Annotated in this window: 50 protein-coding genes (2 of these 50 running past the window's edge); 28 read left to right on the forward strand and 22 right to left on the reverse strand. The window is 61.2% G+C overall.

Features of this window, described 5'->3' with window-relative positions; translation table 11 throughout:
* Positions 1-321, reverse strand: the beginning of a protein-coding gene (locus LJD17_RS02225; RefSeq protein WP_227382372.1) for a putative DNA modification/repair radical SAM protein. It extends 894 nt beyond the left edge of the window; the window shows 321 of its 1,215 coding nt (coding positions 1-321); its start codon is at positions 319-321; its stop codon lies off the left edge, out of view.
* A 160-nt stretch (positions 322-481) separates the two neighbouring features.
* Between LJD17_RS02225 and LJD17_RS02230 the strand changes: the two genes are divergently transcribed.
* Complete coding sequence (locus LJD17_RS02230) at positions 482-1,219, forward strand: phosphatase PAP2 family protein (protein ID WP_227382373.1); 738 nt, start codon at positions 482-484, stop codon at positions 1,217-1,219.
* Positions 1,216-1,779: a regulatory protein RecX gene (locus tag LJD17_RS02235; RefSeq protein WP_227382374.1), complete on the forward strand. Its 564-nt coding sequence runs from the start codon at positions 1,216-1,218 to the stop codon at positions 1,777-1,779. The genes LJD17_RS02230 and LJD17_RS02235 overlap by 4 nt, the downstream gene beginning before the upstream one ends.
* On the opposite strand, the gene LJD17_RS02240 is transcribed toward LJD17_RS02235, so the two are convergent.
* Positions 1,776-2,417: a DUF1345 domain-containing protein gene (locus tag LJD17_RS02240; RefSeq protein ID WP_227382375.1), complete on the reverse strand. Its 642-nt coding sequence runs from the start codon at positions 2,415-2,417 to the stop codon at positions 1,776-1,778. The two genes, LJD17_RS02235 and LJD17_RS02240, sit on opposite strands and share 4 nt — an antisense overlap.
* A 142-nt stretch (positions 2,418-2,559) precedes the next feature.
* Between LJD17_RS02240 and LJD17_RS02245 the strand changes: the two genes are divergently transcribed.
* Complete coding sequence (locus LJD17_RS02245) at positions 2,560-2,982, forward strand: OsmC family protein (RefSeq protein ID WP_227382901.1); 423 nt, start codon at positions 2,560-2,562, stop codon at positions 2,980-2,982.
* Positions 2,983-3,003: 21 nt separating this feature from the next.
* On the opposite strand, the gene LJD17_RS02250 is transcribed toward LJD17_RS02245, so the two are convergent.
* Entirely contained in the window at positions 3,004-4,197 is a 1,194-nt protein-coding gene (locus LJD17_RS02250) for a winged helix-turn-helix domain-containing protein (RefSeq protein ID WP_227382376.1), read from the reverse strand.
* Between the two features lie 234 nt (positions 4,198-4,431).
* On the opposite strand from LJD17_RS02250, the gene LJD17_RS02255 reads away from it, so the two are divergent.
* On the forward strand, positions 4,432-5,934 hold the full coding sequence (locus LJD17_RS02255; protein WP_227382377.1) for an MDR family MFS transporter: 1,503 nt from the start codon (positions 4,432-4,434) through the stop codon (positions 5,932-5,934).
* A gap of 22 nt (positions 5,935-5,956) precedes the next feature.
* On the opposite strand, the gene LJD17_RS02260 is transcribed toward LJD17_RS02255, so the two are convergent.
* The 5 genes from LJD17_RS02260 to LJD17_RS02280 form a co-directional block, all read right to left on the reverse strand.
* The gene (locus tag LJD17_RS02260; protein WP_227382378.1) at positions 5,957-7,126 is read right to left on the reverse strand and encodes an ABC transporter permease; all 1,170 of its coding nucleotides are present in this window, start codon (positions 7,124-7,126) and stop codon (positions 5,957-5,959) included.
* On the reverse strand, positions 7,123-8,079 hold the full coding sequence (locus LJD17_RS02265; RefSeq protein WP_227382379.1) for an ABC transporter ATP-binding protein: 957 nt from the start codon (positions 8,077-8,079) through the stop codon (positions 7,123-7,125). Before LJD17_RS02265 ends, LJD17_RS02260 begins: the two co-directional genes overlap by 4 nt.
* Positions 8,076-9,068 (reverse strand): HlyD family secretion protein, encoded by a 993-nt coding sequence (locus LJD17_RS02270; protein ID WP_227382380.1) that lies wholly within the window; start codon positions 9,066-9,068, stop codon positions 8,076-8,078. The genes LJD17_RS02265 and LJD17_RS02270 overlap by 4 nt, the downstream gene beginning before the upstream one ends.
* Entirely contained in the window at positions 9,065-9,712 is a 648-nt protein-coding gene (locus LJD17_RS02275) for a TetR/AcrR family transcriptional regulator (RefSeq protein WP_227382381.1), read from the reverse strand. Before LJD17_RS02275 ends, LJD17_RS02270 begins: the two co-directional genes overlap by 4 nt.
* 87 nt (positions 9,713-9,799) lie before the next feature.
* Complete coding sequence (locus LJD17_RS02280; RefSeq protein WP_227382382.1) at positions 9,800-10,042, reverse strand: hypothetical protein; 243 nt, start codon at positions 10,040-10,042, stop codon at positions 9,800-9,802.
* 209 nt (positions 10,043-10,251) lie between these two features.
* On the opposite strand from LJD17_RS02280, the gene LJD17_RS02285 reads away from it, so the two are divergent.
* The 4 genes from LJD17_RS02285 (at position 10,252) to LJD17_RS02300 (ending at position 14,947) form a co-directional block, all read left to right on the forward strand.
* A complete protein-coding gene (locus LJD17_RS02285; RefSeq protein WP_227382383.1) occupies positions 10,252-11,817 on the forward strand; it encodes a helicase HerA domain-containing protein in 1,566 nt (521 codons plus the stop codon).
* 188 nt (positions 11,818-12,005) lie between these two features.
* The gene (locus tag LJD17_RS02290; RefSeq protein ID WP_227382384.1) at positions 12,006-12,350 is read left to right on the forward strand and encodes a hypothetical protein; all 345 of its coding nucleotides are present in this window, start codon (positions 12,006-12,008) and stop codon (positions 12,348-12,350) included.
* An 82-nt stretch (positions 12,351-12,432) separates the two neighbouring features.
* Positions 12,433-13,869, forward strand: a complete 1,437-nt coding sequence (locus LJD17_RS02295) for a M20 family metallopeptidase (RefSeq protein ID WP_227382385.1) — start codon at positions 12,433-12,435, stop codon at positions 13,867-13,869.
* 136 nt (positions 13,870-14,005) lie between these two features.
* Complete coding sequence (locus LJD17_RS02300; protein ID WP_227382386.1) at positions 14,006-14,947, forward strand: ring-cleaving dioxygenase; 942 nt, start codon at positions 14,006-14,008, stop codon at positions 14,945-14,947.
* 84 nt (positions 14,948-15,031) lie between these two features.
* Here LJD17_RS02300 and LJD17_RS02305 read toward each other — a convergent pair whose 3' ends face one another.
* The gene (locus tag LJD17_RS02305; RefSeq protein ID WP_227382387.1) at positions 15,032-15,934 is read right to left on the reverse strand and encodes a Gfo/Idh/MocA family protein; all 903 of its coding nucleotides are present in this window, start codon (positions 15,932-15,934) and stop codon (positions 15,032-15,034) included.
* Positions 15,935-16,251: 317 nt separating this feature from the next.
* On the opposite strand from LJD17_RS02305, the gene LJD17_RS02310 reads away from it, so the two are divergent.
* Positions 16,252-17,070, forward strand: coding sequence for a MipA/OmpV family protein (locus LJD17_RS02310; protein ID WP_227382388.1), 819 nt, complete (start codon positions 16,252-16,254; stop codon positions 17,068-17,070).
* Between the two features lie 59 nt (positions 17,071-17,129).
* Here the strand turns inward: LJD17_RS02310 and LJD17_RS02315 are convergent, their stop codons facing one another.
* Positions 17,130-17,636, reverse strand: coding sequence for a 6-pyruvoyl trahydropterin synthase family protein (locus LJD17_RS02315; RefSeq protein ID WP_227382389.1), 507 nt, complete (start codon positions 17,634-17,636; stop codon positions 17,130-17,132).
* 37 nt (positions 17,637-17,673) lie between these two features.
* The gene (gene folE, locus LJD17_RS02320) at positions 17,674-18,261 is read right to left on the reverse strand and encodes a GTP cyclohydrolase I (RefSeq protein WP_227382390.1); all 588 of its coding nucleotides are present in this window, start codon (positions 18,259-18,261) and stop codon (positions 17,674-17,676) included.
* Between the two features lie 288 nt (positions 18,262-18,549).
* On the opposite strand from folE, the gene LJD17_RS02325 reads away from it, so the two are divergent.
* Together LJD17_RS02325 and LJD17_RS02330 are read left to right on the forward strand one after the other, a co-directional pair.
* Entirely contained in the window at positions 18,550-19,074 is a 525-nt protein-coding gene (locus LJD17_RS02325) for a molybdopterin-dependent oxidoreductase (protein ID WP_227382391.1), read from the forward strand.
* A 21-nt stretch (positions 19,075-19,095) separates the two neighbouring features.
* The gene (locus LJD17_RS02330) at positions 19,096-21,537 is read left to right on the forward strand and encodes a putative bifunctional diguanylate cyclase/phosphodiesterase (RefSeq protein ID WP_227382392.1); all 2,442 of its coding nucleotides are present in this window, start codon (positions 19,096-19,098) and stop codon (positions 21,535-21,537) included.
* 66 nt (positions 21,538-21,603) lie between these two features.
* On the opposite strand, the gene LJD17_RS02335 is transcribed toward LJD17_RS02330, so the two are convergent.
* Complete coding sequence (locus tag LJD17_RS02335; protein ID WP_264478225.1) at positions 21,604-23,331, reverse strand: catalase; 1,728 nt, start codon at positions 23,329-23,331, stop codon at positions 21,604-21,606.
* 389 nt (positions 23,332-23,720) lie between these two features.
* Between LJD17_RS02335 and LJD17_RS02340 the strand changes: the two genes are divergently transcribed.
* From LJD17_RS02340 to LJD17_RS02350, 3 genes are all read left to right on the forward strand, one after another.
* Positions 23,721-24,191 (forward strand): hypothetical protein, encoded by a 471-nt coding sequence (locus LJD17_RS02340; protein WP_227382394.1) that lies wholly within the window; start codon positions 23,721-23,723, stop codon positions 24,189-24,191.
* Between the two features lie 88 nt (positions 24,192-24,279).
* Positions 24,280-26,538 carry a hypothetical protein gene (locus tag LJD17_RS02345; RefSeq protein ID WP_227382396.1) on the forward strand — a complete coding sequence of 753 codons (2,259 nt, stop codon included), beginning with the start codon at positions 24,280-24,282 and terminating at the stop codon, positions 26,536-26,538.
* Positions 26,539-26,599: 61 nt separating this feature from the next.
* A complete protein-coding gene (locus LJD17_RS02350; RefSeq protein ID WP_227382398.1) occupies positions 26,600-27,004 on the forward strand; it encodes an integron in 405 nt (134 codons plus the stop codon).
* A gap of 115 nt (positions 27,005-27,119) precedes the next feature.
* Here the strand turns inward: LJD17_RS02350 and LJD17_RS24195 are convergent, their stop codons facing one another.
* The 6 genes from LJD17_RS24195 to LJD17_RS02385 all read right to left on the reverse strand — a co-directional run bounded on the left by LJD17_RS24195 (position 27,120) and on the right by LJD17_RS02385 (position 35,600).
* On the reverse strand, positions 27,120-30,272 hold the full coding sequence (locus tag LJD17_RS24195) for an autotransporter outer membrane beta-barrel domain-containing protein (protein ID WP_319799663.1): 3,153 nt from the start codon (positions 30,270-30,272) through the stop codon (positions 27,120-27,122).
* Positions 30,273-30,505: 233 nt separating this feature from the next.
* Positions 30,506-30,826: a hypothetical protein gene (locus LJD17_RS02365; RefSeq protein WP_227382400.1), complete on the reverse strand. Its 321-nt coding sequence runs from the start codon at positions 30,824-30,826 to the stop codon at positions 30,506-30,508.
* Between the two features lie 88 nt (positions 30,827-30,914).
* Complete coding sequence (locus LJD17_RS02370; RefSeq protein WP_227382402.1) at positions 30,915-32,333, reverse strand: NAD-dependent succinate-semialdehyde dehydrogenase; 1,419 nt, start codon at positions 32,331-32,333, stop codon at positions 30,915-30,917.
* A 123-nt stretch (positions 32,334-32,456) separates the two neighbouring features.
* Entirely contained in the window at positions 32,457-33,299 is an 843-nt protein-coding gene (locus tag LJD17_RS02375; protein WP_227382404.1) for a universal stress protein, read from the reverse strand.
* 139 nt (positions 33,300-33,438) lie between these two features.
* Entirely contained in the window at positions 33,439-34,656 is a 1,218-nt protein-coding gene (locus tag LJD17_RS02380) for an adenylate/guanylate cyclase domain-containing protein (protein WP_227382406.1), read from the reverse strand.
* A 239-nt stretch (positions 34,657-34,895) separates the two neighbouring features.
* Complete coding sequence (locus tag LJD17_RS02385; RefSeq protein WP_227382408.1) at positions 34,896-35,600, reverse strand: winged helix-turn-helix transcriptional regulator; 705 nt, start codon at positions 35,598-35,600, stop codon at positions 34,896-34,898.
* A gap of 57 nt (positions 35,601-35,657) precedes the next feature.
* On the opposite strand from LJD17_RS02385, the gene LJD17_RS02390 reads away from it, so the two are divergent.
* Positions 35,658-36,089 (forward strand): VOC family protein, encoded by a 432-nt coding sequence (locus LJD17_RS02390; protein WP_227382410.1) that lies wholly within the window; start codon positions 35,658-35,660, stop codon positions 36,087-36,089.
* Positions 36,090-36,116: 27 nt separating this feature from the next.
* The gene (locus LJD17_RS02395; protein ID WP_227382412.1) at positions 36,117-36,593 is read left to right on the forward strand and encodes an SRPBCC family protein; all 477 of its coding nucleotides are present in this window, start codon (positions 36,117-36,119) and stop codon (positions 36,591-36,593) included.
* Between the two features lie 91 nt (positions 36,594-36,684).
* Here LJD17_RS02395 and LJD17_RS02400 read toward each other — a convergent pair whose 3' ends face one another.
* Entirely contained in the window at positions 36,685-37,950 is a 1,266-nt protein-coding gene (locus LJD17_RS02400) for a methyl-accepting chemotaxis protein (RefSeq protein WP_227382414.1), read from the reverse strand.
* Positions 37,951-38,307: 357 nt separating this feature from the next.
* Here LJD17_RS02400 and LJD17_RS02405 point away from each other — a divergent pair, with 357 nt between their 5' ends.
* A complete protein-coding gene (locus LJD17_RS02405) occupies positions 38,308-42,786 on the forward strand; it encodes a DUF4082 domain-containing protein (protein ID WP_319799664.1) in 4,479 nt (1,492 codons plus the stop codon).
* Positions 42,787-42,792: 6 nt separating this feature from the next.
* On the forward strand, positions 42,793-44,091 hold the full coding sequence (locus LJD17_RS02410; RefSeq protein ID WP_227382416.1) for a GTP-binding protein: 1,299 nt from the start codon (positions 42,793-42,795) through the stop codon (positions 44,089-44,091).
* Positions 44,092-44,150: 59 nt separating this feature from the next.
* Here LJD17_RS02410 and LJD17_RS24200 read toward each other — a convergent pair whose 3' ends face one another.
* On the reverse strand, positions 44,151-44,984 hold the full coding sequence (locus LJD17_RS24200) for a carboxylesterase family protein (RefSeq protein WP_227382418.1): 834 nt from the start codon (positions 44,982-44,984) through the stop codon (positions 44,151-44,153).
* Positions 44,985-45,172: 188 nt separating this feature from the next.
* On the opposite strand from LJD17_RS24200, the gene LJD17_RS02420 reads away from it, so the two are divergent.
* Positions 45,173-46,057 (forward strand): LysR family transcriptional regulator, encoded by an 885-nt coding sequence (locus LJD17_RS02420; RefSeq protein WP_227382420.1) that lies wholly within the window; start codon positions 45,173-45,175, stop codon positions 46,055-46,057.
* 384 nt (positions 46,058-46,441) lie between these two features.
* On the opposite strand, the gene leuD is transcribed toward LJD17_RS02420, so the two are convergent.
* A complete protein-coding gene (leuD, locus tag LJD17_RS02425) occupies positions 46,442-47,059 on the reverse strand; it encodes a 3-isopropylmalate dehydratase small subunit (RefSeq protein WP_227382422.1) in 618 nt (205 codons plus the stop codon).
* Positions 47,059-48,477: a 3-isopropylmalate dehydratase large subunit gene (gene leuC, locus LJD17_RS02430; protein ID WP_227382424.1), complete on the reverse strand. Its 1,419-nt coding sequence runs from the start codon at positions 48,475-48,477 to the stop codon at positions 47,059-47,061. Before leuC ends, leuD begins: the two co-directional genes overlap by 1 nt.
* Positions 48,478-48,627: 150 nt before the next feature.
* Between leuC and LJD17_RS02435 the strand changes: the two genes are divergently transcribed.
* The 9 genes from LJD17_RS02435 to LJD17_RS02475 all read left to right on the forward strand — a co-directional run.
* The gene (locus LJD17_RS02435; RefSeq protein ID WP_264478226.1) at positions 48,628-49,500 is read left to right on the forward strand and encodes a GntR family transcriptional regulator; all 873 of its coding nucleotides are present in this window, start codon (positions 48,628-48,630) and stop codon (positions 49,498-49,500) included.
* Positions 49,497-50,714, forward strand: coding sequence for an ABC transporter substrate-binding protein (locus tag LJD17_RS02440; RefSeq protein WP_227382429.1), 1,218 nt, complete (start codon positions 49,497-49,499; stop codon positions 50,712-50,714). Before LJD17_RS02435 ends, LJD17_RS02440 begins: the two co-directional genes overlap by 4 nt.
* Before the next feature lie 64 nt (positions 50,715-50,778).
* Positions 50,779-51,651 carry a branched-chain amino acid ABC transporter permease gene (locus LJD17_RS02445; protein WP_227382431.1) on the forward strand — a complete coding sequence of 291 codons (873 nt, stop codon included), beginning with the start codon at positions 50,779-50,781 and terminating at the stop codon, positions 51,649-51,651.
* Entirely contained in the window at positions 51,648-52,625 is a 978-nt protein-coding gene (locus LJD17_RS02450; protein ID WP_227382433.1) for a branched-chain amino acid ABC transporter permease, read from the forward strand. The genes LJD17_RS02445 and LJD17_RS02450 overlap by 4 nt, the downstream gene beginning before the upstream one ends.
* Positions 52,618-53,361, forward strand: a complete 744-nt coding sequence (locus LJD17_RS02455) for an ABC transporter ATP-binding protein (RefSeq protein ID WP_227382435.1) — start codon at positions 52,618-52,620, stop codon at positions 53,359-53,361. Before LJD17_RS02450 ends, LJD17_RS02455 begins: the two co-directional genes overlap by 8 nt.
* Complete coding sequence (locus tag LJD17_RS02460; RefSeq protein ID WP_227382437.1) at positions 53,354-54,055, forward strand: ABC transporter ATP-binding protein; 702 nt, start codon at positions 53,354-53,356, stop codon at positions 54,053-54,055. Before LJD17_RS02455 ends, LJD17_RS02460 begins: the two co-directional genes overlap by 8 nt.
* 12 nt (positions 54,056-54,067) lie before the next feature.
* Positions 54,068-55,495, forward strand: a complete 1,428-nt coding sequence (locus LJD17_RS02465; RefSeq protein ID WP_227382439.1) for an MmgE/PrpD family protein — start codon at positions 54,068-54,070, stop codon at positions 55,493-55,495.
* Positions 55,495-56,373 carry an isocitrate lyase/PEP mutase family protein gene (locus LJD17_RS02470; RefSeq protein ID WP_227382904.1) on the forward strand — a complete coding sequence of 293 codons (879 nt, stop codon included), beginning with the start codon at positions 55,495-55,497 and terminating at the stop codon, positions 56,371-56,373. The genes LJD17_RS02465 and LJD17_RS02470 overlap by 1 nt, the downstream gene beginning before the upstream one ends.
* Positions 56,370-57,288, forward strand: partial view of a hydantoinase B/oxoprolinase family protein gene (locus LJD17_RS02475; RefSeq protein ID WP_227382441.1) — the 5' portion only. Its footprint extends 815 nt past the window's final position; 919 of the gene's 1,734 nt are visible here — the first part of the coding sequence; its start codon is at positions 56,370-56,372; the stop codon falls past the right edge of the window. The genes LJD17_RS02470 and LJD17_RS02475 overlap by 4 nt, the downstream gene beginning before the upstream one ends.

A 57,288-nucleotide genomic window follows, 5' to 3' on the forward strand; every position in this document is an offset into this window, starting at 1 on the left:
CCCTTCGATATAGTTGCGCTTGTAGAACTCAAGCGTGAGCGTCACCACCTCGTCGACCGAGAACTTCGCCCGCCGCACATTCGACGAGCGCCGGTTCACGCAATAGGCGCAGTCGAACAGGCAGTAATTGGTCAGCAGGATCTTGAGCAGGGACACGCAGCGCCCGTCCGGGGTGTAAGCATGGCAGATCCCCGCACCCGTGGTGGATCCCAGCTCTCCCGGTCCCGCTTTGCGTTTGGGAGCGCCAGACGAGGCGCAGGAGGCATCGTATTTTGCCGCATCGGCCAGGATGCGCAGCTTCTTGGCCAGCTTCTCGTCCATCGCCTTGCTTTCTGTTCTTGATTTGTTCTAGCAAAAGTTCGATTGTCTGACGAGAGCGTCGGGAGGGGCGCGACGTCGCATCATGCTCGGATCTCGGGAAACGCATGCTCCATGGTTCGCAGGCCTCGCCAGGCGGCGACAAGGTTCTTATCTTGGCGGCATGAACATGTTTCTGACTCCCGCCACGCGCCTCTGGCTGCGCCTGCGTCTCAACGAGATCGGCCCTTTGATCTCGCTGGCCGGCTGCGGGCTCTTTGCCTGGATCTTCATTGCCCTGACGGACGAGGTTTTCGAGGGCGAGACCCATGCCATCGACAGCACCATTCTTCTGTCCCTGCGCAGCCCGCAGAATCTTGCCGATCCCATCGGCCCCAGCTGGCTCGAAGAATCCGCGCGGGACATCACGGGGCTCGGCGGCTATGCCATCCTGACCCTCGTGACGATCTCGGTCGCGGTCTACCTTCTCATGGCCGGAAAGCGCGGCGCAGCAACGCTTCTCGCCGTCGCGGTGGTCGGAGGCGCGCTCCTCTCGACGGGCCTCAAGATGGGGTTCGAGCGGCCGCGTCCCGATCTCGTGCCGCACGCCACCCAGGTTTACACCGCGAGCTTTCCCAGCGGCCATGCCATGCTGTCCGCCGTGACCTACCTGACCCTCGGAGCCTTGCTGGCACGGGTGCAGGAGCGACGGCGGATCAAGGCGTTCGTCCTGGGCCTTGCGGTGGTCACGACCCTTCTTGTGGGCATGAGCCGGATTTACCTCGGTGTTCACTGGCCGAGCGATGTTCTGGCCGGCTGGGCCGTGGGAGCCGCCTGGGCCTCGTTATGCTGGTTCGTCGCCCTGCAATTGCAGCGCAAAGGGCAGGTCGAGAAACCCGGCGAGACATCGGCGCCCTCATGACCGACGACGGTTTGAAAACGGCGCGAAAGCCCCCGCGCAAGGTCACCCCCGCCTATCTGCAGCGTGCGGCCATGGCGTATCTTGAGCGCTATGCGTCCTCGGCTGAAAATCTGCGCCGGGTGCTCCGCCGGAAAGTCGAGAAACGCTGTCGTCTGCGGGGCGAGGACCCTTCGGAATTCCATGAGGCGGTGGACGAGGTGGTGGCCAAGAGCCTGCGCACCGGCCTTGTCGACGACACCCGTTATGCGGAGGCCCGCGTCGCGACCCTGCGCCGACGCGGCGGCTCGGCGAGAGCCATCCGCGCCAAGCTTGCCCTCAAGGGGATCGACCGGGAGACCATCGCGGCGGCGCTGGACCAGGACCATGACCATGACCAGGTCAGCGAAGACCCGGAGGAACAGGCGGCGCTCGCGCTCGCGCGCCGTCGGCGGCTCGGACCCTTCCGGCCGGGAGAGCGCGAGCCGTACCGCGACAAGGATCTGGCCGTCCTGGCGCGCGCGGGCTTCTCCTTCGACATCGCCCGCCGCGTCGTCGACGGAGAGCGCGAGGACGAGGCTTAGATCAGGCCGGCGCCGACGTTGATCGCGAGCGCCAGAATGGTTGTATTGAAAAGGAAGGACAGGATGGTGTGCGCGAGGGCCAGACGGCGCATGCGCTTGGATTCGATGATCACATCCGACGTCTGAGCGGCGGCGCCGAGGTTGAAGGAATAATACATGAAGTCCCAGTAGTCGGGCCGGGGCGTTTCCGGGAACTTGAGGCCGCCCCGCTCGCCCCGGTCGCCATAATACTCGTGCGCGTAATGGGTCGCGAAGATCATGTGCACGAAAAACCAGGAACACACGATGGTGACACCGGCAGCGGCCAGCCGGAAGGCCACGTCCCCCTCGTTGGCGTGAATCCCCTGCAGCTCGACCGCGATGGCGCCGAGGCTGGCAATGGCCGCCGAAAGGGTCATGATCAGCATCACGATCGCCCCCTCGTCCTCGTTGCGGGCGCGCTGTTGCATCTGGTTGATCGAGGACCGGTAGGCCAGGATGCCTATCATCACCAGATAGGCGATGACGCCCACATCCCATCCGATCAGAATTCTCGAGTTCAGCTTGACGCTGCCCGGGAGGACAAAACCGATCGCGATGCCGATGGCCGCGGCGATGAAGAGGCGTGGATGGCGACGGGCTTGTTGAACACCGATCATAACGCGAACATTCCTCGGCGAATCCCATGACGGAAGCGACCGCTTCCGCATCACGCCGTTCGGCTCTTAAGGACGCAAGCCGGACTGGAGGCCTCAACAAAGCGTCCTAGATGAAAGCACACAACGCACAAGGGAGATTATGATGAATCGCAAGGCAAGAGCCGTTTGGCAGGGCACGGGCCGCGACGGCAGCGGGCATCTCACGACGGATTCCGGCATCCTGTCGGACACGCCCTATTCCTTCAAGACCCGTTTCGAGAACGAGAAGGGCACCAATCCGGAGGAGCTGATCGCCGCGGCTCATGCGGGCTGCTTCACCATGGCGTTGGCGTTTCAGCTGCAAGGGGCGGGCTTCACGCCGACCGAACTCGCCACGGAGGCGGTCGTTTCCCTCGACAAGGAGGGAGAGGGCTTCAAGATCTCGAAATCGGCGCTGACGCTTCAGGCGAACGTCCCCGGGATCGACCGCGGCAAATTCGAGGAACTGGCCCGGGCCGCCGAAAAGAACTGCCCGGTTTCGAAGGTTCTCAACGCGGAGATCACGATGACCTTCACCCTCGGGTGAGGGCCCGGGCGGGAACGTTCCTCACAAGCCCAGACGCCGCGTCCAGTTCTTGGGCGCGGCGATATCGCCCAAGCCGAGCCAATCCGCCATCAGTCGCAGCTCCGCCGCCAAGGGCTCCGCCAAATCTTCCGGGTGGTGAGCGGCTTCGGGGTGGATGGCATGGACGATCAACCGTCCTGCGGCGCGGTCAGCCTTCAGATCCAGGCGGGCGACGATGCTCTCTCCGAGGAGGAAGGGCAGGCAGTAATAGCCGAATTCCCGCTTCTCGGCCGGCGTGTAGATCTCGATGCGATAGCGGAAATCGAACAGGCGCTCCGTGCGGGTCCGCTCCCAGACGATGGGGTCGAAGGGCGAGACGAGCGCCCGGGCCTGCACCCGGCGGGGCAGGCGCGCCTCCGGATCGAGATAGACCGGGCCGCTCCAACCATCCACGGTGACGGGGACGAGATCGCCGGCCTCGACAAGTTCGGGGATGCGCCGCTTCGTGTCCGTGACATCCAGGCGGAAGTAATCTCTCAGGCACCGTTCGCTGGCGATGCCCAGGGCCTTGATCGACAGGCGCAGCAGCTCCCGCTGGGCCTCGTCCTCGGAAGGCGTGGGGGCATTCAGAACGGAACTCGGAAAGACCCGCTCCGGCAGGTCGTAGAGGCGCTCGAAGCCCCGTCGGGTCGCGGTTGTGACCTCCCCGGCCCAGAACAGCCATTCCAGGGCCCGTTTGCCGTCGCTCCATCCCCACCACGCGCCCCGGCTCTTGCCGCCGATCGACAATTCGCCCGCGCCGATGGGACCCCGGGCGGCGATCTCCCGCCTCACGTCCTCGATGAAGGCGCGCTTCTCCCGCCCGAACCGTGCAAGCCCGCCGTAGACGCCCTCGCCCCGCGCCGCACGCGCCATGCGCCAGCGGAACAGGGGGTGAAGGTCGAGACGGATCAGGGAGGCCTCGTGGCCCCAATATTCGAAGGTGTTGCGCTTCCGGGGATGATAGGCGGCCCGCTCCAGGAGTTGCCGGTCATAGGCGCCGAGCCGGGAGAACAGGGGCATGTAATGGGCCCGCACCAGCACGTTGACCGAATCGATCTGGAGCAGGTTCGAGCGCTGAAGTACCCGGGTCAGGTGGCGGGCCGAGGGCGCATCGGGCCGGCCGTCCGAGAAGCCTTGGGCGGCGAGCGCGATGCGGCGGGCCTGAGGGAGGGAGATGCGGGTCCGAGAAGCCATGGTGAACAATTAGCGAACTTTTGCTCAGCTAGCCCTATCTTGGCGCTTCCCGCAAGGGTGCCGGGCACGTCATCCCCGGCCTCTTGTGAATGCCGGGACCGAAAGCTGGAACCCATCCGTGGGTCCGTGCTTAAATCCTCTTTGCCGCCCAGGCGCATGACAGACTTGCGCTCCGGACTCCGGGACAAACCGGCTTTCCTCCCCTAGAAAGACTGCCGCAACACGATGGATACAATGGATCAGCCGACGTCCCACACCCTGCGCGAGCCGCAAGTCCCGTCCCTCACCCAGCGCGAGATCCGCACGATCATCGTCGGGATCATGCTGGCCTTGCTTCTTGCGGCCCTCGACCAGACCATCATCGCCACGGCCCTGCCGACGATCGGCCGGGAGCTCGGCGATCTTGAACACCTGCCATGGGTCGTGACCGTCTATCTTCTGGCCGCCACGGCTGTCACGCCGCTCTACGGCAAGTTCAGCGACAGTCACGGGCGGCGCGTCACCCTGCTGATCGGGATCGTCGTCTTCATTCTCGGCTCGATCGCCTGCGCGGTGGCGCCCAACATGCTGGTGCTGATCCTGGCCCGGGGCATCCAGGGCCTGGGCGGCGGCGGCCTCATCGCCCTGTCCCAGACCATCGTGGCGGATCTCGTCCCGCCCAAGGAGCGCGGGCGCTATCAGGTTTATTTCGCCAGCGTGTTCATGACCTCCAGCCTGCTGGGGCCCGTGCTGGGCGGGTTTTTCGCCGAGCATCTGCACTGGTCCGTGATCTTCTGGATCAACCTTCCGCTCGGACTGATCGCGCTGCTCATCACCTTTCATACCTTGAAAAAGCTGCCGCGGCACGATCGTCCCCATCAGCTCGACCTTCTCGGCGCGGTGTTGCTCGTCGCCGCCACGGTGTCCATGCTTCTGGCTCTGAGCTGGGGCGGCCTGCGCTATCCGTGGGGCTCCGGGCAGATTCTCGGTCTCTTCGCCATGTCGGTCCTGCTGTGGATCGCTTTCGCGTTTCGGATGCGGCTGGCGCCGGAGCCGTTGATTCCCGCCGGGGTCCTGCACAATCCCGTGGTGCGCACCGGCACCCTCTCGGCCTGCTTCGGCATGGGCACCTATATCGGCCTGACGATCTACCTGCCGGTCTATTTCGAAGCGGTACGTGGCCTCTCCGCCAGCATTTCCGGTCTCGCTTTGATCCCGCTGATGGCCGGCACCGTGGTCGGCGCGACCCTGTCCGGACGCTCGATGGCCAAGGTCACCCACTACAAGCGCCTGCCGATGGTGGGGCTTTCCGTGGCCATCGTGGCGACCGGCGCTTTGACCTTCCTCGGAGAAAGGCTGTCCTTCGTCGCCATCGAGGTCGTGCTGGCGGTGATCAGCATCGGTCTTGGCACCGTGCTTCCGGTCTCGACGGTCGCGATTCAGAACGCCGTTCCGGGTCACCAGCTCGGCACTGCAACGGCAACCGCCAACTTCTTCCGTTCTCTGGGAGGCGCTTTCATCGTCGCGATCTTCGGGGCCATCGTTCTCAGCGGAACGGGCCTGAGCAGCGTGACCAGCCTCGAATCCCTTACCGAGACGGCAGCCCGCAGCGGCGTCAACCTCGCCGATGTTTTCGCCAATGTCTTCATGGCGGCTATCGTCGGTTTCGGCCTTGCGCTCGCATTCCTCATGGCCATGGAGGAGCGGCCGCTCCGAAGCGGGGCCGTGAAGGCTGCCGAGGCGGCCGTGGCGGATTGACCAAAAGCGCTCGGCAGATGCTCTAGTCGAGCGTCTGCCGAAACCGCGCGACCGCGAGGGTCATGGCCGCGAGGGTGAACAGGCCGAGGGCCAGCACGTCGACCTGCAGATCCACGAAGGTCGCGCCCTTGAGCATGATGCCGCGGACGATGCGCAGATAATGGGTCAGAGGCAGGATCTCGCCGATCACTTGCGCCCAATCGGGCATGCCGCGAAACGGAAACATGAATCCCGACAGCAGGATGTTCGGCAGAAAGAAGAAGAACGACATCTGCATCGCCTGAAGCTGGCTCTTGGCGATCGTCGAGAAGGTGTATCCCACCGACAGGTTGGCCAGGATGAAGAGCAAGGTCAGCCCGACGAGAAGCCCCAGACTTCCGACGACCGGGACGCCGAAAAGAAGCTTCGCCGCAACCAGGATAAGCCCGGCCTGCAGACCCCCGACCACAAGATAGGGGGCTATCTTGCCCAGCATGATCTCCACGGGCCGGATCGGCATGGCCAGCAGGCTCTCCATGGTGCCTCGCTCGACCTCGCGCGTCACGGACAGAGCCGTAAAGATCAGCATGGTCAGGGTCAGGATCGTGCCCATGAGACCCGGAACGATGTTAAGGCGCGTCTCGCCGGCAGGATTGTAGCGGCGGTGGATGCGGACCTCGAACGGCAGCTCCTGCGGCGCGCGCGCGGCCACCGGACCGGTCAGGTCGCGGGAAAACACGGTCGACAGAAGGCCCTGCAAGGCCGAGACGGCGCCGCCGGCAGCCACGGGATCGCTCGCATCGGCAACCACCAGGATCGCGGGGCGCTCGCCGCGAATGAGGTCACGGCCGAAATGCGCCGGGATCTGGATGCCGAACTGCACGCGTCCCGACAGGATGAGATGGTCGAGCTCCGCTTCGCTCGCGGCGGCGGTGCCCACGTCGAAATAACTGCTGACGCGCAGCGCCGAGACGAAAGACCGTGAAAAGGCGCTGTCGTCCTGAATGAGCAGCGCGGTCGGCAAATGCTTCGGATCTGTATTGATCGCGTAACCGAAAAGCAGAAGCTGCGTCAGCGGAATGAAGATCATCGTCGCAAAGGTGATCCGATCCCGGCGCAGCTGCAGGAGCTCCTTGACGAACGCCGCATAGACCCTCGAGAGCGCGGCGCGAAAGCCACGGGTCCGCCGTTCGCCGTCCACCCCGGCGCTCATGCGAAATTGTCCTTGGTGCGGCTCATCAAATCGATGAACACGTCTTCGAGCGTCGCCTCTCCGGCGGACCAGACCTGTGGTCCGTGCTCGCGCAGATCCTTCGTGGCCGCATCGAGCCTGGTCTTGTCCCGTCCGCTCACATGAAGCGCCGTCCCGAACGGCGCCACCATGTCGACGCCCTCAAGGGTCTTGAGATGCTCCGCCAGATCCGCGAGATCCGGGCCGGTGACGATATAGGTGGCCAGATGGGCGTCGGCGATCACCTCCTCCACCGATCCATGGGCCAACAATTCGCCATAGGCGATATAGGCGATCTCGTGGCAGCGCTCCGCTTCATCCATGTAATGGGTCGAGACGAGGACGGTCATGCCCTGATGGGCAAGAGCATGGATTTCGTCCCAGAAGTCCCGTCGGGCCTTCGGATCGACGCCGGCGGTCGGCTCGTCCAGCAGCAGAAGCTGCGGCCCGGGAAGGATGCAGGCGCCGAGCGCCAGGCGCTGTTTCCATCCGCCCGACAATTCGCCCGCCAGCTGACCGGCCCGGTTCTCGAGGCCCAGGCGGCGGATCGCCCCATCGGCCGCGGCCCGAGGATCGTCGAGATTGTACACGCGCGCCACGAATTCGAGATTCTCGCGGATCGACAGGTCCGCATAAAGCGAGAAGCGCTGGGTCATGTAGCCCACGTGGCGCTTGATTTCGGCGGATTGGGTCAGGATGTCGTAGCCCAGGCAGGTGCCGTGCCCGCTGTCGGGGGTCAGCAGACCGCAGAGCATGCGCAGGGTCGTGGTCTTGCCGCTGCCGTTCGGGCCGAGAAAGCCGTATATCAGGCCCCGATGCACCTGCATCGACAGATTGCGCACCACGGTACGGCCGCCGAAGGATTTGGTCAGGCCCTCCACGTCGATGACGATGGCGGGTTCCGGCGCGCCATGGGCGGGGACTGACGTGGTCATGACGGCGCGCCCGGTTCAGGCAGGCTGACGCCGACCGGCAGGCCGAGCGGAAGGCTCGCGTCTCCAAGGGGCTGCGCCTCCAGGCGGAACACGAGCTTGGCGCGCTCCTGCTCGCTGAAAATCACGGGCGGCGTATACTCGGCGGATCCGGACATGAACACGATCTTCGCCGTGAGGCCCTCCGGGCACCCGTCGCAGGTCACGCCCACGGTTTGGCCGAGCGCGAAAGCCCCGAGCCGCGGCTCGGGCACATAGAACCGGATGCGCCGGTTCCCGGGCGGCAGAAGCGCCAGAACCGGCTGGCCGGGATTCACCGTTTCTCCGGCGCGAAAGTAAACATCCTGGACCTGGCCATCGGCCGGAGCGCTGACCTGGCGCTTGGCCAGACGGGTCTCCGCCTGATGGAGAGCGGCTTCCGCGGCCCCCACAGCGGCCTCTGCCGCGCGGATCTCGGCGGCGCGGCCGATGATCTGGCCCGCCAGGATCTGTCGCTGGACCTCCTGGAGAGCCGCCTTGTCCCGTTCGAAGGCCGTCTTGGCCTGGTCGAACTGCGCCTTGGCGGCAATGCCGCGCGTGTAAAGGGCCTGCTGCCTCTCAAGCTCGGCCTGGGAGAGGTCAAGCTGTGCCTTGGCCCGCTCTTCCTGGGCCCGGAGCACGGCGATTTCCTCCGGCCGCTGAAGCGCCGCCTGGAGGTTGGCGAGCTGCGCCTTGGCCTGATGCCAGCGCGCCTCCGCCTCGCTGCGTTGCGCAGCCTGCATCGTGGCATCGAGGCCGAACAGAAGCTGACCGGCTTTGACCTGGTTTCCGGCTTCGACCGTCAGACGATCGATGCGTCCGCCCTCCTCGGGCCCCAGGAACAGGAGATACCCTTCCACATATCCTTGAAAGCGGTTCGGATCCTGGCTCTTCCAGCCATAGAGCCAGAACGCCGTCCCCGTTCCCGCAAGGAGAAGGATCGCCCCTAGGGCCAGGAGGCGGGACCGGGTCATGGGGAGGGACCTTTCAGGGCCTTCATCATCAAGGCGAGGTGTGTTTCCAGCATCGCCTCCATGTCGATGGGATCGATCGTCTGGAAAAAGGAGCTCCACAGGAGCGCCAGGAGCCCGGGCGCGATGGCGAGCTGCGGGAAGCGGACAAGCGCATCCGTGCCGAATTCGCCCGATGCGACGCCCTGCTCGGCGACGCTTCGGAGAAGCCGCAAGCCCTTGCTGATGACTTCCCGGTGATAAATCTCGGCAAGCTGCGGAAACCGCCCCGCTTCGCTCAGGATGAGGCGAATGATATCGACCCGCCGCGTGCCGAGAATTTCCTTTCGCAGGAAAGCAAAGAGGCCGCGAAGCTTGTCTTCGGCGGAGGCATCCAGCGACAGAATGCGGGCCTCGATCTGGCTGATCGGCCCGCCGATGGCGGACTGGATCAACGCTTCCAGCAGCGCTTGCTTGGACGGCACGTAGAGGTAGATCGTTCCCTTGGCGACGCCCGCGCGCGCCGCCACCTCGTCCAGTCGCGCGTCGGTAAAGCCCTTCTCGAGAAAGACGTCGAGGGCGGCATCGAGAATCGCCTGAAGCTTGGCCTGGCGGTCTTCTTCCTTCCGGGCGGGAGCTCGCCGCCGGTCGCGGGGAGATTGGGTCACGACGGATCCGTTCAATGACTGACTGGTCAGTCAATTTACAGGAAATGCGGATTTCGTCAAATTTTTCTTGGAAAACAAAGGGTCGCCTCAAAGGCGTCCGCGGATCAAGACCCAGATCGCCATCCCGACGATGAGGACGAAAAGGCCTGTTCCGACCCACTCGAACGCTCGTTCCGCCCGTGCCGCCGCAGCCGGAGGAAGACCGGATTCGCTCGGAGAATCGTCCAGGATGGACCGGCCTCCGGCAACACGGGTCTCAAGGCGGTCGTCGCCCCGAGGGGGGCTCATCGCGTCATAGGGAATTCGAAAAAGCGGAGATGCTGCTGACATCGCTCCTCCGGCGCGAACTCCAGGGGCGGTCAATGACGAGACAAGACCGGTAAGGCGGCACGGTTCCGCGAGTCCTGCACGGAGGGTCCTGCGGCCTTGTGACTGGGGATAGGCCTTTCAAGCCTGTGGAGCATTCCTGCTTTTTTGGCACTTCCCCAGGCTTTGCCGTGTTAGGAGGGCATCGGACAAACCGGGAATGAGGGAGGCGCATGAAGGTCGGCATCGATATGGGGCAGGTGTCTTCGGGGCAGGTTTCCGGCGTCGCGCCCGGAGCGTCCGCTCTGCTCGACCTTGAGGAGCTCCTGGCGACCCGGTTGCTGGTTCAGGGCAATTCCGGCTCCGGCAAGTCCCATCTCCTGCGCCGCCTTCTGGAACAAAGCGCCTCCATGGTGCAGCAGGCCGTGATCGATCCGGAAGGCGATTTCGTGACCCTCGCCGACAAGTTCGGCCATGTGGTGGTGGATGCGGCGCGCAGTGAAGGCGACATTCAGCGCATCGCCGCGCGGGTTCGCCAGCACCGGGTTTCGGTGGTCCTGAGCCTGGAAGGGCTCGATGCCGAGGCGCAGATGCGCTGCGCGGCCGCTTTTCTGGGCGGCTTGTTCGATGCGGACCGGGATTTCTGGTATCCGATGCTGGTGGTTGTGGACGAAGCCCAGCTCTTTGCGCCGGCGGCCGCGGGCGAGGTGTCGGACGAGGCGCGAAAAGTCTCCCTCGGCGCCATGACGAACCTGATGTGTCGCGGACGGAAGCGGGGTCTTGCGGGCATCATCGCCACCCAGCGTCTCGCCAAGCTCGCCAAGAACGTCGCGGCCGAGGCCTCGAACTTCCTGATGGGACGGACCTTCCTCGACATCGACATGGCCCGCGCGGCCGATCTTCTCGGTATGGAACGCCGGCAGGCCGAGATGTTCCGTGATCTCGAGCGCGGCCATTTCGTGGCGCTCGGTCCGGCCCTGTCCCGCCGACCGGTGCCGATCCGGATCGGCCATGTGGAAACCGCTGCCCGCAGCGGCAACTTCACGCTCATGCCCTTGCCGGAGCAACCCAAGGAAGATGCGCGCGATCTCATCTTCAAGGCCGGTGAGGACGAGGTCGCGGCCCGGCCCGTCATGCCCCGCCGCGCCCCGCCGCCGCCGCCCGCACCCTCCACCAACGATCTTTTGGCCCAGCTCGCCCGCACCCGCGCGGCGGCGACGCCCGAACCGCAAGCGACCGAGGTGACGGAGGAAACGAAAGCCGAGCGCGAGGCCGCGCTGGATCAGATCCTGCGGGAGATCCTCGACGATCCCGAAGCCGCTTTCCGCTCGGTGGCCGTGCTCTATCAGGATTTTCTCGTGCGCTGCCGCATCCGGCGCGTGTCCGGCGAGCCGCTGAACCTCAATGCGTTCCGGCGCCGTCTCGCGGTGGCCCGCGCGGGTGTCGATACCGCCATGGCGGAAGGCTCCGAGTGGGACCGCGCGGTGGCGTTCGCGAACGCGCTCGAAGAGGACATTCAGGGTGTCTACCTGCTCCTCGCCCGCGCGGCGATGGAAGGCTCGCCCTGCCCACCTGATGGCGAGATCGCCCGTGCCTGCGGCAGCCGCTCCCCCGGCCGCGCCCGCCGCCTGGTCGCCTATATGGAAGGCCGCAATATCGTGGTAACGCGCAACGATCCGCGCGGGCTTCGCGTCATTGCCCTGCCGGATCTGGGATGGGAAACGGGGCCTGGCGATCCGAATGCGTTCGAGGAGCCGCCTGCGGCGTCGGGCGGGCAGGATCAGCTTTCACTCGTCTAGAGCCAAGGCTCCTGCGCCATGCAAAAGCGGACGACGATGTCCGCAGGACTTCACCGGCTTTTCGGGAATAACAACCGAATATCATACCGGCTGATTTCAGCAAGCGGCCCTCGCGCATGCGGGCTCCGCTTCCGCGACGCTTCTCTTCTCTTCTCCACGCAACAGATATCAGCCGGAAGGGGAGAAGCATGAAGGACAGTGATCGCCGTAAGCTTGTTCGTATTCTTGGTATGCTGGGCTCGGATCACCCTGGTGAACGCGCGGCCGCAGCCCTTGCGGCTCACCGGCAGATCCGGGCTTTGCGAACCACCTGGGCCGACCTGCTTCGTGCGCCGAAACCACGTGAGGGCGGCGTCATCGTCCGGACGGTCTATGAGTACGGCATCGACCACGCGCGCGCCGCAGAAGCGAGGATGCGCCAGCTGCGCGGTGAGATCGCCAGCCTGAAGCAGGAAAATGTTCGCCTGAGAAACCGCTTGGCCGTGAGAGCTGCTCAGGAGCGGCGGTTTCGCGTCGTGTCCGAAGACCGCTAGGTCGAACCTGGGTTTCGCCCCTCGCGGGGGACCGCTAGGTTAGGGCACCACAAGCTCCTCCACTCGAGAGATGATAGACACCATGAACAACGACCGCCTGAGCCTCGATGAGATTTCCCGTCGGGTCGACGCAAAGAGCAAAGCCTTCTGCGATTCGAGCGACCGCATCTGGGCCATGCCGGAGCTGGCGTTCGAGGAGCATCGCTCGGTGGCGGAGCAGATCGCCCTGCTGGAGGCGGAGGGTTTTCGCGTTCAGCGCGCGGTCGGCGGCATGGCGACGGCCTTTATCGCGGAAGCGGGTTCGGGCGGCCCGGTCGTCGGGATCCTCGGCGAGTTCGATGCTCTGCCGGATCTGGCGCAGGAATCGGGCGCCACCGCTCACAGGCCGACGCAGGCCGGCAAACCGGGCCATGGCTGCGGCCATAATCTTTTGGGCTCGGGATCCGCGCTGGCGGCCGTCGCCCTCAAGGATGCGCTGGAAGCGGAGGGGATTGCCGGGACGGTGCGCTATTACGGCTGCCCGGCGGAAGAAAGCGGCTCCGGAAAAACCTTCATGGCGCGTGCAGGGTTGTTCGACGATCTCGATGCCGCCTTCTGCTGGCATCCCAGCGTCGTCAACGAGGTGCAGACCACCTCGTCACTCGCCTGCATCCAGGCGTATTTTCGCTTCAAGGGCCGGGCCGCCCACGCGGCAGCGGCGCCGCATGTGGGGCGCAGCGCCCTCGATGCGGTGGAACTGATGAATGTGGGCGTCAACTACATGCGCGAGCACATGCCGTCCGACGCACGGGTGCATTACGCCATCACGAATACGGGCGGCGACGCGCCGAACGTGGTGCAGGCCTATGGGGAATCGCTCTATCTCGTCCGTTCGCCTCATCTGCCCGATGCGGAGCGCCTGTTCGAGCGGGTGAAAAAGATTGCGGAGGGCGCGGCGCTGATGACCGAGACGACGGTCAGCGTCCAGATTACCGATGCGACGTCGAACGTCGTGCCCAACAAAGCCCTGCAGGAGGCCATGTACGAGAACATGCGTCGCTTGGGTCCGCCGGATTTCGACGGGGCGGACTATGCTTTCGCCGAAAAGCTCCGCAAGGCGGCACTCACCGACGAAGACATTCTTGCAAGCGTGAAACCCCACGATCTTTCGCTCAGGACCAAGATTCTCCATGACGGCGTCTTGTCGATGCCGACCCGGGAGGAGGTCATGATGGGCACGACGGACGTGGGCGACGTAAGCTGGATCGTCCCGACCGTCCAGTGTCACACGGCCTGCTTTGCCATCGGCACGCCCTTCCACACGTGGCAACTTGTTGCGCAGGGCAACTTGCCGGCGGCTCACAAGGGGATGGTGCTCGCCGCCAAGGCCATGGCGGCAACCGCCGCCGATTGCCTGCGCAATCCCGATCTCATCGCCCGCGCCAAGGCGGAGCTTCGCGAGCGAACGGGAGGCCGCGCCTATGTCTGCCCTATCCCGGACAGTGTGACGCCAGACGATCTGCGCGCCAAGGCCGCATAGGGCGCAACCGTCTTCTTGCATGGAGGCTTTGTGTTTCCGATCTCCATGCAAGAATGCAAAGTTTGCTTGGCGGTTTCCGGCATCGCGCTTGCGAGGGTGCAAGCCTATCTTCAGTGCAGACACATTGGAGAGCGCCATGAAACTCACCGGAATCCATCATCTGACGGCCGTCACGGCCGACGCGAAGGGCAATCACGATTTCTACACGCAGGCTTTGGGCATGCGTCTCGTCAAGAAGACCGTCAACCAGGACGATGTGAGCGCCTATCACTTGTTCTACGGAGACGGAGAGGCCTCGCCCGGATCCGACATCACCTTCTTCGATTGGCCTGTCGGGCGGGAACGCCGGGGGAACCACAGCATCGTGCACACGGCGCTGCGCGTGACCGGGGAGAAGACCCTGCAATGGTGGAAGGACCGGTTCGACAGCCACCACATCGCCCATAGCGGCATCATCGAGCGGGACGGGCGCCTGTGGGTGGATTTCGAGGATCCCGAGGGCCAGCGTCTCGGCCTCGTCGATGACGGCGGCGCGGGAGACGTTTCGCATCCATGGACACGGAGCCCGGTACCCCCGGAGCATCAGATTCGCGGCCTTGGTCCCATCACGATCAGTGTCCCGGTCATCGAGCGCACCGGTCTCGTGCTGACCGCCGGAATGGACATGCGCGCGGCGCGGGAATACCGGCGTGGCGACAATCCCGTGCATGTGTTCGAGATGGGCGAGGGCGGTCCTGCGGCAGAACTCCATGTGGCCGTCGAACCCCATCTCCCGCCGGCGCAGCCGGGGGCGGGCGGCGTGCATCACGTCGCGTTTCGGACACCGGACGATGAAACCTATCAGGATGCTGCACAGCGTCTGCAGGCAATACGCGCGCCGTCCAGCGGTCCTGTCGACCGGTATTATTTCCGCAGTCTCTATTTCAGGGAGCCGAACGGCATCCTGTTCGAGATCGCGACCGATGGACCGGGCTTCGCGACCGATGAGCCCCTGGAAAGTCTCGGGGAGCGTCTTGCCCTCCCGCCCTTCCTGGAGCCGCGCCGGGCACAGATCGAAGCGGGCCTGAAGCCGCTTTGATCATAGCGGTCGGCTCTCCTCGGGTGTGGGTTATCGCCATCGCTGGCCGATACCCACCTCAGGAGAGCCGGCTTTGCGGTTGCGTCAGGCCGCCAAAATGCCCTCGATGATATCGACGACCGCAGCGGCTTCCTCGAACGTCGCAAGGCGGCTCGGTCGTCCTGCAAGGAGCTTCCCGAACTCCGCGATCTGATGGGCATCCGCCCGCACGGGCATGATTTCCTCATTGCCATATTGCAGCCGGTACCATTCGCTCAGGACGGCTTTCCCTTGCGAGCCCTGGACTTCGAAGCGATTGAAATCGTCGATCTCGCCTTCGACGGCCCCGTCGATCGTCATCCGGCAGGCGTCGAACTGGAGGACCGCGCGAATGCGGGTTTCAGTACCGGCAGACCCTCGCTCCACCTGACGTTCGATCAAACGGCCTCGTCCGAACAACCTCAACGCCAGGAAGACCACATGCGAGACGACCTCGCGCGTAAACCCGCCCTGCTCCGGACCCGCCAGCCAGCCGACCGCCCCATGCTGCCAGCCTCGCGGCCACGTCTTGAAGCGAACCGTCAGCTGAGCCGACAGGGTGTCCCCGAGAGCGCCGCTTGCGACGATTTCCTGAAGGCGGACTGTCGCCGGAGCTGTCGCAAAAGGAAAATTCACCGCCGCCGGGACTTTGGCGCGGCCGATCAGATCGACGCACTCCTGCGCCGATGGCGGGGAAGCCGCCAGGGGCTTTTCGCAGAATACCGCCTTGCCGGCCCGGGCGACGGCGCGGACGATGGCCTCATGCGTGGCGGGCGGCGAGGCGATATAGACGGCGGCGATCGCAGGATTTTCGACAAGCTCCTGCAGGCTGCCGGCTCGTGGAATGTCGCAATCGGTGACGGCCGGGTCATATCCGGCAATGAGGGTGAAATCCGGATTTGCCGCGAAACTCTCGATGAACCTGCGGCCCATGATGCCGAGGCCCACTACGCCGATGCCATATGTCATGCCATGTCCTGCCTGTGCAGCGTGGCTATAGCGACATCCCGTCATCAACGCGAGAGGCCCCGGAACCTTCCGAGCCCTGCGTCGCCCATTCCCGACGTAGCGCTTGGGATGCATCGGGAACGCCCATAATGCCATGAAAGCAATATTGTTTCCGTGTTTCCCCATGGCCACACGGGGGCGGAAACATCCGCCGATTTCCTTTCAGAAGGGTTGTTCGGTCGCCTGTCCGTTTGCCCTATGGTAACGCTACTCGTCGACATGGCTTGACCTTCGGCCGCTTCGAGGTCAGGACGGCACCCTTATCGTCAGGAAGCTTCATGCATTTCGCCAAGACCTTTGCCCTCGTTTCCGTTCTCACGGCCGGTTCTGCGACGATGCACGTTCAGGCGGCGGACCTGTTCTCGCCCACGCCGTTCGTGCCGGAGGGCTGGATCGTCACGCTCAAGGGCAATCTCAAGGTCGGGCCGACCTATCCGGGCGCGGACGACTACAGCGTCGTCGGCTTCCCGTCGGTGAGCTTCCGGCGGGTCGGGACGCCCGAGCGTTTCAGTGCTCCGGACGATGGGTTGAGCTTCTCGCTTCTCGAGGAATCCGCGATTCGCGTTGGCGTGGTGGGTCGTTTCCAGGGCGGGCGCTATCTCAACGACGATCGCCGCCTGTTCGGCCTCGACAAGATCAACTGGGCGGTCGAGCCTGGCGTTTTCGTGGAATACTGGCCCGTCGAGTTTCTCCGGGCTCGCGCCGAATTGCGGCACGGGATCAACGGGCACCATGGCTTTGTGGCCGATATCGGTCTCGATTTCGTGCAGAGCTTCGGCGCCTTTGGGTTCTCCGTCGGCCCGCGCCTCTCTTTGGGGGATAACGACTTCACCCGGACCTATTTCGGCGTGACGCCCGTTGAGGCGGCGCTCAACGGACAGGTTACGCCTTATCGGCCCTCAGGCGGGCTGACCTCGGTCGGCGCGACCGCTGGTGTGACGTACAAGTGGTCCGAGCAGTGGTCGAGCACCGCCAATGTGTCCTACAAGCGTCTGGTCGGCGATGCGGCGGACAGCCCGATCGTCAAGCGCTTCGGGTCGGAAAACCAGTTCGGCTTCGGGCTGACGGCCTCTTATTCCTTTGTGACGGGCCGCTGAGCCGACAACAGGTTTCTCGGTCAGACAAATTCAGGCGGGTCGCCCGCCTGATCGCACGGTCATGAGCGGGAGTAGATGGCCGAGTTGCCGCTATGCTCCTTGACCTCGACGCTTTCCAGCCACACGCGTCCGCCGGTCTCCTTGTGCGCGTAGTCAGCGACGTAATCGAAGACATGCTTGGCGGTTGCCTCGCAACCGACGGCCGGAAGAACACGCAGATCGATAAGGCCGTCCCGGTGCAAGGTCTCGAACCGGTGCAGCTCCGGATCGTCTTCGGCCACAAGCATGGTATGGTCGAACATGTGCTTGAGCCATTCCTTGACGGGCTTCAGGCCGCCGAAATCGAAGCACCAGTTGCGATCGTCCAGCTCATGGGTCGCGAAAACGAGGCGAAAAGCGAGAGCGTAGCCGTGGATCAGCCGGCAATGGGAATGGACGGCGCGCCACTGCCGAAAGCAGCAGGACAAGCCTTCATTGTGATCGTAGGTCTTCGTCGACCGATAGATTTCCCGCGCGACAGATTTCGTGCTGGATTCGAGGGTCGTCATCGCAATGGGAACGTTCATAGACTCTTGTCTCGCGATATCGTCGCTGGGTGAAAGGCTAGTCCGCATATCCGCGGTCGAGGGCGGTGCATTCGTCGATGAACTCTCTCTTGAGGTCCGAATGCGTGGACAGATCGCCCCAATAATAGGTGTTCACCATCCGGCTGCGCCTTGTGGCACGCACGCCCCGTTGTGTCTTGCACATATGGACGGCGCTGATGCGTACGGCCAAGCCGCGCGGCTTGGTCATGTCGAGGATATACTGACCGATCTGCTTCACCATTTCCTCTTGGATCTGCAGCCGTGACGCGAAGTGCTCGACGATCCGGTCGTATTTCGACAGGCCGATGATCTTTCCGTCGGCAGCCGGGAGGATTCCGATGTAAGCGTGACCGTAAATGGGCATGAGATGATGCGCGCACATGGAGCGCACCTCGATCGGGCCCGTTACGATCAGCTGGTCATAGGACTGAACGTTATCGAATTCCGTGATCCGAGGCGGAGCCGTATAACGACCTTCAAGTATTTCCTCGACAAACATCTTGGCGACCCGCATGGGCGTTTCGCGTGTGTTGTGGTCATTCCGATGGTCAATGCGAAGCACGTCGAACAGCTCTTCAAGCTTCTGTGCGGCCGCAGAAATCATGGCGGTCCGCTCTGCATCATCAAGAGGCTGGGAGAGGGTCTCGTTGCAAAGACGTGCCGGGTTTACCTCTCGTAGGTGAAAGTTCATGATTTACCTATAAAACCAAATCTTTAAGCAGTGTCCTAATCTCGTAACGTAGCACGAAATAATACGTAAGTGATATATGGGGCTAGGAGCTAGCTATAACCTCTTTTTGTTGCTATCAAATTTAGTATCGAAGCTTTATTGCAGAATTATGCCGATTAATAGAGCTGCGTATCTGGTAGGGGACCAGGGGTGGAGAAGAAGATGTCGGCCGCAAAATCGAAACAAAGTATCATTTTAGCGTTCTTGAGCCTCCTGACTCTCGCGTTCTCCGGCATCGCGATGGCTGACCCGCTCGCGGCTCCTACCGAGAAACCGATCCTGACGATCGGAGGGAATATCAGCGTCACGAACAAGGCCGGAGAAGCCCAGTTCGACAGGCCGATGCTCGAGGCTCTCGGCCTCGTGACGATCGAAACGACTACCCCTTGGTATACGGGACCCGTGAAGTTCGAAGGCGTTCCCCTGGACAAGCTCATGAAGCTTGTGGGCGCCTCGGGCGAGAGAGCCGCTGTCGTTGCTCTCAACGACTACAGCAGCGAAATTCCGATTGCGGATTTCGCAAAGTACAATGTTATTCTCGCGCTCAAGCGCAACGGTGAATACATGCCGGTCAAAGACAAGGGCCCGCTCTTCGTCATTTATCCGTTCGACAGCCTTCCCGAATTGAAGAGCCAGACTTATTATGGCCGCGCTGTCTGGCAAGTCGCAAAGATTATCATCAAGTAATCGCGGAGGCTGGCATACTCCATGAGCTTCGACGGACCGTCGTTGTCGTTGCGAATACTCAAGGCCGCCCTTGCCATCGTCATCGGCTGCTTTCTGCTCTCTGCAGCCTATATTTCCAGCTTGGTGGTAGAGCGTCAGGAAGCGCTGAAACAGGTTTCCCGCTACAACACGTCCTGGCTCGCCAGCCAGGCCGTATCCGAGTTCACCCGTCTCGAACAGCGTCTCAGCGAGTTCAATACGCCCGACAGCAATGTGGACAGCAGCGAAGTGGAGCTGCGCTTCGACATTCTGGTCAGCCGCGCCAAACTCCTCACCGATGGCGAATTCGAGGATTTCGTCGCGCGGGATCCCGAGCGGCAAGAAACGGTTCGTCTTCTCCGAGAGACGTTGGCGGGCGCGCAGCCGCTCATCCAGCGCCTGAACGATCCGGGAAACGCCCGTAAAGCGCTCGATCTTCTGCGACCCCTCGAAACAAAGGTCACGGCGCTGGCATCCGCAGCCAATCATTACGGGGCCCAGAGAGTCACGGAAGACCAGCATGAACTGATCCGCCTGCACTGGCTGTTCTCCAGCTTGGCGGCAGGTCTCATCGTCTGCGGGTTCATTCTTCTGGGGTTGCTGGGATGGCACAATCGGCTTCTGACTCGGGCGCATCATGACCTGCGCTTTCTCGCGGACAACCTGCAGCGGACATCCGAGGAGCTGAAGAAAGCCAACAAGGCTTTGGGCAACGCCTACGCGGAGCTTCAGCATCAGAACGGGGTCCTGCAGATCCAGGAGATCGAGCTCCGGACGCAGAACGAGCGCTTCAATGCGGCGCTCAACAACATGTCACACGGCCTGTGCATGGTGGACGGCACGGGCCATATCATCGTGTTCAATGCCCGGTTCGCAGATCTGTTCGAGCTGGAGAGCTCGGTTCAACCCGGCGCGACCCTCAACGAGCTGATCGCCTATGCGGACGCTCGCGGACGCGAGGGAGCGGCGGCTCTGCGGCAGATCTGCGCCGAGCAGCACGAGCTCATTCAGAACCGACGCAGCGCGACCTTTATCCAAGGGCAGCCCGGCGGACGAACGATCGCCGTCTCCCATCAGCCGATGAATGACGGCGGCTGGGTGGCCACGTACGAAGACATCACGGAGCGTCGGCAGGCGGAAACGCAGATCGCCTATATGGCCCATCACGATGCCCTGACGGACCTCGCCAACCGGGTCCTCTTCCGCGAACAGATGGAGCGGGCGCTTGCCCACTCGCACCGTCACGACACTCACGTGGCCGTCCTCTGTCTCGATCTCGACCGCTTCAAGGACGTGAACGATACGCTCGGGCACGAGACCGGAGATGCCCTGCTCAAGCTCGTGGCGCGGCGCCTTCAGGCCTGCGTTCGCGAGGAGGATGTGGTGGCCCGTCTCGGGGGCGATGAATTCGCCATCCTGCAACTCTCCATTCATGAGCCGCACGAAAGCGCCGTCCTGGCGGCGCGGATCGTCGAGTCCCTTGGAGAGCCTTACGATATCGCCGGCCAGGAAATCGTGATCGGCACCAGCGTCGGAATCGCGCTGTCCGAAGGCGATCCCACACCGGATCAGCTTCTCAAACATGCCGACCTTGCGCTCTACCGGGCGAAGTCGGGCGGCCGCGGAACGTTTCGCTTCTTCGAGCCTGAGATGGATGCGCAGCTCCAGGCTCGGCGCGCGCTGGAGGTCGATCTCCGAAAGGCCTTGGCCAACAGCGAATTCGAGCTCTTTTATCAGCCACAGGTCGATATCCGCAAAAAGGAGATCACCGGCTACGAGGCCCTGCTGCGCTGGCGCCACCCGGAGCGCGGGATTGTTTCGCCCGCGGAGTTCATTCCCGTTGCCGAGGATATCGGACTGATTTCGCCGCTTGGGGAGTGGGTGATCCACGAGGCAAGCCGCGAGGCCGTCAATTGGCCCGCCAGCGTCAAGGTGGCCGTCAACCTGTCGCCCGTCCAGTTCCGCAACAAGAACCTCGTTCAATGCGTGAAAAACGCCCTGGCTGAATCGACCCTTTGTCCGAGCCGTCTCGAGCTGGAGATCACCGAGTCTGTCCTGCTTCAGGATAACGACACGACCCTTGCGACCCTGCATCAGTTGCGCAAGCTCGGCGTCCGAATCGCCATGGACGATTTCGGTACCGGCTATTCATCCCTCAGCTATCTCCGCAGTTTTCCGTTCGACAAGATCAAGATCGACCAATCCTTCGTCCAAGGGCTATCGTCGCGTGCCGATTGTCTGGCCATTGTCCAATCGATCGCGGGCCTCGGGGCCAATCTCGGCATGAGCACCGTGGCAGAGGGCGTAGAGACGGAGGATCAGCTCGTGCAACTGCGCGCTGCGGGTTGCACGGAGGTCCAGGGCTACTACTTCGGACGCCCCAAGCCGGCCCATGAACTCGTTCATACGCTTGAGGTGTTTCAGCCGACCCGGGCATTCGGCTGAGCCTGCGCCGGCAATAGCGCGGAGCACCGATTCCCCATCGCTCCGCGCTATCGATGAATTGCGCTTCTATTCGGCGGCTTGTCCGATCGCGCCGTTGGCCGGAACATTCTTCATGCCGTTGAGAACCTCTTCGGCCGTCGCTTTGTGATTCTTCACGGAGCTCGTCCACTGGCCCCACACGGACGGGTCAATCTTGTCCCCATTGCGTCCAAGGTGTTGAAGGCGACGTTCGTCTTCTGCCGTCAGAACCTGCTTGGGCAACGGCTTCAGGTGGCGAACATCTGCCGCCGTCAGGCCGATCATGGTCCCCACGCGACTGCCGTAATCGTCATGAATCAGGAACAGGTGCCAGAGCATGCGCTCTTGAACGTCGCGCTCACACTGTCCCAGCAGCGTTCCCATATTGTGAACGAGATCGTCGCGCTCCCAGTCCATCATCGTGCAGTAGCGGCCGCGGGCCTGGACATAGTCATTCCGCCGATCGATGACGCTGCGCGTCAGGCGCCCGTGGACTTCCGGCGGGTTGTTCGGCTCCTCGCGTGGGGATTCATGAAGTCCTTGATGAACCGAAGGCTCGTAATTCACATGCGGGTTCTGTCCAGCCGCCAGGTCACGCCGGAACGACATCTGGCCACCGTTCAGGTTCGTCGCCACTTGGGCGTTTTTGGCTTGATTGACCGGGAGCTGAAGGTAGTTCGTACCGACCCGGTAACGCTGAGTATCGGAATAGGAGAAAGTCCGGCCGACCAGCATCTTGTCGTCGGAGAAATCAAGGCCGTCGACGAGGACGCCGGTTCCCATGGCGATCTGCTCGTTTTCGTTGAAGTGATCGTCGACATTCCGGTTCAGGGTCATGACACCCACGTGCCGAAGCGGAAAGTCCTTCTCGGGCCAGATCTTCGTGTCGTCGAGGGGATCCCACTCGAGTTCGGGATGATCGTGATCTTCCATGATCTGGACATAGACGTCCCACTGCGGGTACTCGCCGCGCTCGATCGCTTCGTAAAGATCCTTGGAGGCGGATCCCAGGTCTTGGCCTTGCACCTTCGCTGCTTCCTCCGCCGTCAGGCTGGCAATGCCGCAGCGAGGATGGAAATGATACTTCACGAGTACCGTTTCACCTTGGGCGTTGACCATCTTGTAGGTGTTGACCCCAAACCCTTCCATATGCCGGTAGCTTGCCGGAATGCCCCGCGGGCTGAACAGGTGCGTCAGCATATGCATGGATTCGGGCGTCTGACTCATGAAGTCGAAGATCCGGTTCGGCTCCTGGCGGAATGTGACCGGGTCCGGCTTGAGGGAGTGGATCACGTCCGGAAACTTGATGGCATCCCGGATGAAGAAGATCGCCAGATTGTTGCCGACGAGATCCCAGTTTCCATCCTCAGTGTAGAACTTTACCGCAAAGCCCCTTGGATCGCGGGCGACTTCGGACGAATCCCGACCGCCGATCACGGTTGAAAAGCGAATGGCCAGGGGAGTCTTCTTGCCCGCCTCCTGGAACAGCTTGGCGCGTGTATATTTCGAGGCCGGTTCCTCGCCGATCTTGCCGGTCGCTTCCAGTTCGCCATAGCAGACGAAGCCCCGGGCATGGACGACCCGTTCCGGGATGCGTTCCCGATCGAAGTGCGTGATCTTTTCCAGAAACTGGTAGTTCTCGAGTGTCGCCGGACCACGGTTGCCCACCGTTCTCTGGGATTGGTTGTTCGTGATCGGATGGCCTTGCCGATTTGTCAGAACCTGATCCGACGTTACCCCCTTGCGTGGTTCGGAACCGGTCGATTTCTTGTCCATGGCGCTCTCCCGTGATGCTGCAGCCGATTGGTGCTTTCGTGCCAACACTCGGGAAACATCATGGTTCGCTTGGCGGCTAAAATGTGATGGAGGAAGGCGCAGCGGGAGATCGGCGTCGTTTGTTATTGAGTTGCTCCCTCGCCGACCCTGCGCAAGGCGTCCAGGTTCTTCAACAAGGGTGCTTTCAGTAGGTAGATTTTCTCAGAAATCGCGCGTTTCGGTGTGCAATTTGCAGATTACTGAAGCAAACACTTGAATATTCACCGCCAAGTTTACTTTGCTGATACTCATGTCTTGAGCCAGACGATGCCCTGTGGGATTGTGGCGGAACTTAGGCATTCGCCTTCTGCAAAGCCTCCGTCCCTCCATCCAGATCGTGTTCTTGTTTCATGTCGCCTTCGCGTTTCTATGTTCCTGTCTCCCTTCTTGTCGGTCTGTTCGCCATAGCCGATCCGGCAACGGCTCAGAAACTCGATGGCGTCAAGGTCATGATGCATGCCGCCGGCTCTTGCAGTCAGTTCAGCATCGGGGCCGCCAAATTCACCTGTAAGGGGTTCGTGTATTCGAGCCATGCAAACGGCAGGATCGCCTTTACGGTGCCGACCGGACAGGGAGCCATCACGCTCTCCGGGAGCAAGGACAGCCAACTCGAACCCACAACCTATACTCTGATGATCGATACCGTCCGGGCCGGTTTTCAAGGCGGGATCAACAACTACGACGCCAAAGGCTCCTGCACGATGCGCGTCTCTGTGGACGGGAAATTCGTTCACTCGCTCAAGTGCAGGGCAACAAACGGCATCGATTCCATATCACTCGACTTCAAAGGCAACGGAACGCCTGTCGAGAAGATGATCTGACGGAATCTGATCCGAGATTTCCCGCTCGCTCTTTCGGCCGCCTCTCGGAGACCGACATCAAGCAGCTTTGACAACAGCCTGAAGAAAAATGAAAAAAACCATACTGACCAGCATCACGCTCTGCACGCTACTGTCGCTCTCGGCTGCAGCAATGGCGCACGGATTCGAAGAGCAGGATGTCCTTCCCGACAAGACGCATATTCTTCGCTACTATTATAACTGCAAGGGACGTGTCGCCCCGCTGAACGTCAAAGCAGACCGCGGGTTTGTCCGGACGGAAAAATCGACCCGTTTCATCTGCGGCAATCCGGATCAGCCCGTAATCCAGATCACCTATCTCAGTCCGGAAGGTTTTCGCGGGGCGGACACGGTTCGATATTATCTGCAGGGTCGGCTGGACCAGATCGATCGGGTCAATGTCGGGTCGAAAAGAACGGCTCGCCTGGTCGGATCGGAGGAAACGCTTCAGGTGACTTCGGACCAGGAGAGGATCGTCTATCGGATCTTCAATTGTAACGGGAAGATCGCAGATCCATCGGTCACTGTGCAGCGCGGCTTCGTCACGGTCAGGGACGGCACGACCGAGGCCTGCGGTCGATACAATCAGCCATCCAGGAACGTCGTCTACCGGAGCGCGAGCAACTTCGTCGGCGCTGATCGTATCGTTATCAAGACGGACTTTGCGCCACCCGTCACATTGCCGGTCGAGGTGAGTGGCGGCAGCCCGGCGACATCGGAAGGCAAGGATACGGTCGCGCGCCGAGCGCCGGAGCCCAGCGCGCCTGTCTCCCAACCCGAGAATGTCCCGGAAGAGCGTTCTCTGCCGGCGACGAGCGGCGACCAGCGCTGGATCGTCTTCGCAAGCCGTCAGAGCTTCGAGGATGCGAAGAAATTCGCGAAGGGCTTGTCGGCGGACATCAAAGACGTCCGCGTCGTTCGGGCCCAGAACGGATGGTTTGCGATTGTTGCCGGGCCTTTGGAGCAACAGATCGCGCTCAAGACCCTCAAAAGCCTCAAGGACAACTATACCATCCCTCAGGATTCGAAGCTCACGAAGGGTGAAACCTATACGGGCCTCGTCTGGAACGGTCCGAACTTCCTGGAAGCATCGCTTGCCTACAGCGGAAATCCAACGAAGCTTGTCTGGCGCGATCTGGAAATCAAGGTGGATTCCGTCCAGGGCAGCGATGCGGATTCCAAGACGCCCGTTGCTTACGGGTCGATCAACGGGCAGCGCGTCTTCACCATCAAGCTCGACCAGGTCGAGGTCGCTGAACCGAAAGCCCAGCTCCGGCTTCTTTGGCTCGATCGGACCAGTCCCTATCCGCAGGTCATGTTCACATCCTATTGGGGCGGCGCTCATTGCTGCACAGTGACGGCTTTCGCCAATGCGCGTGATAAGAAAGACTGGCAGGTCACACATGTCGATCCACTCGACGGCGATGGTTTTGCCGTTGAGGATGCTCTTGATCAGGGGACGCCGGTCATCATCGGTTGGGACAACCGGTTTCTCTATCGTTTCGGATCCTATGCGGGATCCATATCTCCCATGCAGATCCAGGAGTTTCGAGGTGGCAAGCTTCAGGATGTGACGCGGGATCCCCGATACGCGTTCCTCCTGCGGCGCCAACTTGGCGACATTGAGAAGGATCTCGACTGGTCGGACCCTGACTTTGAGCGCAACAGCTATCTGGCCGGATGGGTCGCCGTGAAGGCGCTCCTTGGAGAGGAGGACGTCGCATGGGCGGAAATGCTCAAACGTTACGACCGAAGCTCTACCAACGGCCTTGAGGGTTGCAGGATCGAACTGCGAAACGGTGCCTCGTGTCCGCCCGATAAGGTCTTGAAGCAAACCTATCCTGACGCTTTGAGAGACTTCCTCTCGAAGGCCGGTTATCTCACGAAGGTCGATGCTTCTCCTGCGCGCGTTCCGTCGGATGAGCGCACCTGGGAATACCTCAAGGAAGGTCAGACTGTCGTCTTCGGCGTTCCGGAAAGCGACAGCGTCACGGCCCGGTTGACTTGCGTCGACAAGGGGCAGGCTCAGATCGAAATGGAATATTCGACAGAGGCGAAGGAAAAATATCGGGACGGCCAGCCCCTGAAGTTGAAAGTCGACAAGGCCGGGTCGATCCTCGAGATTGAAGGGCAGCTGAAGAAACACACCTTTGGCGACGAATTCATGGGCTGGAACTTCGATGCGAAAATTCCAGCCAGTCATTCGCTCTTCGAATTCATGAAGGTCGGCGGAACCTTGAAGATCGGAGCAGAGCCACCCTATGAGCTGCCGCTCGCCGGAGCGGGGAGGGCGGTGGAGGAATGGCAGTTCGCATGCCAGCGCAAGTAAGGTTGAACCTCACTCGCTTCGTGAGCATCACATCCAGGTCGATTTCATGAAATCCAGCCCAATGAAATTCGCAGGTGCGGCCAGTGTCCTCTTCCTGTGCGCCTCGGTCGCGCAGGCGCAGAATCTCGGACGGATCGACGTACCCATCGTCATAGGAGGCAATGACGAGTTCGACGCATGCTATGGCACCGGCGTCATTGTCGGGCTCGATCCCAAAGGAGACGGATTCCTGTCCGTGAGAAGTGGCCCAGGAGGTAAGCCCTATCGGGAGATTGATCGGCGCTACAATGGCCAGCAGGTCCAATTGTGCACCGATCATGGGCCCTGGATCGCAATCGTCTATGATCCGTCTGGACGCCTGGAAGCCTGCGGCGTTCGCTCCCCTTGGCCGGTGAAGCAGTCTTACACGGGACCTTGCCGGTACGGCTGGGTTCACTCCCGCTATGTCAAGCTCACTTCCGGCTAGGCGCATCTTGCGCGGAGCATGAGCCTCACCGACAATTTTCCCTGCCGGTGAGGCCGTATCATGAATCGCCTAGAACGGCCCGATCAGGTTCAAAAGAGAGACTGGCGCCACCAGATCAGCGTGTCTCGAACTTCCACACGAAGTTGCCTTTGATCGCATGCTCCTGGGCTTTGCTCCCAATCTGGCCGCTGTAGGAAACACCCAGCATGATCGCATCGGACGGCTGCCATTCCAGGCCAGCTTCCGCAACCAAGGCATTCCGGTCCAGGGGAGTGCCCGAGACGGTAAACGCGGATGCTCCGTCTCGGAATGCGAGGAGCGCTTCCGGCTCGATATCGCCGAAGGCGTGGCGCCATCCAAGCAATCCCCGGACGGTCAGGGGAATGTCCCGGCTCAATCGCGCCTCTGCGCGCAAGCCCAGCGTCGTGCTGCCGAGATCGTGGCTCCGTGCATAGCCCGCTAATGCGGCCGCACCGCCACTTTCCACAAAACCGTCGGTACGGAGCCGGAGGATGGAAGCGCCCAGGAAAGGCTCGATTTCAGCTCCGGCAAAAGCGAACCGATAGCCGACCTCCCCAAAAGCCTGGAGGGTTGATCCGTTGTAGGATGCACCGGTTGCATCGGCAAAGCCCGGGAAAGTGATGGTGCGGTTGGTGTCGATGTCATGTCCCGCATAGGCGGCGCCGAGACGCAGCGTGATGGCCCCCCAGTTAGCGGAGCCGTAAAGCGCTCCGAAGACGCTTTCATTGGACCCTGAGGACAGGAGAGAATCGACATCGAACGATGTATGGGTGTAGCCACCGGCAAGGCCGAGGCGAATGCCATCCGAAACACGCGCATCGGCGCCGAGAATGAAGCCTCCGGTCGAAGAGTCGAGGCCGGCCGTATAGGCGCTCGACCGAATTTTCCCCCAGGATCCGAATCCTTCACCCCACAACGCGAAACGGCGCGGATCGAGAGACGGATAAGGAACATTGGCGATGGCCATGGCACGGCCTGGCCGGTCTGCCGCATAGGCCGCAGGGACCTGGGTCGTCCCGGAGAGGAGCGGCGCCCGCATGCGGCCGAGCAGAGCATCCTGGACGATACGCGCATCCCCATAGGCCGCGGAGACGGCAGAGGCGTGTGCTTCGCCGGACAGAAGATCGAAGGCCCGGTCCGCGGACGCGGCATCAAGCTGGAGAATAGCCTCGTCCAGCCGGCTGTTCGTTCCGAGAGCTTCGATGGCGTTCGCCACGTCTTTCTCTCCGGGCGTTGATTCCGCATCGGCAAAGGATGTCTGGTTCCGCTCAAAGCTCACGGTCACGCTGTTGCCCGAATAGCGGAGCCGCGGATCCAGGAAGGCCGACACGCTGTTTGAGCGCACCGTTCCGAAGAGCCCGGTCGTTCCTCCTGCCGAACTCACGATCTCCATTTGAGTGCCGACGGGGGCTATTCCATTGACAAGAACCAGATCGACGGCACCTCCAGACATTGTGGTTACACCGCCGACGACGAGACGGTCATGCTGGCCCTGAGCGTTGGCGTCGACCCGGTAGGTCGATGTCGGCAGAAGCGTTGCGTTGCCCGCAACGGTCATCGTTCCGAATGTCCCGCCTGCCGCTCCACCGGGTTCCAACGTTCCTGCGAGCGTAAGCGGGGCCTGGATCACCCCGGTCCCCCGCAAGGTCGCCGATGGTCCGATGGCCATTGCCGAGGCAACGGAGCCATTGAGTGTCAGAACGCCGCCAAGAATGTTCGTCCCGCCCGCATAGGTGTTCTGGCCCGTGAGAACCAAGTTGCCGTCACCGCGCTTCACGAGACCGCCCGTGCCGACGATGTCGTTGGACCATACGGAATCGTAGCCTTTCGTGTTCACGTCGAACGTCTGGGCAAAACCCTCAGCGCCGAACTCTCGAGGTCCCTTTACGGCTCGCCCAAGATTGAGCAGGCCACGGCCGTAAATTTCCTTTGGGCCGATGTTGTCCGTTGTGGTCAGCATCACCTCGATGATCTGGCGAGCGCTCATGTAGGGGAACGCTTCGCGCAGCACCGCCGCCGCACCTGCGACGACGGGGGCGGCCATCGAGGTTCCGACCATCGTTTGATAGGTGCTGAACGGATAGGTGGAGAGGATTTCGTAATAATCCTTGCTTTGACCGGAGCGAGCGTGATCGCCGCCGGGAGCTGCAAGGCACCAGAGGAAAGTCACGCCGCAGCGATTGCTGTAGCTTGCGATCTGATTATTGCGATCCGTCGAAACAACGGCGATCAAGGCTCCCTGCAGATCGGAAAAGTCGAGATTCGCGTATGCCGGATCGTTGGGGTCGGCATAGATGTATGTGGCAGGGTTGGTCGGGTCCGTACCCCCGGTGACGAAGGTGTAGGCGCCGGCCCTCGTGTTTTCCGGGCGGATATAAGGAAAGAAGCCGATGCCATCCGGGCTGCCTGAGGCAATGGGCTGTTCCTGAAAGGCATTTCCCGCCGCAAAGACAAGAACAATGTCCGCATCCGCTGCCGTCTTCACGGCATCGTATTCAGCCCGAAGCGTCGGCCCCACGATCAGCTTGTCGGCCGTCACCACATAATGGGGATTTTGATAATAGTTGCCGGATGCGTCCTTGAGCCAGCGGGGTGGCAGGGGATTAGGGCCATAGCTGCCGTTGACCACCTTCGCGCCAGCCGTAGCCGCATAGTGAAGCGCGCTGATGGTCGGGTCCTCGCTGTCATCGTTTGTTGCAACTTCGATGGCCCGCAAGGGCAGGATCGTTGCGTTGTATGCGACACCCTGAGTTCCAACGCCGTTTCGTCCGGCGCCGATGATACCGGCCACATGCGTCCCGTGGCCCGCAATCGCTCCGTCCTCTTCCAGATCCGACATGAAACCCGGAGGTTCGCCCGCCGCGAACGAGCGCAGAAGCGGAGAAATCCTTCCGGCAAATTCCGGATGCGCGACATCAAGGCCGGTATCGATCACGCCAACGACGACGCCTTTGCCCGTGAAGCCCATGGCGTAAGCGTCCGCCGCATTGATCTTCCCGAGATACCAGGACCGGTTGTATTCATCCGTCTGGAAGGACGCTGCTACCGTGGCGTTGATTCCTGGCGCAAAGGCTTCCGTGGGAGAGCCATTCCGTATTGCGGGAGCCGGCTTGTATCCATGGCCCGAGGCCGCGGAGAGAACACCGAACTGCTCTTCGACAAAGCTTGGCAGACGTAAGCCTGCGACATCAGCTGCCGACGCAAGGGAGAGACTCGTCAACAGGCCCAGCGATGCGGTGCTGGCCATCAGGCTCGCAGTAAGCAACCGCGGCCGCGTGAATCGGATAGGATTAACGGCGAAGAAACGCCGAAAGGAAAAAACTGTCATGATGCCCCAAGTCTGACGCGTCTTGTTCGACGTCGTATTGAGGGGCAGACTAAGAATTCAACTTTCGGCGTCTAGCGCTTTGCTTGAGCAAACTCGTCGTTTTTACGGCCTGTTACCTTAAGGCAACTGCGAATAATATGACAGGCGATACTCTATCCAAGGGGCCGAAAGCTACGGCTATCCTTTCGGGCCACGGGAACTTGCCTCTTGTGCACGACTGCCCGGGAGGCGGATGAACGTTTGACGGCCACCTTCCTGTAGGCTCGCGTATTCCGCACACGCGGACGCTCGGCTGACGCTCCGACGACACCGCCGATCACTCCACCCACGGCAGCCCCGATCGGCCCGCCGACGACGGCTCCGGCAAGGGCCCCGGTTCCTGCACCGGCTGCGGTAGCCGCTTGCGCCATGGCTGGAGCGGGATGCAAGGCAAAAGCCGACAGGATAATGAACGGCAAGGCTAGGAGACGCATCAACATTCCTCCGAGAACATCCCGGCGGGAACGCCCCTGAAACGGATGGGTTCCGGAAACCGTCCCAGAAACCATGACGGCGAAGGCGTTACGGGAAAACCGCAACGCTCTTGATGTTCACGAACTCATGGATCCCGAAATCCGAGCATTCACGCCCGTAGCCGCTGTCCTTGACACCCCCAAAGGGCATGCGGGGGTCGGAGCGGACATTGCCGTTCACGAAGCTCATCCCGGCTTCCAGGAACTCGGCGGCTATGCGCTCGCCACGGGCAAGATCGCTCGTCAGAACGCCGGATCCAAGGCCGAAGCGCGCGCCATTCGCAATACGGATGGCCTCGCTCTCGTCCCTGGCCTCTATGACGGCCGCGACAGGGCCGAAGACTTCGTCGTCATAGGCCGGCATTCCAGGGCGCACGTCGGTCAGGACTGTCGGCGGGTACCAGGCTCCAGGACGCTCAGGAACTTCGCCGCCCGTCAGCAAGCGAGCGCCACGTTCGATGCTGCGGCGGACCTGATCATGAATCTGATCCCGAGCCTTGACGCTTTCCATCGGCCCGAGCTTGCTGTCGGCGCTGCGAGGATCGCCCATCGTGTAGCGCTCCATCTCGGTCACGAGCGCGCGCTCGAAGGCTTCCCGCACGAGCTGCACGACAATAAACCGCTTGCCGGCAATGCAACTCTGGCCGCCATTCACCATTCGGGCTGTGGCGCAGACCTGCGCGGCCTTTGCGATATCGGCATCTTCCAACACCAGGTAGGCGTCGGATCCTCCGAGTTCGAGAACGCTTTTCTTGAGTGCGGCGCCTGCCGCGGCGGCGACGCGCCGTCCGGCCTCGACGCTCCCCGTCAACGTGACGGCCGCGATGGCCTGATCATCGATAAGGGGCTGAACGCTCCCACTCGGTATCAGAAGGGCGCGGAACACATTCTCCGGAAATCCAGCCTCGCGAAAGACACTCTCGATGGCCAGGGCGCATCCCGGAACATTGCTGGCATGTTTCAAGACGGCCGTGTTGCCGGCCATCAGAGTTGGCGCCGCAAACCGAAAAACTTGCCAGAACGGGAAGTTCCACGGCATGACGGCGAGAACGGTGCCGATCGGGTTGAACGTCACGAAGGCCTTATGCCCGTCAAGGTCGACAGGGCGACGAGCCAGGAAAGTCTCGGCATGGTCGGCAAAATAATCGCAGTTGAACGCACATTTCTCGATTTCGCTGCGCCCATCCGCGGTGAGCTTGCCCATTTCCGCTGTCATCAACTCCGCGAACTCGTCCTTTCGGCGCCGCAGAACCCGAGCCGCCTCCTTCATCAACCGGGCGCGCTCCGTGAAGGAGACGCTGCGCCAATTGTCGAACGCCGCACGAGCCTGCCGGGCAATCTCGAGAGCTTCATCGACATTGTGGCCCTCGTAGCGGCGGCCTGACTGTCCCGTGGCGGGATCCACGGTTTCAAAGCGCGGCTTGTCCACGGATTTGACCGGGCGATCGGACACGGAGCTCTGAGCCATGGGAGGATCCTTTCAAAAGGGGCTCCCCACACCAGGGGAGCCACAGCGCGCGTGACTTCATAAGTCTCGGCATGAAAGCCGGTTCCTCCCCTGCCGCCGGTGGAACGTCTCTGTCTGCGCTCTTTAATGGGCCATCAGAACCGGCAGGTCCGACCTCTCCAGCATATCCCGGCTGGTGCCACCGAGGATCCATTCGCGGACCCGCGAATGGCCATAGCCGCCCATGACGATCAGGTCGGCGGACATGCGGTGAGCGTGGTCGAGGATAATGTCGGAAACAGCGCGTCCGTTGCTTGTGACGAAGTCGACCTCGACCTGGCTGCCGTAGCGGTTGAGATGCCGGGCGATGTCAATGTCCAGGGATGACTTGCCGTCTGGCGTTTTCGGAGGGTCGACCAGAAGAACGCTTGTCCGGGTTGCTTTCTCGATGAAGGGCGCCGCCTCGGCGACCGCGCGGGTCGTCTCCCGGGTGTCACGCCAGGCGACCAGGATCCGTCTGATGGTATCGGGAGGTTGTCGGCCCGGCGGAACGACATAGATGCCGCGCCCGCCTCCGAAAAGCACGGCTTCGAACAGGTCGTCCCACTGGGCGGAACCGCTGTTCTCGTAAGGCCGCTTCGTCACAAAAAGATCCGCGCGTCTGGCTTCCGAAACGACCTGGCCGATCAGTTGTCCGGGTGTCCCGTCCAGGCGGCGAAGCTCGCTGGGGACGGAGAGGCGGGAGAATCGCTCGGACAGGCGCTGCTGCGTGCGGTCACCGGCTCGTCTTGCCTCGTCGTCGAGCTCCGCAACGACACCGGCAGCGGCTGCGCCATCCATCGGGGTCAAAGAGGCCAGATCCGGAAGAACGTTGGTGAAGAGCCCTGTTACGTGAGCCTGGCTCGCGGCGGCGATTGCCTCGCCGTGGGCCAGACGAATCTCATCGTCCGAACTGCCGTCCAGATGAACCAGAACGTCCTTGATCATCTTGTTCTCCATGCGGTTAAGGCGAGGGTCGATCTCATGCCGATCACGCCTGCGTCGGGAGCATTCAATACCAGCTTGGCCGTTCTGTCCTTGATCCTACGCAAGACCTGATCTGATCGTGGCGCATGCCGGATGGCGGCTACCGATCAAGGGCGCTCTCAAGGGTGAAAAGTTCCTGCGAGCGCTTGACCCCGCGCAAGGCGTACCGCCCGACCGAGACGAGCTGATCACGGTCGCTGTCTTCAGCCGCCGCCGCAAATGCCGATGAGACCAGAACATTTCTCTCGACGGAATGGCACAGGGCGGCGATCCGGCTCACCTCGTTGACGGCCGGACCCACAACCGTAAAGTCGAGCCGGTCCCGGCTGCCGATATTGCCATAGAAAACCTCGCCGACGTGCAAACCGAGATAGGCGCTTGTGATGGGCAGCCCCTGCGCCGACCGATGGCGGTTGAGCTCCTCGATCTTCAGCCGCATTGCGCTTTCGGCCATGAGGGCGCGCTGACAGGCAAGGCCCGGGTCCTTGGTCTTGAAGATCGCCAAGGTTCCATCCCCTATGAGCTTCAGCACATCCCCTCCCGCATCGTGAATGGAGGAAATGATCGCCTCGGAATAATCGTTCAGGAACGGGATGATCTGCTCCGGCGCGGAGCTTTCGGCGATCCGCGTGAAGCCATGCAGGTCGCTGAACCAGAGAACGGCTGAAATTCGATCCGTTACGCCCCTGGCGATACGCCCGCTGAGCACCCGCCGCCCGGCATCGCGGCCGAGATAGGTCTCGACGAGAGTCTCGGCGATCCGCGCAAGGGAGCTGCACTTCATGGCAAGCGCCAAGGATGGGACAAGCCGGCGCAGCGCTCCCAGCTCCTGTTCGGAGAAGCCGCCTGGCGCATCGGTGGTCCAGGAGGAAAAGATGCAGTCCATCTCACCGATCACGCCCTGCGCGGCAAAGCGCTGCATGAGCGCGACGTAATCCGTCTGTCCCTGACCATGAAGATCTTGAAGGATGGGAAAATCGCCAGAATGGTCGGGGCCGACTCTGCGGCGAAGCATCTCCTCCCCATTCTGATAGAGGTGGAAATAGGGACTGCGCCGCCACAGCGCCTCAGCTTCGGTGCCTTCGCTGAGACGCCCGTATTCCGACACGGGTTCGAATTCCGCCTGATGAACCCAGCGGAAGACACGTCCTTCAAAAACCGGATGAAGGGTGTCGATGCCCATGTTCGCGCGCCTGATCGGCAAACCGGCTTCCACAAGGCGGCTGCAGAACCCAGGCAGCAGATCCGTTTCGGACATGCCTGAAAGGCCTGCTGCCGTTACCCATTCGACAATGCGGGTCGCCTCTGCAGCATCCATGAAAAGCCTCCCAGGATCATGACGGGATCAGTCGGAGCTGAACGCATCTTGGCCGAGCACTGACGCATATCACAAGAGCGGCGGCCTTATGTGAGCGCGAGATGAAAAAACCAGCTGCTCCCGTGGCACCCCCTTGAAACCTGAAGGATCGACAAGGCTCTCCAAGGGACCGACACGGGATTTTCTGAAACGTTCGATCTCGATTCTATCAAAGACGACCGTGATCGGTCTGCCAAGCCTCAGCCGCCAGGGATCTCCGCCTTGGGAGGCAGCGGAAACAGGGACACGAACCTCTTTGCGAGGGTGCGGTCTCCGTCGATTTGCAGAACACCTTCCGATTCGAGCGCCGAAAGTTCCTGACCCGCATAGATGGCGCGTGCAATGGCCGGGGCGGTGCCCGAAAAGACGAGATCGACATTGTCCAGAGCGGCCCGTTCAATCGCGATTTGTCCCTCGCTGACACGGCCCGCATAGGTTTCTTCCCCAATTCGAAAGCCGACGCGGATATCGCGTCCTCGAGCGCGAGCGGGGTCGATCATTGTCCTCAGGGACAGCATGAGAGACACAGCGCTGAATGGAAGGCTCGGATCGTGGGTGGGCGAGCGAGCAGCCCAGCGCCCCAGCGACTGAAAGATCGGCTCGCTCTGATAGCCCCATTCGGTCAATTCGTAGACCTGAGCTGCCGCCGGCGGGGGAAGCTTGCGCCGAATGACGATGCCGGCCGCCTCCAGGCCTTCGAGACGCTGTGTCAGGACGTTCGCGCTGATGCCGGGGAGATTGGTCCGAAGGTCGCTGAAACGTCTCGGGCCCAACATGAGCTCGCGAATGACCAAGAGGGCCCAGCGCTCGCCGACCAGGTCAAGCGCGTGCGCGGTCGCGCAAGCGTCATCGTAGTGACGTCTGGCATTGTTCTTCGCTTCTTTAGTTATTTTTTCTAACTTCATAGTTGCTATTTATAACTAAATCGGACATAGGTGTCAAACCAACCAGGAGGAACCCCAATGACCAAGATGATTTTCCTGAACCTTCCCGTCAGCGACCTCGCCCGCGCGACGGCCTTCTATCAGGCGGTCGGAGCAACGAAAAATGAACAGTTCTCCGACGACACCGCATCCGGCATGGCTTTCTCCGAAACCATCCACGTGATGCTCCTGACACACGAGAAGTTTCGTCAGTTCACCCCAAAGGACATCGCCGATGCGAAGCGCACCAGCGAAGTGCTGATCTGCCTGTCCGCCGAGAGCCGCGAAGCTGTCGACGATTTGGTGGCCAAAGCAGCGGGAGCAGGGGGCTTGGCCGATCCCGGCCCGAAGCAGGACTACGGCTTCATGTATGGCCGCAGCTTCGAGGATCTCGACGGACATATCTGGGAAGTGATGTGGATGGATCTCGAGGCCTGCAAGCAGGCTCAAGCCGACATGGCGACCGCCTAGCCCTCACGCGAACGGGAGAAACGTCCTATGAGCCATCCTTCAACGACGCACGAGCTTTCGATTACTCGTTTCATTAATGCACCGCCCGAAACGGTCTATCACGTCTGGACGGAGCGCCTTGGTGAATGGTGGGCCCCTCGCCCCTATACGACGCCCGTCGTCGAGCTCGACCTGCGGCCCGGTGGTCGCGGTCTCATGGAAATGGAAGCTCCCGACGGCACGCGTATTCCGAACGAAGGCGTCTTTTTGGAAGTCGATCCCAATCGTAAGATCGTTTTCACCAATGCGTTCACAACGGGCTGGCTTCCGCAGGATCCGTTCATGGTTGCGATCGTCACCTTCGATCCCGAGGGAGACGGCACCCGTTATACCGCGAGGGTCCGTCACTGGAGCGAAGAAGCGCTCAAGCGCCATGAAAGCATGGGCTTCCATGAAGGATGGGGCATTGTCGCGGGCCAGCTCGCGGAGCTTGCGGAAGCTGCGCGCATGACGGCAATCGCATAGGATTTCCGTATGGGAAACCGGCAGGGGAGCGGTCGTCCCAATGATTGAGGAACGGTCCAGCCCCTGTCGGTATCTCCTTATGAAGCAGCCTCTACGCTGCCTTGACCTCGTTGAGGAAGGAATCGACTTCATTCCCGAGTCTGGCGGAATGTCGAGCGAGATCCTGGGCAGCGTTCAGGACTTGAGCCGCCGCCTTGCCGGTATCGCCAGCGCCGCGATGAACTTCGCCGATATTGCCCGTAACGGCTTCAGTGCCTCGGGCTGCCTGCTGAACGTTGCGGGCGATCTCGGACGTGGCCGCACCCTGCTGTTCCATCGCGGCTGCGATCGAGACCGAGATCTGCGACATGTCGCCGATAGTCAGGGCAATTTGTTGAATGTCGGCAACCGCCTGTTCTGTCGCCTGCTGTACAGAACTGATCTGTGTCGAGATCTCCTCGGTTGCCCGGGAGGTCTGGTTCGCGAGCTCCTTGATTTCTGCCGCCACGACCGCAAAGCCTTTGCCTGCTTCACCGGCGCGGGCCGCCTCGATGGTGGCGTTGAGAGCCAGCAGGTTCGTCTGCGCCGCAATGCTGTCGATGAGCGCGATGACGTTTCCAAACTTTTCCGCCGAGACCGCCAGAGTCTGCACGGTGTCGTTGGTTCGGCGGGCATCGGCCACGGCCTGATCGGAAATCTGGGACGAACGCGTCACCTGCGCGGCGATCTCTCGAATCGGGATCGACAATTCCTCCGGTGCCGCAGCGACCGTCTGTACATTGGCAAGCGTTTGCTGGGCGGCGGATGAAACGGACACGGATTGTCCTGCGGTCTGATCCGCAACCTGGGTCATCGTCTGGGCGGTTGCCTCCATCTCCGTTGCCGAAGACGTCAGACCTTGGGTCAGAACGGAGACATTGCGCTCTCCATTGGAAATCATGAGCGCGGCGTCGTCCTGGAATTTCAGCGCAAAGCCAATGCCCTTGTCGCTCAGTGCAAAGTAGCTCTGGACGAGGTCCTTCATCGCGGCAATCGCCGCTTTATCATTGTCGGTACCGGCAAGTTGCGCAAGCGCGTCGAGATCTGCGTTCGCCTGCTTCTTGAAGGCTTCATGCTTGCCCTGTGCCGCCTTGAGCATGTCAGGATCCTGATTCACCAGGATGAATTTTTCCTGGCTCGAGACCTCATTGACCTCCGCGTTGATCGCAAGCGCCGTGCTCAGCCGTGTGGCATCCACATCTACGAGGTGCTGCGTGTTCAGCGCCATGGTCTCGACCCCGGTCTTGGCCATGACGACGAGGCCAATCGTGATCAGCGTGAAGATCGTGACGGGGATCGCCAGCTTCGTGAGGAGGCGCAGGTTATCGAGAAAATACAAGGCACGTCCCAGGAGGAGCGGATTCCCCTAGGGAAATAGACCCATCACGTCTCTAATACATTAAGAAGAATACGGTTTCTCGCGGTTCTGGTTTTGAGCAAATGGAGGAGGGTCCGGCTTCCTAGGGGCCCAAACATAATCCTATCGAGATATGGGCTGCTATGGAAACAATCCTAAATTGCCGCGGGGCTCGAAGAGATGCACGAAAGAGCGATTCCGCGTGGAGCTGCCTCGGTTCCTACCCGTAAGGAGTGATCTACCATTGCTCGCCTGATCAGGACGCCAAGTCCGAATACCTTGAGCGTGAGGAAAAGTGCCTAAGCCGGGCTTCCTCTCGAACGCGCCCAGGGGACTACGATGCTCATCTCGGACGACCAGCTGATCCACAACATGCTGAAGCGCCTGCGGTTTCTTCGGTCCGGCATCGATGACGACATGGGCCCAGCCTCGGAGGAAAAGAAAGATCCCGATGGAGCGGCCGCCGTCGCGATGAAGGGATCGGCAAGTGTTGGATTGCTTTCCGGAGCCGCCAGCGCTTCTTCCTCGCACGGCGATGATGGTCCCTCCCATGACACGACAGGATATGCCGGTCATGGCCTTACCCCTGAACGGCCTCTCGGTCATCTCGATCCTCTGACGGCTCCGGCTCCGGCGGCGGTGGATGGGTTCAGGATCGAACCGGCTTCTGTCGCGCCGGCCACAACGGCTGCCGTTTCCGCGATGGCGTTCGGCGTGCCCTCGGCAAAGATACCCGTCGCGTTCGACACGCTCTCCACTTCCACCACAGCCACCCTGTCTCCCCTTTCCGCCTCTTCCGGATCCGTGACCAACGGGTCGGAAGGCGGGTCTGCCTCTCGGGCGCTTGGGACGAGTCAAACCGTGCAGGAAGGCAGTGAGACAGGAGGAACAGCCGCATCGAGCACCACGATGGCCTCTGCTTTGGGTTTAACGGCAGCTCCCAAGACACCCAATGCCATTGTGCTGGAGAACCAGCTAGATGGGAATTCGGAAGCCGAGTGGGGCCTCCGGAATGGGGTTGGGGACAACAATATCCAAGGGTTCGCCACGAATATCAGCGTCAATCACGGCGAAACGATCGACTTCAAGATCGCAACGGATTCCACTCACTATCGTCTCGATATCTACCGTCTCGGCTACTACGGCGGTGATGGCGCCCGCAAGATCACATCGATCGACAAGACGCTGGACGCAGCGCAAATACAGCCGCATCCGATCGTGGATTATTCACTCGGCCTCATCGATTGCGGAAACTGGTCGGTTTCCGCAAGTTGGGAAGTTCCGGATGACGCGGTCTCGGGCGTCTACTTCGCGAAGCTGGTGCGTGAGGATGGGACGGCGGGTGAAAATCTGATCCCCTTCATCGTTCGAAACGATGAGGACAAGAGCGATATCACCTTTCAGACCTCCGACACGACCTGGGAAGCCTATAATGCCTGGGGTGGCGCAAGCCTTTATTACGGACAGGTCCCTCTCAATCCGGAGGACATGATCTCGTACCTGCCTCCGAATTGCAGCTGCGGGCTTACGTCCATCGGCCGAGCCTATGCGGTCAGCTACAACCGCCCCTACATCACGACCACGAGTCCCGCCGGAGGACCCTGGGATTTCATTTTCGGCGCCGAGTATCCGGCCATTCGTTGGCTCGAACAGAACGGGTATGACGTCAACTACATCTCTGGCGTCGATTCCTCGCGTGACGGCGCTCAGCTTCTCAACAGCAAGATCTTCTTGTCCGTCGGCCACGACGAGTATTGGTCGGGCGAGCAGCGGGCAAATGTCGAGGCGGCTAGGGATGCAGGCGTCAATTTGGCCTTCTGGAGCGGAAACGAAGCCTATTGGAAGATCCGGTGGGAAACCAGCATCGACGGCTCCGACACGCCCTATCGCACCCTTGTCACATATAAAGAGACGTTGGCGCATTCCGGCATAGACCCATCGAATACGGCGACGGGAACCTGGCGGGACCCACGGTTCGCCGATGCAGGGCAGGAGCCTGAGAATTCGCTTACCGGCACGATGTTCACGGTCGACTCCTACCGGTCGGATACGATCACGATCCCATATGACATGTCGCAGTTCCGCTTTTGGCGGGACACCTCGATCGCGGATCTCGAGGAGGGACAAACCGGCTCGCTCGTCAAGAACCTGCTGGGCTATGAGTGGGACTCCGACGTCGACAACGGCTTCAGGCCGGACGGGTTGATCAACCTGTCTCTTTCGACGGTCAGCGTGAACACCATGCTGCAGGACTATGGGACAACCGTAGGCCCAGGAACGGCAAACCACAGCCTCACGCTTTACCGGGCAGCCAGCGGTGCGCTCGTGTTCGGCGCCGGTACGGTCTACTGGTCTTGGGGTCTTGATTCCCACAACTCCGTTCAGCCGACCCAGACCGATCCCAATGTCCAGCAGGCGATGGTCAATCTCTTCGCCGACATGGGCGTTCAGCCGGAGACCCTTCAGGCCAGCCTCGTCCTCGCAACGACCACAACCGACCATACGGCCCCGACCGCGACCCTGACATTCCCGAACGGCACTGCCAACATCTATGAAGGTCAGCGGATCACGATTAGCGGTACTGCCGCCGACGTCGGCGGCATCGTCGCGGGTGTGGAAGTCTCCACCGACGGAGGAGCGACCTGGCACAAGGCGACAGGGCGCAACAATTGGACCTATACGTGGAATACCCAAGGAAGCGGCACTTATCAGGTGCTGGCCCGTGCAGTCGATGACAGCGTCAATCTCGGTGCCGCAACAACGCCGCTGACCGTCACGGTCAAGCCTGCTCAGACGGACAGCCTTTTCTCTTTCTCGGATACGCCCGATACCTTGTTTGACGTGGATGGGCGCAGTGTCGAGCTCGGGATGAAATTCACGAGCTCGACATCAGGCTACATCACAGGCATTCGATTCTATAAGGCAGCTCAAATCCTTGGGGAACGGGTGGCTCACCTCTGGTCGTCGGACGGGACATTGCTCGCAACCGCGACATTCGACGACATGACGTATTCAGGGTGGCAGACTGCAACGCTCTCCACACCGATACAGATCACCGCGGGCGCGACCTATATCGCCTCCTACCATACGAAGTTCTATTCCTCGAACCAAAACTACTTCACGACACCTAAGACATCCGGACCGCTCACGGCTCCTGTCGGAGCTTCCGTTTATGCTTACGGTGACGGCGCATTGTTCCCGACAACCAATGGCAACAATGCCAATTACTGGGTTGACGTCGTATTTGACGGAGGTCCTCAGCAGCCGCCCGTCGCGAATGCCGATAGCGGCTTTAAGACGGTGCGCAATAATGTGCTGACGCTCTCGGCTGCATCGCTGCTCGCCAACGACACCGATCCCAATGGAGACACGCTCACGATCACCGGTGTCAGCGGCGCCGACCACGGGAGCGTTGTCTACAACGCTCAAACCAAGACGATCACTTTTACTCCGACGGCCGGCTATACGGGAGCGGCCGGCTTCACGTATTCCATTTCCGACGGAAACGGCGGCACGGCGTCGGCCAATGTGAGTCTATCGGTCGTGGATGAAAGTGCCGTGCCGGTTTCTCTCTTCTCTTCCTCGGCAACGCCGACGGTATTGTCCAATGCCGATCCGAAGGCCGTTGAGCTCGGGATGAAGTTTCAAACGTCCGTGGCAGGCACGGTCAGCGGCATCAAGTTCTACAAGGGTACCGGGGATACGGGTGTTCACGAAGGTCATCTTTGGACCTCGACCGGGACCCTCCTGGGAACCGTGACCTTCAAGAACGAGACCGCTAGTGGCTGGCAGACCGCCACCTTCACCAGCCCGATCGACCTGACTCCCGGCACGACGTATGTCGTCTCCTATCATAGTAACGGAGGCTACGCGTCCACCAGCAACTATTTCACATCGACGGTGACGAACGGGCCGCTCAGCGCGCCAGCCGGGAGCAATGGCGTCTATGCGTATGGAACGTCAGGTCTCTTCCCGACGAACACGTACGGTTCCGCCAACTATTATGTCGATGTCCTGTTCAACGCCGCACCTGTCGTCAACCAGCCTCCTGTTGCGAATGCAGACAGCGGGTTAACGACCGTACGCAACAACGCGCTGACGCTCTCGGCTGCATCGCTCCTGGCCAACGACACCGATCCCAATGGAGATACGCTCACGATCACGGGTGTCAGCGGCGCCAGCCATGGGAGCGTCGTCTATGACGCCCAGACAAAGACCGTTACCTTTACGCCAACCACCGATTATACGGGAGCAGCCGGATTTACGTATTCCGTTTCCGACGGGAAAGGCGGCACGGCGTCGGCCAATGTGAGTCTTTCGGTCCTTAACGAGAGCGCTCCACCGGTCTCCCTGTTCTCGGCATCCGCGACACCGGCGGTTCTTTCAAACGCTGATCCCAATCCCGTAGAACTTGGAATGAAGTTCCAGACCAATACAGCCGGTACGGTCAGTGGCATCAAGTTCTACAAAGGCAGTGGCGACACCGGTACGCATGAAGGTCATCTCTGGACGGCGACCGGGACCCTTCTGGGAACCGTGACTTTCAAGAACGAGACCGCCAGCGGCTGGCAGACGGCCACCTTCACGAGCCCTATCAGCATAAATCCCAATGAGACCTATGTGGTCTCCTATCATAGCAACGGCGGCTATGCATCGACCAGCAACTCCTTCACGACACCTGTCACGAACGGACCTTTAACGGCGCCATCCGGCAACAATGGAGTCTATGCCTACGGATCCTCAGGACTCTTTCCAACGAATAGCTATCGTTCGACGAACTATTTTGTTGACGTTTTGTTCAATTCCCAGACTGCGTGAGGATTCATGACAGAGGCTTTGACGACTGCGCCTCCCACTCTGCTGCCGGTGACGATTCTGTGCGGGTTCTTAGGCGCAGGAAAAACGTCGCTCTTGAACCATGTCTTGAATAACCGCGAGGGCAAGCGTGTTGCCGTCATCGTCAATGACATGAGCGAGGTCAACATTGACGCGGATCTCATCCGCGACGGAGGCGCCGACCTTTCACATACGACGGAGCAGCTGATCGAACTGACCAATGGCTGCATCTGCTGCACCCTGAGGGACGATCTCCATAAGGAAATTGCCAGGCTGGCTCGCGAGCAACGTTTTGACTACTTGCTCATTGAGGCGACAGGAATCGCGGAGCCTTTACCGATCGCGGCAACGTTTTCGTTCCGTGACGAGCAAGGATTTTCAGTCGCGGATCTGGCCCGGCTCGACGCTGTCGTCACAGTTGTGGACGCCCTCAGTCTCACAAGAGACTTCAACGGTCGGGATCTTCTCCGGCAGCGCGGCCAGGCTGCGAGCGAGGACGATGAACGATCCCTTGCCGATCTCCTGGTTGATCAGATCGAGTTCGCCGATCTCATCGTGATCAATAAGATCTCCTCCGTTACAGAAGCTGAGAAGCATCATGTCCGGCGGATCGTCAAGGTGCTCAATACGGAAGCGGAGATCATCGAAACTGATTTCGGCCAAGTATCATCGGATCGGGTTCTGAACACCCGATTGTTCCGCGAAGGAAAGGCCGCGACCCATCCGCTCTGGTACAAGGAACTCTACGGATTCGCGCAACATACGCCGGAAACGGACGAGTATGGTATCTCCAGTTTTGTTTTTCGTGCCCGGCGACCCTTCAGGTCCGATCTCCTGCGGGCCTTCTTAACCCAAAGCTGGCCCGGGCTCCTTCGGGCTAAAGGTCATCTGTGGATTGCAACGCGCCCCGACCATGTGGTGCACTATTCGGTAGCCGGTTCTCAAACCCGGGTGAATTTCAAAGGACTTTGGTGGTGCGCGGTTCCCCGGGACAAATGGCCCGGCAACCCGGCATTCCGACACTATTTGCAGCAGCGCTGGCAATCCCCGTGGGGGGACCGCCGACAGGAGCTGGTTTTCATCGGTCACAACCTGGATGCGGATGCCATCCGGTCGGCACTCGAACAATGCCTCGTCGGATCCGAAACTCACTTCGAGCCTTCCGACTTTCAATATCTGGAAGACGACGACCTGGACCTTGGCGATGCCCCGGATCTGCATGGCCATGCCTCATCGCCGGCTCGGGCGGAAAGCTCTCGTGGTGTCCATGCTCATCATTCGCGATGATGCCGTCACGGATGGATGATCTGGAGAGTCTGAACGGCCCGTGACACTGATAAGCAGGCTTAGGGATTTCCAAGGGATTGAGCGAACAACCATTCCCGCCAGTCCGTTGCCGTGAACATGTTCGCCGGGACACGGTGACCCATTCCTTTATATGAGACAAAGATTGGCTCTCCCCCTGCTCGTGCGAGGGCTCGCGCCCAGGCTTTGTCTGCGGCAATCGGATTTTGATCGTCTTTGGTGCCGTGGATCAACATTGCAGGGATGTGCGAGACGTCTGATGCGAGTTCGCGCTTAGGGGGGACACCCGAGAATGCCACGATCCCGGCGAACCGATCCGGATCAGAGACGAGAGCGTTCAATGCAGCCGAAGCGCCCATGGAGAACCCCACCACATAAATGCGAGTCGGATCTACCGGCAGGGTTTCGGTAAGGTCTTTTATCAATGCCAGAACACCGGGCAAGGAACTCCCAGGCTGGGACGCGAGCAACCCGTCGCCGCTCATTCGATACTCGGCACTTCGGGTCCCAACCTGCGGCACAACCACATATGCCGGGAAGCGTTCAGCAATTTCCGGTTCCGCCCAAGCCTTTGCAAAAGGGACGAGCTGTCCTGTATTGTCATCCCCGATCGTATTCGAGCCGGGCATGACGAGAACCAGGGGTTTGGTGTTGTCCTCCGAAAGCGGCGACAAAAGACGATAAGGCAATTTCGAGCCGTCAGGCAAAACAAAGGTCTTTGCCTCGAAGCGGTCGGATGACGTTCCTGAAAGTCGTTCTACCGTTGCGACTTGAGCAGGTGTCGGGTCATACATCACCGCGCGTTCGTCGATACTGCCGGCCTCTGCAGCGCCGACCGAGAAAACCAGGGAACTGAGCAGGGAAACCCGGAGCACGGCTCTAGGAGAGATCGACATGTTGGTATGTCCTTAAAATCTTTAATGATTCTATGGACCGGCATGGGCGAGGTTGCCTGATGGCCGCGCCTGATGCTCATTCAGGTCCATGGACATTTCTAGCGATATGGCGAAGCGTCACAATTGATGATAACTCGACCGAGCCATTAGAAAATTTAAGGTCGGCAATGGTTCGCCCTCATCTCCCCTTGAATGCCTTGCGGGCTTTCGAAGCCGCGGCACGGCACCTCAGCTTCACGCATGCGGCCATAGAACTCTGTGTCACTCAGGCGGCCGTCAGTCATCAGGTCAAACGCCTCGAGGAACGATTGGGCGTCGCACTCTTTCGCCGCCTGCCGCGAGGATTGGGATTGACCGATGAAGGTCTGGCTCTCCTCCCCACTGTTTCCGCATCCTTCGACAGCATCGGAGACATGCTCGAGCGATTTGACGGCGGGCACGTACGAGAGGTTCTCACCGTCGGGGTCGTGGGCACCTTCGCTCTCGGATGGCTGATTCCACGGCTGCAGAGTTTCCGTGATTTGTACCCGTTCGTTGACCTTCGGCTCATGACGAACAACAACCGGGTCGATATTGCCGCTGAGGGTCTCGATTACGCGGTGCGCTTTGGTGACGGCGCATGGCACGGGACAAATGCCATCAAGCTGTTCGAAGCACCTCTGTCGCCCCTGTGCCACCCCAAGATCGCCGAACGCCTTCGCGATCCCGTTGCCCTTACGGGCGAAACACTCCTGAGATCCTATCGGGCAGACGAATGGCCGAAATGGTTCCGAGTCACAGGGGTCGACGTCGATCTGTCGGTCAAGGGCAATGTTTTCGACTCGTCGTTGGCCATGGTCGAAGCGGCGCGGCTAGGGTTGGGTGTCGCCCTTGCGCCCCCACTCATGTTCGAGCGGGATTTGCAATCCGGCCGTTTGAAGCAGCCCTTCGCCGACAGCGTCTCGACAGGAGCATATTGGCTGACACACTTGAAATCAAAGAGCTCAACTCCCGCCATGAAGGCCTTCCAGGAGTGGATCATCTCCTCTGTTGAGAAGCCGGATCATCTATAGTCACAGATTCACCGCCTGTCTGGCCGACGAGCTCTCCTCACAAGAAGGAAGATAGCAAACATAATGATGAGGCCGGACACCATCATGCCGAGATAGCCGAAGGCCCCTTCCATCCTGTGCGTTCCGGACGGAAGAGGCCGCGTACCTGTGTTGGCGTCGCTTCCCGTTGTTGGCGCACCGGTGCCCTGAACGTTTAGCACAAGCGACCCGTGATGCAGTTGATATGCTACCAGCGGCTGGGGCATCAGGTATCCCAAAATTGATTGGCAATAACTAATGCTCAAGGTTGGCTGCGGTTGCATGGACGACCAGGATTCTGATCTGCCGCTTTCCGGAAAAGGGTAGGCCAAGAGGCTGGAGCTGAATGGGTCCGAAGGAACCGTGTCAGCGCTCTACGCGGGGAATGGCCCAAGGCCGCCGCGCGGCATCCTCTGCCCTGAAGTGCGCGATAGCGTGTGCCTGATTGAGCGTGAGATCGATATCGTCCCAACCGTTCAGAAGCTTCATCCGCCAAACCGGGTCAATGGCGAACGGGATCGAAATTTCGCCCGCAAGGATAGCCTGTTTCTCAAGATCGACGGCTAACTGTGCGCTGTCTTTCTCAAGAAGACGGATCAGGGCCTCCGCGTCTTTCTCTTCTACCCTGGCCGGGAGCAGTCCATTGTTGACAGAGTTGGACGCAAAGATGTCGCCGAAGCTCGGGGCGATCACACAACGGATCCCGTAGTCGACGAGCGCATATACGGCCGCTTCGCGCGAAGATCCTGCGCCGAAATTTCGGCGTGCCACCAGAATTTGCGCATTACGGTACAGCGATCGGTTGAGTGGAAATTCGGCAATTTCCGTGTTGTCATCAGAAAACCGCATGTCGTGGAGCAGGTAACCGCCATAGCCTTCGGCTCGCGAGCGTTTCATGAACCTGGCTGGGATCAACTGGTCCGTATCGATATTGGCATAGGGTAGGGGGCAGGCGGTGGCGGCAAGATGCTGAAAGGGTTGCATCAGGAGCGCTCCTTAATCAGGGGGCGAACATCTGCGAGGTGCCCCACTACAGCCGCCGCTGCGACCATGGCGGGCGACATAAGGTGAGTCCGAGCGCCAGGGCCTTGACGCCCCTTGAAGTTGCGATTTGTCGTGGAGGCACAGCGTTCGTTGGGTTGAACGATGTCGCCGTTCATTCCCACGCACATGGAACAGCCGGATTCCACCCATTCGAGGCCCGCCTCTTGAAAGATCCGGTCGAGGCCCTCGGCTTCAGCCTGCTGCTTCACCAGTGACGAGCCGGGCGAGACAAGGCCTGGCACCTTGGACTTGCGACCTGCCAGAACCTTGGCGGCCGCGCGCAGATCCTCGATGCGGCTGTTGGTGCATGATCCGATGAAAATGCGGTCGATGCGGATGTCGGTGAGTTTCTGGCCCGGTTTGAGATCCATGTATGCCAGCGCGTCACGGATCTGTGCGGCCTTGCCCGAATCCAAAATCGTGTTCGGGTCGGGGACCGACGTGGTGATCGGCAATGCGTCCTCCGGGCTCACGCCCCATGTGACCACGGGAGCGATTTCCGACGCGTCAAGGACGACTTCGCGACCGAACACGGCGTCGCTGTCGCTGGGTAGGCGCATCCAATCCTCGACCGCCTTGTCAAAATCGGCACCCACAGGAGCAAAGGGCCGGCCGCGCAGGTAGTCGATCGTCGTCCTATCGGGTGCAACCATGCCGCAACGGGCGCCGGCCTCGATCGACAGGTTGCAAAGGGTCAGGCGTCCTTCCATGGAAAGCGCCCGAATCGCCGAGCCAGCATACTCGATCGCGTGGCCCTGGGCCCCATCGGCCCCGATACGCCCGATGATGGACAATGCGATGTCCTTGGCACCAATTCCCGGCGCCAGCGTTCCGTCGACATTGATACGCATCCGCTTCGGCTTGCGCTGCCAGAGGGTCTGCGTCATGAGCACATGAGCGACCTCGGAAGCGCCAATGCCGAAAGCCCAAGCCCCGAAGGCCCCGTGTGTGGAGGTGTGGCTGTCGCCGCAGACGATGAGCAGGCCCGGAAGGGTCAATCCCTGTTCGGGTCCGACGACATGAACGATCCCTTGGCGCGGGTCATTCAAGCCGAACAACATCACATTGTTCTCGGATGTGTTGCGCTCAAGCTGGTCGAGCATGTTCCGGATCGCCGGATCGATGCTTCGCCCGGCGCGCCGGGTCGGGACGTAATGATCGGCGACCCCGAAAGTCAGGTCCGGACGGGCGACCCTCGCGCCGCGTTCCTTCAGCTTGTTGAAAGCGTGAAAGGAGCCCTCATGCACAAAATGCCGATCGACCCACAGGAGCGTCTGTCCGTCCTCACGCGTCACGATCGCATGACTATCCCAGAGCTTGTCGAACAAGGTCTTCGGACCGGAGGGATTTTGCGCCATCTCGTTCTCCCGATTGCGCTCTCATATTCCATGTCGGAACCGCGGCCAGTATTTCCAAGGAGGCCGCTTGACGCAAGGGAAATGTCTTATAAGGTATACAGGTAGCTGTCCTCTACATAAGTCAATATTCTTGATTGAGAGCGAGCAACCTTGGTGGACGCAGTCGAACCTCTCAAAGCGCGGCGCATCTATCTTCTTCTGCGCGAGCGCATCCTGAACGGCGAGCTGGAGGCCGGCTCCAGGCTGCCCGGAGAGCTGTCGATTGCAGCCGAATACGGCATCTCGCGTGTCACGGTCCGGCGTGCGCTCGATACGCTCGCGAATGACGGCCTCATTGACCGCCGCCCTGGCTCCGGCACCTTCGTGCGTGAGGGGAATTCGGTTCGGCCGATCGTCGCGGATCTCTCCAACGTCTTGTCCCATCTGGTCGAGATGGGTCGGCGGACCGGTGTGCGGCTTCTGTCCTTTGCCTACGTGAACCCGCCCGAGAGTGTTGCTGTATCTCTCGGTCTCGCACCCGGCGAGCGCACGCAGCGATCGATTCGCGTGCGTCTCATCGACGGCGCTCCGTTCTCCTATCTTATAACACATGTGCCCGAGCGCATCGGCGTGACTTACTCCGAGACCGACCTTGCTTCGATGCCGCTGCTCGGGCTTCTCGAGCGATCGGGAATCGTCGTCGAGGAGGCGAGCCAGAGCATCGGTGCTACCTTGGCTGGACCCGACGTCGCGGAGGCTCTCGGACTTGAGATCGGGTCGCCGCTCCTGTCGCTCACGCGCGTCGTCTGGGACCCGTCAGGCCAGGGCGTCGAGCATCTCCATGCTCTCTACAGGCCTGATCGCTACTCCTTCCACATGGACCTCATACGAACCGGCGCCGCTGGCGCACGCCGATGGAATCCCGTGGTGAAGCCGAGCGTGGCCGGGGCGGAGATCCATAAACGCAAAAACAAGGGGCCAGAGAGCCCCAAGCAGAAGCCCCGTCCCGTGCGGGTATCAAACCAGAGGAGAACATCGACATGAAGAACATCATGCGTCCAACCCGCCGTTCGATTTTGCGGGCGGGTGCCGCTTCTGCAGCCGTGCTCGCTATGCCGGCCTATCTGCGTGCCCAGTCGCAATCCGTGAAGATCGGAATCTTGCAACCCGTCACCGGTGCTCTCGCGCAGGATGGCGAGTTCGGCCGCATGGGCGCCGAATTAGCCATCAAGGAGATCAACGATTCAGGCGGCCTCAAGGGTTTGGGCGGCGCCAAGCTCGAAATGGTGTTTGGCGATGCCCGCTCGAACCCGGAGGCGGGCACCCAGGAGGTCGAGAAGATGCAGGCCGACGGCGTTGCCGCCATCGTCGGCGGCTTCGCAAGCCCGATCTGCCTCGCCGCCACCCAGGCAGCGGCCCGCTACGACCTGCCCTACATCGTCGATGTCGGCGTGAGCGACCCCATCGTCCAGCGGGGCCTCAAGAACACGTTCCGCTTCGCACCGGGCTTCGGCATCGTGACGGGCTTTGCCCTTGACAACCTCGTCAAGCTCAATGACGGCGCTGGCAAGCCTGCCAAGACCGTCGTCCTCGTACACGAGGACGGCCTGTTCGGATCGGGTCTCGCCAAGCTCATGCAGGCCGAACTGCCGAAGCGCGGCTTCGAGATCCTTGAGACGATCGCACATCCGACACCGGCGCGCGACATGTCGAACGTGGCCCTGCGTATCCGCTCGCTCAACCCGGATCTCGTGATCCCATCGAGCTATTATGGCGAGTTCGTGCTGCTCGCGCGGACCATGCAGCAGCAGCGCATCCGTCCAAAGGGCGTCTATGCGGTCCTCAACGGAGCGGCCTCGAACTACCGCTTCGTGAAGGAATTCCCGGAAGCCGCCAACGGCATTATGGATTGCAATCACTGGTACGATCCGCGCAATCCCAAAGCCCAGGAACTCAAGAAGCAGGTGGAGGCACAGGGCAAGGTCTTCGCCTACAACGTGCCGCTGAACTATTCCTGCGTGAAGCTCCTCGCCGATGCCATCAATCGCGCCGGATCGGCCGATCGCGCGAAGATCATCGAAGCGTTGGGCACGTCGACCTTCAAGGAACACATCATGCCCTACGGAGAGACGAAATTCGTCAACGGGCAGAATATGGGCGCTGCGCCGGTCAACACGCAGGTGCAGGGCAATGACATCAAGGTGATCTTCCCCGAGACATTCGCGGACGCAAAGCCCCATTTCCCGGTGACCGGCTGATCCTGGGTAATGATCCTGGGGTGCGCGTGCGTATCCCAGGAAACCTTGAGGAGTGTTTTGTGTAATGTACTCACCCGCTATCATTGCGGAAGCCGTCGTGAATGGCCTCATGACAGGGGCAGTCTACGCACTTATCGCGCTGGGCCTCACGCTTGTTTACGGCGTTCTTCATATCATCAACTTTGCTCACGGGGCGCTGCTTACGGCTGCAATGTTTGCCGTGTGGTCGGTCTATGTGGTTTTTGGACTTGACCCTTATCTTGCCATCCTGCCCCTGACTCCGCTCTTCTTCGGACTAGGATATGCCCTGCAGCGCTTCGTCATCGGTCCTGCGAGCCACGGTAGCGACAGCAACATCCTGCTCGTGACGCTGGGTCTATCGATTGCCGTCGAGAACGCACTCCTGGCTGGATTCCGTTCAGATACGCGCACTCTCAATACCGATTATGGGTTTCAGGTCGTGGAGATCGGCCCGCTTCTTCTGTCCAAGCCGCGGTTGATCGGCTTTGGGGCAGCTGTGCTGGTGACTGTGCTCCTATGGCTTCTTCTCTCGCGCACGGACACGGGCAAGGCCATACGGGCCGTCGCCAAGGAAAAGCTCGGCGCGAGCCTGGTCGGCATCAACGTGGCTCACGTCTATGCCGTGACGTTCGGGCTAGGCTGCGCCTGCCTGGCGGTGGCCGCGTGTCTGCTCATGCCAACCTTCTACGTCAACCCACGCATCGGCCAAGCCTTCGTGCTGGTTGCCTTCACGATCGTCGTGCTAGGCGGCATGGGGTCCATCCCCGGCGCACTGTTCGGCGGCTTGTTCATTGGAGTCGTCGAGAGCCTTTGCGGTCTTTTTCTCGGAGATTCGCTCGGCCAGATCGGAATCTTCCTTATTTTCATCCTCGTGCTGCTTGTGCGGCCGACAGGGTTGTTCGGAGCGAAGGCATGACATTTCGCGATATCGTTCCGATCATCATCCTCGTGGCGTTTCTGGCCCTCGTTCCGGTCTTCATTACGGCGAACACGGTCCTTAATTTCCTCGTTTTCACGCTGATCGTCGCACTTGCCGCCCAAGGGTGGAACATTCTCGGCGGTTTTGGAGGTCAGTTCTCGTTCGGCCATGCCGCCTTCTTCGGAACGGGCGCCTACGCGGCCGCGTTGCTTCAGGCACGCCTTGGGATCAACCCCTGGACCGCTTTCGCGATCGGGAGTGCCGCTGGTGGGGCCGTCGGATGGGTGATCGGCTATCTGAGCTTCCGATCGGGTCTGCGCGGTTCCTATTTCGCCCTGGTTACCCTTGCCTTTGCGGAGGTGCTGCGCATCCTTGCCAACGCCGCGACCTTTACGGGCGGCGCTGCCGGCGTCCTGATCAAGCTTGATGTAAGGCCGGAGAATTTCCAGTTCGAAAGCCGGGGCGCCTTCTTCTGGATCGCACTTGCGCTTGTCGGGGCCGTGCTCGTGCTCACCCGCTGGATCGAACGGTCGCGTTTCGGCGCCCAGCTGGTCGCCGTGCGGGAAAATGAGGCGGCTGCCAAGGCGCTTGGCGTCGATACGCTGCGGGTGAAGCTCGGAGCCATCACGCTCTCGGGCGCAGTGACGGCGGCGGCAGGGTGCCTCTATGCTCAGTACTTCCTTTATGTCGATGCGAACATCGCCTACGGAACCTGGATCTCGGTCGAAGCGATCCTTGCGCCGATCATTGGTGGGCTCGGAACTGTGTTAGGGCCGCTGGTCGGCGCGGTGGCCCTGCACGGTCTGGGCGAGATCACGAAGCTGGCCGCCGGCAGCGTGCCCGGAATCGATCTCATGGTCTTCGGAGCGCTTCTGGTTGTGGCGGTCGCCTTTGCGCCGGATGGTATCCTCGGCCTTCTCCGTCGCCTGCGTCGTCCGATCCGCTCCTCAGGAGTGTCCGGCCATGCTTGAGGTACAGAACGCAACGAAGCGTTTCGGTGGTCTTGTTGCCGTCAATCGAGCGTCACTCAAGGTCGCCGCCGGTTCCATCACCGGTCTCATTGGTCCGAACGGGGCCGGCAAGACGACGCTTTTCACCCTGATCTCCGGTTTTGAAAGGCCTACCGAAGGGCGCGTGCTGTTCCAGGGACAGGATATCAGCCGTGACGAGCCACATATCCGGGCCCGGCATGGCATCGCACGGACATTCCAAATCGTGCAGCCGTTTGCCGGGCTCTCTGTCGTGGAGAATATCGCTGTCGGCGCGCACCTACGTCACGCCAAGCGCGCAGATGCCATGGCTCGCGCTGAAGCGGTGGGCCATCGCGTTGGACTGGGCCCCGAACTTGGCAAGTCGGCGGCAAGCCTGACAGTAGCCGGCCGCAAGCGCTTGGAACTTGCCCGCGCTCTTGCGACCGAGCCGAAGCTGCTGTTGCTCGACGAGGTCCTCGCCGGCCTCAATCCTTCCGAGATCCGCGACATCATTCCGGTGATTCACGCAATCCGTGACGAGGGCGTCACGATCCTGATGATTGAGCACGTGATGCAGGCGGTGATGAATCTCTGCGAGCAGGTCTATGTGCTGGCACAGGGTCTGATCATCGCAGAAGGTCCGCCTACCGAGGTCTGCGATAACCCGTTGGTAGTCGAGGCGTACCTCGGTGTCGGCGCGGCCGAACGCCTGAAGCGGGGGAGCGTCCATGCTTGAGGTCAAGTCCCTGAGAGCAGGCTATGGCGGTACGGAAGTGCTGCGAGGCCTCGATCTTTCCGTCGGAGCGGGCGAGATCGTCGCGGTGCTCGGCTCCAACGGAGTTGGGAAAACCACGTTGAATAAAGTGCTGTCGGGCGTTCTGCGGCCGAATGAGGGTGAGATTCGCTTCGACGGGAAGACGCTCACCGGCGCCTCGTCGGCGGATATCGTAGGGGCAGGTCTCATTCACGTACCGGAGGGCCGCAAAATCTTCCCGAACATGTCGGTGCGCGAGAATCTCGAACTCGGCAGCTATCGGAGGGGGCGCGACCGACGTTCTGTCAATATGGAGCGGGTTTTCGATACCTTTCCCCGCTTGCGCGAGCGCAGTGGCCAGGCAGCCGGTACTTTGTCCGGTGGCGAGCAACAAATGCTGGCGATCGGGCGCGGGATGATGGCGGAGCCACGGCTCCTGATCCTCGATGAACCGTCACTAGGTTTGTCGCCGCTGCTCGTGGAGGAAATGTTCGCCTTGATCCGCAGGCTCAATGGCGACGGGCTACCGGTGCTCCTCGTCGAACAGAACGTGGTCCAATCTCTTGAATGCGCCTCGCGTGCCTACATCCTGGAGAATGGTGTCTTTGCCCTTTCGGGATCAGCCGAACAAGTTCGCAGTGATCCTGAGCTCAAGCGTGCCTATCTCGGCATGTGACGGAGAAACCCCATGACGATCGTAACACAGAACGTCATTCCCGCCTCCGTTCTGCTGCAGGACAGGCAACCCCAATGGCTTCGGCAATGGGGAGAATTTGCGGCCGACATCCGGTTTGCGGATCTCCCGGCTCCTGTGGTCGAACGTGCGAAGCTCGTCCTCCTCGACTGCATCGGCGCTATTGCGGCTGGAATGCAGGAGCCGGAAATGCGCAGCCTCGTCTCACGTCTTGCACGGCGCGACTCAGATGCTGACCCGACCCCGGTGATCGGCGCCGGCCGCCGCACGAGTCCTCTGCTGGCGAGCCTTCTCAACGGCACTGCTGGAACGATGCTCGAGCTCGACGAGGGCAACCAATATGCGCGCGGGCATCCCGGCATTCATGTCGTTCCAGCCGCTTTGGCGACTGGGGAGCGCCTATCTGTTTCAGGCGCAGATCTCATCGCTGCCATCGCTCTTGGCTACGAGATCGGATCCCGCGTCGGCATCGCGTCGAAATTGCGTGTGACTATGCATCCGCACGGCACCTGGGGTACCATCGGCGCTGCACTGACGGCCGCAAAGCTCGAAGGTGCCTCGTCGGGTCAGATGGTTGAGACCATCAACCTTGCTTCGAGCCTTGGTCTCTCGACGAGCCGACGCACGATGCTGGAAGGTGGAACAATCCGCAACACCTATGCGGGGTTTTCAAACCAGCTCGGTCTCATGGCATGGGAATTGCAGGCGTCCGGTTTTGTCGGTGAGACAGATGGCATCGGCACCGTTTACGGCACTGTAATTGCCGAGAACTTCCAGTCCCACGAGATGGTTCTGGAGCTTGGCGAGCGTTGGGAGATCGCTCGAAACTATTTTAAACGCCATGCCGCCTGCCGCTATACTCACGGCGCGCTCGATGCTCTTGGCGACATTGTACGCCAAGCTGGAGGCTCGATCGATCCCACGTCGGTCGAAACGATCGAGGTCGACACCTATGTGTGGGCGGCGCAGCTTGATTCGGCCGAGCCTAAGAACATGCTCGCTGCAAAATTCTCGCTGCCTTTCGCGCTCGCCACCTACATCATCAATGGCGCGGCCAGCGTGCCGGCCTTCCGTGAGGAAGCTCAGGCAAACGCTGCGGCGCGTGCTCTCGCGCGTCGAGTGGTGGTGCGCGAGGACCCGACGCTGACAGCAATGCTGCCGGGGCTACGTCCAGCCCGGGTTCGGGTCCGCTTCACCGGCGGGCGGCAATTGTCGGCGGAGGTTCTCACCAACAAAGGTGATACGGAAGATCCTTATTCGCCGGACGACGTGCGCGCCAAGTTTCGTGAGCTGGCCGAGCCCGTCTGGGGCGAAACGGACGTGAAGCGTATCATTGCCGAAGTCGATGCGCTCGATGACGCTTCGGACATTCGCAAGCTGACGAGCCTCCTGGCCCGCTCTCCCCAACACGGTTGGTCATGATGAGTTTCAAAAAACGACTGCTACAAAACCACGTGGTCATTGCGCCTGGCGTCTACGACCCGCTCACCGCATCGTTGGCGGCCGAGGCCCGCTTCGAGGCTCTTTACCTGTCTGGCGCGGCGATTGCCTATACGCGTCTCGGACGGCCGGATATCGGTCTCGTCTCCATGAGCGAGGTGGCGGACACCATTACCCTGGTGCGCGACCGGGTGCCGACCCCACTCGTCGTGGATGCCGACAACGGCTATGGCAACGCGCTCAACGTCCAGCGCACGGTGAGACTCTTCGAGCGCGCGGGCGCCACTGCGATCCAGCTCGAAGACCAAAGCTTTCCGAAGCGCTGTGGCCATCTCCAGGACAAATCGATCATTCCGGCCGCGGAGATGGCCGGAAAAATCAAGGCTGCGGTGGACGCGCGGATCTCTGAAGAAACCGTCATCGTCGCCCGTACCGATGCGGTTGCGGTCGAGGGCTTCGAATCGGCTATTGAGCGGGCGCGGCTCTATGCCGAGGCGGGAGCCGATGTCCTGTTCGTGGAGGCGCCCAAGACCCGCGAGCAGCTCGCAGCGGTCACGTACGCCCTCGGATCGCTACGCCCGCTCTTGGCCAACATGGTCGAAGGTGGAGAGACTCCTCTGTCCTCCGCGCAGGACCTGGGAAGCCTCGGGTTCCGCCTCGTGATCTTTCCCGGCGGGATCGTGCGTGCGCTCGCGCGCACTGCGCAAGATTATTATCGCTCGCTGCACGCGCACGGCACAAACGAGCCTTTCCGCGAGCGGATGTTCGATTTCACAGCGCTGAACGATCTCATCGGCACCCCGGAAATGCTGAAGCTCGGCGAGCGCTACGAGTCGTTTGACAAGGGAGCTGCCCAATGAGCGCCATCGATCCCGTCACCCTGGCTGTTCTCAAAGGACGCCTCGAGCAAATCGCGGATGAGATGGACGCGACTCTCTATCGCTCCGCATTCAATCCGATCATTGCAGAGGCCCGGGACGCTTGCCACGGTCTTTATCATCCCGTCACCGGCGCGACTCTTGTGCAAGGAACGAACGGGCTCCCGATCTTCGTCGGTGCCATGGCGTTCGCGGTGAAGGCCGTGATCGACAAGGTCGAACGGGAGGGAGGCTTGGAGCCGGGCGACACCTTCCTGTTCAATGACCCTTATGATGGAGGCACGCACCTCAACGACTTCCGTCTCGTGCGTCCCATCTTCCGGGCTGGCAGGCTCTATTGCTGGCTCGCCTCCGTCGGCCACTGGCTCGACATCGGCGGTAATGTGCCAGGGGGCTTCAATGCACAGGCAACCGAAAGCTTCCAGGAAGGTGTTCGCTTCCCGCCGGTTAAGCTCATCCGGGCCGGTGTGATGAATGACGATATCGTCGCCATCCTCTCTGCCAATGCCCGCGTACCGGTGTCGAACTACGGCGACCTCAACGGCCAGCTCAATGCGCTGGACCTTGGCGAACGACGGTTGACCGAGCTTCTCGATGAGTACGGCGACGACACGGTCGCGGCTGCGTTCGATACTTTTTCGGATCGCGCCGAGGCTATGATGCGCAGGGCCGTCACCGACCTTCGAAACGGCACTTATTCGTTTGAGGATTATCTCGATAACGATGGTATCACTGACGAGCGGCTCACCATTGCGCTGGACCTGACGGTCGCGGGCGACTCCATGACGCTGGACTTCTCTCGCTCATCGCCCCCCTGCGCAGGGCCGCTCAATATCGCCTACTCCACAGCGGTCGCCTGCTGTTATGTCGCCCTCAAGCATGTCTTTACCGACGTGC

Origin of the sequence: Microvirga rosea (genome assembly GCF_020595095.1) — a bacterium.
GTDB classification, from domain to species: domain Bacteria; phylum Pseudomonadota; class Alphaproteobacteria; order Rhizobiales; family Beijerinckiaceae; genus Microvirga; species Microvirga rosea.

Bases quoted from the DNA above. Each gene is read 5' to 3' on its own strand.
- LJD17_RS02295 (WP_227382385.1), top strand. From the start codon at position 12,433: ATGAACAACGACCGCCTGAGCCTCGATGAGATTTCCCGTCGGGTCGAC.
- LJD17_RS02345 (WP_227382396.1), top strand. From the start codon at position 24,280: ATGAAAAAAACCATACTGACCAGCATCACGCTCTGCACGCTACTGTCG.
- LJD17_RS02230 (WP_227382373.1), top strand. From the start codon at position 482: ATGAACATGTTTCTGACTCCCGCCACGCGCCTCTGGCTGCGCCTGCGT.
- LJD17_RS02260 (WP_227382378.1), bottom strand. From the start codon at position 7,126: ATGAGCGCCGGGGTGGACGGCGAACGGCGGACCCGTGGCTTTCGCGCC.
- LJD17_RS02340 (WP_227382394.1), top strand. From the start codon at position 23,721: ATGTCGCCTTCGCGTTTCTATGTTCCTGTCTCCCTTCTTGTCGGTCTG.
- LJD17_RS02270 (WP_227382380.1), bottom strand. From the start codon at position 9,068: ATGACCCGGTCCCGCCTCCTGGCCCTAGGGGCGATCCTTCTCCTTGCG.
- LJD17_RS02445 (WP_227382431.1), top strand. From the start codon at position 50,779: ATGTACTCACCCGCTATCATTGCGGAAGCCGTCGTGAATGGCCTCATG.
- LJD17_RS02310 (WP_227382388.1), top strand. From the start codon at position 16,252: ATGCATTTCGCCAAGACCTTTGCCCTCGTTTCCGTTCTCACGGCCGGT.
- LJD17_RS02465 (WP_227382439.1), top strand. From the start codon at position 54,068: ATGACGATCGTAACACAGAACGTCATTCCCGCCTCCGTTCTGCTGCAG.
- LJD17_RS02265 (WP_227382379.1), bottom strand. From the start codon at position 8,079: ATGACCACGTCAGTCCCCGCCCATGGCGCGCCGGAACCCGCCATCGTC.
- folE (WP_227382390.1), bottom strand. From the start codon at position 18,261: ATGATTTCTGCGGCCGCACAGAAGCTTGAAGAGCTGTTCGACGTGCTT.
- LJD17_RS02250 (WP_227382376.1), bottom strand. From the start codon at position 4,197: ATGGCTTCTCGGACCCGCATCTCCCTCCCTCAGGCCCGCCGCATCGCG.
- LJD17_RS02365 (WP_227382400.1), bottom strand. From the start codon at position 30,826: ATGCGTCTCCTAGCCTTGCCGTTCATTATCCTGTCGGCTTTTGCCTTG.
- leuD (WP_227382422.1), bottom strand. From the start codon at position 47,059: ATGCAACCCTTTCAGCATCTTGCCGCCACCGCCTGCCCCCTACCCTAT.
- LJD17_RS02410 (WP_227382416.1), top strand. From the start codon at position 42,793: ATGACAGAGGCTTTGACGACTGCGCCTCCCACTCTGCTGCCGGTGACG.
- LJD17_RS02385 (WP_227382408.1), bottom strand. From the start codon at position 35,600: ATGAAGTTAGAAAAAATAACTAAAGAAGCGAAGAACAATGCCAGACGT.
- LJD17_RS02335 (WP_264478225.1), bottom strand. From the start codon at position 23,331: ATGGACAAGAAATCGACCGGTTCCGAACCACGCAAGGGGGTAACGTCG.
- LJD17_RS02380 (WP_227382406.1), bottom strand. From the start codon at position 34,656: ATGGATGCTGCAGAGGCGACCCGCATTGTCGAATGGGTAACGGCAGCA.
- LJD17_RS02375 (WP_227382404.1), bottom strand. From the start codon at position 33,299: ATGATCAAGGACGTTCTGGTTCATCTGGACGGCAGTTCGGACGATGAG.
- LJD17_RS02470 (WP_227382904.1), top strand. From the start codon at position 55,495: ATGAGTTTCAAAAAACGACTGCTACAAAACCACGTGGTCATTGCGCCT.
- LJD17_RS02245 (WP_227382901.1), top strand. From the start codon at position 2,560: ATGAATCGCAAGGCAAGAGCCGTTTGGCAGGGCACGGGCCGCGACGGC.
- LJD17_RS02300 (WP_227382386.1), top strand. From the start codon at position 14,006: ATGAAACTCACCGGAATCCATCATCTGACGGCCGTCACGGCCGACGCG.
- LJD17_RS02395 (WP_227382412.1), top strand. From the start codon at position 36,117: ATGAGCCATCCTTCAACGACGCACGAGCTTTCGATTACTCGTTTCATT.
- leuC (WP_227382424.1), bottom strand. From the start codon at position 48,477: ATGGCGCAAAATCCCTCCGGTCCGAAGACCTTGTTCGACAAGCTCTGG.
- LJD17_RS02285 (WP_227382383.1), top strand. From the start codon at position 10,252: ATGAAGGTCGGCATCGATATGGGGCAGGTGTCTTCGGGGCAGGTTTCC.
- LJD17_RS02350 (WP_227382398.1), top strand. From the start codon at position 26,600: ATGAAATTCGCAGGTGCGGCCAGTGTCCTCTTCCTGTGCGCCTCGGTC.
- LJD17_RS02305 (WP_227382387.1), bottom strand. From the start codon at position 15,934: ATGACATATGGCATCGGCGTAGTGGGCCTCGGCATCATGGGCCGCAGG.
- LJD17_RS02460 (WP_227382437.1), top strand. From the start codon at position 53,354: ATGCTTGAGGTCAAGTCCCTGAGAGCAGGCTATGGCGGTACGGAAGTG.
- LJD17_RS02325 (WP_227382391.1), top strand. From the start codon at position 18,550: ATGTCGGCCGCAAAATCGAAACAAAGTATCATTTTAGCGTTCTTGAGC.
- LJD17_RS02290 (WP_227382384.1), top strand. From the start codon at position 12,006: ATGAAGGACAGTGATCGCCGTAAGCTTGTTCGTATTCTTGGTATGCTG.
- LJD17_RS02315 (WP_227382389.1), bottom strand. From the start codon at position 17,636: ATGAACGTTCCCATTGCGATGACGACCCTCGAATCCAGCACGAAATCT.
- LJD17_RS02440 (WP_227382429.1), top strand. From the start codon at position 49,497: ATGAAGAACATCATGCGTCCAACCCGCCGTTCGATTTTGCGGGCGGGT.
- LJD17_RS24195 (WP_319799663.1), bottom strand. From the start codon at position 30,272: ATGGCCAGCACCGCATCGCTGGGCCTGTTGACGAGTCTCTCCCTTGCG.
- LJD17_RS02280 (WP_227382382.1), bottom strand. From the start codon at position 10,042: ATGTCAGCAGCATCTCCGCTTTTTCGAATTCCCTATGACGCGATGAGC.
- LJD17_RS02330 (WP_227382392.1), top strand. From the start codon at position 19,096: ATGAGCTTCGACGGACCGTCGTTGTCGTTGCGAATACTCAAGGCCGCC.
- LJD17_RS02255 (WP_227382377.1), top strand. From the start codon at position 4,432: ATGGATCAGCCGACGTCCCACACCCTGCGCGAGCCGCAAGTCCCGTCC.
- LJD17_RS02455 (WP_227382435.1), top strand. From the start codon at position 52,618: ATGCTTGAGGTACAGAACGCAACGAAGCGTTTCGGTGGTCTTGTTGCC.
- LJD17_RS02370 (WP_227382402.1), bottom strand. From the start codon at position 32,333: ATGGCTCAGAGCTCCGTGTCCGATCGCCCGGTCAAATCCGTGGACAAG.
- LJD17_RS02390 (WP_227382410.1), top strand. From the start codon at position 35,658: ATGACCAAGATGATTTTCCTGAACCTTCCCGTCAGCGACCTCGCCCGC.
- LJD17_RS02405 (WP_319799664.1), top strand. From the start codon at position 38,308: ATGCTCATCTCGGACGACCAGCTGATCCACAACATGCTGAAGCGCCTG.
- LJD17_RS02420 (WP_227382420.1), top strand. From the start codon at position 45,173: ATGGTTCGCCCTCATCTCCCCTTGAATGCCTTGCGGGCTTTCGAAGCC.
- LJD17_RS02450 (WP_227382433.1), top strand. From the start codon at position 51,648: ATGACATTTCGCGATATCGTTCCGATCATCATCCTCGTGGCGTTTCTG.
- LJD17_RS02235 (WP_227382374.1), top strand. From the start codon at position 1,216: ATGACCGACGACGGTTTGAAAACGGCGCGAAAGCCCCCGCGCAAGGTC.
- LJD17_RS02240 (WP_227382375.1), bottom strand. From the start codon at position 2,417: ATGATCGGTGTTCAACAAGCCCGTCGCCATCCACGCCTCTTCATCGCC.